General features: G+C 46.0%; 39 protein-coding genes, 1 rRNA gene and 1 pseudogene. 36 read left to right on the top strand and 5 right to left on the bottom strand.

Going from position 1 to position 42,700, the window contains the following annotated elements; all coding sequences use genetic code 11:
- From G519_RS53355 to G519_RS0127665, 3 genes are all read left to right on the top strand, one after another.
- Positions 1–283 (top strand): transposase (locus tag G519_RS53355; RefSeq protein ID WP_029197459.1); only part of this gene is annotated, 283 nt, incomplete at its 5' end.
- 230 nt (positions 284–513) lie between these two features.
- Positions 514–2,175: a beta-N-acetylhexosaminidase gene (gene nagZ / locus G519_RS0127670; protein ID WP_051253738.1), complete on the top strand. Its 1,662-nt coding sequence runs from the start codon at positions 514–516 to the stop codon at positions 2,173–2,175.
- The gene (locus G519_RS0127665) at positions 2,175–3,368 is read left to right on the top strand and encodes an anhydro-N-acetylmuramic acid kinase (RefSeq protein ID WP_029197457.1); all 1,194 of its coding nucleotides are present in this window, start codon (positions 2,175–2,177) and stop codon (positions 3,366–3,368) included. Before nagZ ends, G519_RS0127665 begins: the two co-directional genes overlap by 1 nt.
- Before the next feature lie 137 nt (positions 3,369–3,505).
- On the opposite strand, the gene G519_RS0127660 is transcribed toward G519_RS0127665, so the two are convergent.
- Complete coding sequence (locus tag G519_RS0127660; RefSeq protein ID WP_029197456.1) at positions 3,506–4,219, bottom strand: FadR/GntR family transcriptional regulator; 714 nt, start codon at positions 4,217–4,219, stop codon at positions 3,506–3,508.
- A gap of 119 nt (positions 4,220–4,338) precedes the next feature.
- Here G519_RS0127660 and G519_RS0127655 point away from each other — a divergent pair, with 119 nt between their 5' ends.
- From G519_RS0127655 to G519_RS0127645, 3 genes are all read left to right on the top strand, one after another.
- Entirely contained in the window at positions 4,339–5,754 is a 1,416-nt protein-coding gene (locus tag G519_RS0127655; protein WP_029197455.1) for an FAD-linked oxidase C-terminal domain-containing protein, read from the top strand.
- Positions 5,747–7,081 (top strand): (Fe-S)-binding protein, encoded by a 1,335-nt coding sequence (locus G519_RS44810; RefSeq protein WP_036633921.1) that lies wholly within the window; start codon positions 5,747–5,749, stop codon positions 7,079–7,081. The genes G519_RS0127655 and G519_RS44810 overlap by 8 nt, the downstream gene beginning before the upstream one ends.
- Before the next feature lie 292 nt (positions 7,082–7,373).
- A complete protein-coding gene (locus tag G519_RS0127645; protein ID WP_029197454.1) occupies positions 7,374–8,297 on the top strand; it encodes an NAD-dependent epimerase/dehydratase family protein in 924 nt (307 codons plus the stop codon).
- Here the strand turns inward: G519_RS0127645 and G519_RS0127640 are convergent, their stop codons facing one another.
- The gene (locus tag G519_RS0127640) at positions 8,298–9,128 is read right to left on the bottom strand and encodes an endo alpha-1,4 polygalactosaminidase (protein ID WP_029197453.1); all 831 of its coding nucleotides are present in this window, start codon (positions 9,126–9,128) and stop codon (positions 8,298–8,300) included.
- A 137-nt stretch (positions 9,129–9,265) separates the two neighbouring features.
- Here G519_RS0127640 and G519_RS0127635 point away from each other — a divergent pair, with 137 nt between their 5' ends.
- The 7 genes from G519_RS0127635 (at position 9,266) to G519_RS0127605 (ending at position 18,228) form a co-directional block, all read left to right on the top strand.
- Positions 9,266–9,667 carry a response regulator gene (locus G519_RS0127635; protein WP_029197452.1) on the top strand — a complete coding sequence of 134 codons (402 nt, stop codon included), beginning with the start codon at positions 9,266–9,268 and terminating at the stop codon, positions 9,665–9,667.
- Between the two features lie 18 nt (positions 9,668–9,685).
- Positions 9,686–10,921, top strand: coding sequence for a hypothetical protein (locus G519_RS0127630; protein WP_029197451.1), 1,236 nt, complete (start codon positions 9,686–9,688; stop codon positions 10,919–10,921).
- Positions 10,918–11,982 (top strand): tetratricopeptide repeat protein, encoded by a 1,065-nt coding sequence (locus tag G519_RS44805; RefSeq protein WP_051253736.1) that lies wholly within the window; start codon positions 10,918–10,920, stop codon positions 11,980–11,982. The genes G519_RS0127630 and G519_RS44805 overlap by 4 nt, the downstream gene beginning before the upstream one ends.
- Positions 11,942–13,786, top strand: coding sequence for a DUF2194 domain-containing protein (locus G519_RS0127620; protein WP_029197450.1), 1,845 nt, complete (start codon positions 11,942–11,944; stop codon positions 13,784–13,786). Before G519_RS44805 ends, G519_RS0127620 begins: the two co-directional genes overlap by 41 nt.
- Positions 13,783–15,195 (top strand): GT4 family glycosyltransferase PelF, encoded by a 1,413-nt coding sequence (pelF, locus tag G519_RS0127615; RefSeq protein ID WP_029197449.1) that lies wholly within the window; start codon positions 13,783–13,785, stop codon positions 15,193–15,195. Before G519_RS0127620 ends, pelF begins: the two co-directional genes overlap by 4 nt.
- Positions 15,195–16,652 carry an exopolysaccharide Pel transporter PelG gene (gene pelG / locus G519_RS0127610; protein ID WP_029197448.1) on the top strand — a complete coding sequence of 486 codons (1,458 nt, stop codon included), beginning with the start codon at positions 15,195–15,197 and terminating at the stop codon, positions 16,650–16,652. Before pelF ends, pelG begins: the two co-directional genes overlap by 1 nt.
- A 310-nt stretch (positions 16,653–16,962) precedes the next feature.
- The gene (locus G519_RS0127605; protein ID WP_029197447.1) at positions 16,963–18,228 is read left to right on the top strand and encodes an ATP-binding protein; all 1,266 of its coding nucleotides are present in this window, start codon (positions 16,963–16,965) and stop codon (positions 18,226–18,228) included.
- A gap of 14 nt (positions 18,229–18,242) precedes the next feature.
- Here the strand turns inward: G519_RS0127605 and G519_RS0127600 are convergent, their stop codons facing one another.
- Positions 18,243–19,106, bottom strand: a complete 864-nt coding sequence (locus tag G519_RS0127600; RefSeq protein WP_029197446.1) for an AraC family transcriptional regulator — start codon at positions 19,104–19,106, stop codon at positions 18,243–18,245.
- Between the two features lie 145 nt (positions 19,107–19,251).
- On the opposite strand from G519_RS0127600, the gene G519_RS0127595 reads away from it, so the two are divergent.
- The 6 genes and pseudogenes from G519_RS0127595 to G519_RS52465 all read left to right on the top strand — a co-directional run bounded on the left by G519_RS0127595 (position 19,252) and on the right by G519_RS52465 (position 25,401).
- Positions 19,252–20,082 carry an amidohydrolase family protein gene (locus G519_RS0127595; RefSeq protein WP_029197445.1) on the top strand — a complete coding sequence of 277 codons (831 nt, stop codon included), beginning with the start codon at positions 19,252–19,254 and terminating at the stop codon, positions 20,080–20,082.
- Positions 20,079–20,369: a hypothetical protein gene (locus tag G519_RS0127590; protein ID WP_029197444.1), complete on the top strand. Its 291-nt coding sequence runs from the start codon at positions 20,079–20,081 to the stop codon at positions 20,367–20,369. The genes G519_RS0127595 and G519_RS0127590 overlap by 4 nt, the downstream gene beginning before the upstream one ends.
- A gap of 20 nt (positions 20,370–20,389) precedes the next feature.
- Entirely contained in the window at positions 20,390–21,403 is a 1,014-nt protein-coding gene (locus G519_RS0127585) for a zinc-binding alcohol dehydrogenase family protein (RefSeq protein WP_029197443.1), read from the top strand.
- A gap of 589 nt (positions 21,404–21,992) precedes the next feature.
- The gene (tkt, locus tag G519_RS0127575; RefSeq protein WP_029197442.1) at positions 21,993–24,020 is read left to right on the top strand and encodes a transketolase; all 2,028 of its coding nucleotides are present in this window, start codon (positions 21,993–21,995) and stop codon (positions 24,018–24,020) included.
- A 35-nt stretch (positions 24,021–24,055) separates the two neighbouring features.
- The gene (fsa, locus tag G519_RS0127570; RefSeq protein ID WP_029197441.1) at positions 24,056–24,712 is read left to right on the top strand and encodes a fructose-6-phosphate aldolase; all 657 of its coding nucleotides are present in this window, start codon (positions 24,056–24,058) and stop codon (positions 24,710–24,712) included.
- A gap of 204 nt (positions 24,713–24,916) precedes the next feature.
- A pseudogene (locus tag G519_RS52465) lies at positions 24,917–25,401 on the top strand (YhcH/YjgK/YiaL family protein).
- Positions 25,402–25,420: 19 nt separating this feature from the next.
- Here G519_RS52465 and G519_RS0127560 read toward each other — a convergent pair.
- A complete protein-coding gene (locus G519_RS0127560; RefSeq protein WP_029197440.1) occupies positions 25,421–26,812 on the bottom strand; it encodes an MATE family efflux transporter in 1,392 nt (463 codons plus the stop codon).
- Between the two features lie 205 nt (positions 26,813–27,017).
- Here G519_RS0127560 and G519_RS0127555 point away from each other — a divergent pair, with 205 nt between their 5' ends.
- The 15 genes from G519_RS0127555 (at position 27,018) to G519_RS0127485 (ending at position 40,674) form a co-directional block, all read left to right on the top strand.
- Positions 27,018–27,398, top strand: coding sequence for a hypothetical protein (locus G519_RS0127555; RefSeq protein WP_029197439.1), 381 nt, complete (start codon positions 27,018–27,020; stop codon positions 27,396–27,398).
- A gap of 139 nt (positions 27,399–27,537) precedes the next feature.
- Positions 27,538–28,113 carry a TetR/AcrR family transcriptional regulator gene (locus tag G519_RS0127550; protein ID WP_029197438.1) on the top strand — a complete coding sequence of 192 codons (576 nt, stop codon included), beginning with the start codon at positions 27,538–27,540 and terminating at the stop codon, positions 28,111–28,113.
- A gap of 31 nt (positions 28,114–28,144) precedes the next feature.
- Positions 28,145–29,419: an HlyD family secretion protein gene (locus G519_RS0127545; protein ID WP_029197437.1), complete on the top strand. Its 1,275-nt coding sequence runs from the start codon at positions 28,145–28,147 to the stop codon at positions 29,417–29,419.
- 8 nt (positions 29,420–29,427) lie between these two features.
- Positions 29,428–30,648 (top strand): ABC transporter permease, encoded by a 1,221-nt coding sequence (locus G519_RS0127540; RefSeq protein WP_244280242.1) that lies wholly within the window; start codon positions 29,428–29,430, stop codon positions 30,646–30,648.
- 29 nt (positions 30,649–30,677) lie between these two features.
- Positions 30,678–31,973, top strand: coding sequence for a TolC family protein (locus G519_RS44795; RefSeq protein ID WP_051253733.1), 1,296 nt, complete (start codon positions 30,678–30,680; stop codon positions 31,971–31,973).
- A 171-nt stretch (positions 31,974–32,144) separates the two neighbouring features.
- On the top strand, positions 32,145–32,432 hold the full coding sequence (gene gatC / locus G519_RS0127530; protein ID WP_029197435.1) for an Asp-tRNA(Asn)/Glu-tRNA(Gln) amidotransferase subunit GatC: 288 nt from the start codon (positions 32,145–32,147) through the stop codon (positions 32,430–32,432).
- 28 nt (positions 32,433–32,460) lie between these two features.
- Positions 32,461–33,918: an Asp-tRNA(Asn)/Glu-tRNA(Gln) amidotransferase subunit GatA gene (gatA, locus tag G519_RS0127525; protein ID WP_029197434.1), complete on the top strand. Its 1,458-nt coding sequence runs from the start codon at positions 32,461–32,463 to the stop codon at positions 33,916–33,918.
- Positions 33,919–33,951: 33 nt separating this feature from the next.
- Complete coding sequence (gatB, locus tag G519_RS0127520) at positions 33,952–35,403, top strand: Asp-tRNA(Asn)/Glu-tRNA(Gln) amidotransferase subunit GatB (protein WP_029197433.1); 1,452 nt, start codon at positions 33,952–33,954, stop codon at positions 35,401–35,403.
- Between the two features lie 84 nt (positions 35,404–35,487).
- Positions 35,488–35,970 carry a GNAT family N-acetyltransferase gene (locus tag G519_RS0127515; protein WP_244280241.1) on the top strand — a complete coding sequence of 161 codons (483 nt, stop codon included), beginning with the start codon at positions 35,488–35,490 and terminating at the stop codon, positions 35,968–35,970.
- Positions 35,971–36,045: 75 nt separating this feature from the next.
- Positions 36,046–36,753: an MgtC/SapB family protein gene (locus tag G519_RS0127510; RefSeq protein WP_029197431.1), complete on the top strand. Its 708-nt coding sequence runs from the start codon at positions 36,046–36,048 to the stop codon at positions 36,751–36,753.
- A 31-nt stretch (positions 36,754–36,784) separates the two neighbouring features.
- A complete protein-coding gene (locus G519_RS0127505) occupies positions 36,785–37,417 on the top strand; it encodes an RNA polymerase sigma factor (RefSeq protein WP_244280240.1) in 633 nt (210 codons plus the stop codon).
- Positions 37,368–37,676 carry a hypothetical protein gene (locus G519_RS51355; protein WP_029197429.1) on the top strand — a complete coding sequence of 103 codons (309 nt, stop codon included), beginning with the start codon at positions 37,368–37,370 and terminating at the stop codon, positions 37,674–37,676. Before G519_RS0127505 ends, G519_RS51355 begins: the two co-directional genes overlap by 50 nt.
- 24 nt (positions 37,677–37,700) lie before the next feature.
- On the top strand, positions 37,701–38,279 hold the full coding sequence (locus G519_RS0127495; protein WP_029197428.1) for a hypothetical protein: 579 nt from the start codon (positions 37,701–37,703) through the stop codon (positions 38,277–38,279).
- Between the two features lie 100 nt (positions 38,280–38,379).
- Complete coding sequence (gene perR / locus G519_RS0127490) at positions 38,380–38,814, top strand: peroxide-responsive transcriptional repressor PerR (RefSeq protein ID WP_029197427.1); 435 nt, start codon at positions 38,380–38,382, stop codon at positions 38,812–38,814.
- Between the two features lie 123 nt (positions 38,815–38,937).
- Complete coding sequence (locus tag G519_RS0127485; protein WP_029197426.1) at positions 38,938–40,674, top strand: glycosyl hydrolase family 18 protein; 1,737 nt, start codon at positions 38,938–38,940, stop codon at positions 40,672–40,674.
- A gap of 48 nt (positions 40,675–40,722) precedes the next feature.
- Here G519_RS0127485 and G519_RS44790 read toward each other — a convergent pair whose 3' ends face one another.
- Positions 40,723–41,127 carry a DUF2614 family zinc ribbon-containing protein gene (locus tag G519_RS44790; protein WP_084160364.1) on the bottom strand — a complete coding sequence of 135 codons (405 nt, stop codon included), beginning with the start codon at positions 41,125–41,127 and terminating at the stop codon, positions 40,723–40,725.
- 124 nt (positions 41,128–41,251) lie between these two features.
- Between G519_RS44790 and G519_RS0127475 the strand changes: the two genes are divergently transcribed.
- Both G519_RS0127475 and G519_RS0127470 read left to right on the top strand, forming a co-directional pair.
- Positions 41,252–42,121: a nucleotidyltransferase-like protein gene (locus G519_RS0127475; RefSeq protein ID WP_029197425.1), complete on the top strand. Its 870-nt coding sequence runs from the start codon at positions 41,252–41,254 to the stop codon at positions 42,119–42,121.
- 375 nt (positions 42,122–42,496) lie between these two features.
- Positions 42,497–42,700, top strand: a 16S ribosomal RNA gene (locus tag G519_RS0127470); the annotation flags it as partial.

Here is a 42,700-nt window from a genome sequence, read left to right as displayed (position 1 = left end):
TGAGATGTATAGGAAGCGGTGGCAGATTGAGGTTTTTTTCCGTTGGATAAAGCAGCATCTTAACGTGCCTAAGCTATTTGGAACAAGCCCAAATGCCATATATGGCCAATTGTACACAGCTCTACTGGTATATGTGTTACTCAAATTTGTGTTCGATCAAGGAAACTCCGTAGTTCATCCAAGTGCCAAGTTAACTTTTGCCGAATTCGATCGGTTATTTAGCATGGACGTTATGCAGCCGGAATGGATCGTTTATTTGACGAGTAATTTAACCTTCCCTTGAATCCATTTATTGGTAGATCAACAGGCCTGTACAAAATACAACATTACACGGACTAGCAAGCAAATGTTTAAACATATATTTAAAATAAAATTTCATATTTTATATTTATATTGAAATATTATTTTGTTATTCCTATAATAATAGATATTCGTTTCAGTTTGTAAACACTTACATGACAGCTTGGAGCTGCGGAAATCATTTTGGCTTTACGAGGGGAGTTATTTAAAGAAATGAGTACAAGTAGCATAAGCGGGAGTCATACAGACCTCAGTGAATGGACGCTTCGGCAAAAAATCGGTCAGATGATCCTTTGTGGATTTGAAGGCACAGGCATGACGGAAGATCTGGAGAACTTTATAGAACAAAACCACATTGGCGGGGTCATTTATTTCGCTCGCAATGTACAGGATACACAGCAAGTTGCTCAGTTATCCGAGCAGCTTCAACAAGTTGCAAAGCGGTCTCAGAATCTGCCGTTATGGATATCCATCGATCAAGAGGGCGGCATGGTGGCTCGTTTGACAGAAGGCGTGGCGCTAATGCCAGGGCAGATGGCACTAGCTGCGGGAGCTCTTGAAGCGAGTGACGGTTCAAAGTCTGCTTATGAGGCGTCCTTTATCTCAGGGCAGGAATTGCGAACGCTGGGCGTTAATATGAACTTCGCCCCGGTTCTGGATGTGAATAATAATCCGGATAACCCCGTGATCGGCGTTCGATCATTCGGGGAGTCTCCGGAACTTGTCGCTGAATTTGGAAGACAGTCGATGCAAGGTTACCAGGATGCTGGAGTCGTTGCAACGGCCAAGCATTTCCCGGGTCATGGCGATACGAATGTGGATTCGCATCTGGATTTACCAATGATCGAGCATTCAGAAGTGCGTATTCGTGCGGTTGAATTGGTGCCTTTCGTTGAATCGATCAAAAACGGCGTGGATGCTATTATGTCAGCGCACATTTATTTCCCCGCTTTAGAATCGGCTAAGCTGCCCGTCACTCTTTCGAAGTCGGTGCTTACTGGACTCCTCCGTGAGGAGCTCGGCTTTGAGGGTGTGATTATGACAGATTGCATGGAAATGAACGCGATCTCCGAACATTACGGCACAGCGCCGGCGGCTGTCATGGCGGTCGAAGCGGGGGCTGATCTCGTGCTGATCAGCCACAGCCGCGACCGCCAGCTCGCGGCGATCACCGCGCTGGAGCGCGCGGTGCGCGAAGGGCGCATGACCGAAGCGCGTATTGACGCTTCGGTCGCCCGTTTGCTCGCGCTCAAGGAGCGGCGCGGCTTGTTTGAAGCGCGGCCAAGTGCAGCGGCCGCACAAGAGGTCGGGACCGCGGCGCACCGCGCGGTCGCCCAGCGCCTCAGCGAGGCGAGCATCACGCTCGTCAAAGACGAGCAGAAGCTGCTCCCGCTGAAGCGGGTGAAGACGCTCGCGGTCACTGTGGCCGCAGCCGTTTCGTCGGGTGTCGACGAAACATACGCGGGCCCCGCGAGCTTGGGGGCTGCGCTGGCCGAGCACGGCTTAGACGTGCTCGATCGCGTGCTGCCGCTGCCGGAGGTGGCAGCGAGCAGCGCTGGGCTGCTCGCCGAGGCGCAGCAGGCGGAGCAGATCGTCATCGGGACGTACAACGCCCGATTCCATCCCGCGCAGGTCGAGCTGGTGCGTGCCCTGGAGGCGCTCGGCAAGCCGCTTGTCGTCGTCGCACTCCGAGTGCCGTACGATTTGCTGGAGCTGTCGGAGATTTCAACCTTCGTCGCGGCTTATGAAAGCCGGCCGCTTGCTCTGCAAAGCGCGGCCAAGTGCTTGCTAGGTCATCTTACTCCGCAAGGCCGACTGCCGGTCTCGCTCGGTCTTGACTATCCTGCCGGATGGAAATGGGAGAGTGGTTTGTGATGCTGCGCTCCTTATTGAATCAAACTTCTCTGACGGTGGCTGGAATCATGTCAGGTACTTCCCTAGACGGCATTGACGTCGCGCTTGTTCGGATTGATGGCTGCGGCGCCCACGCGAAGGTGGAGGTGCTCCACTTTGAGAGCTTCGCCTATGAAGATGAGTTACGGGAAAAGCTTAAAGAATTATGTTCCATCGAACATTCCGATGTGTCGTTACTATGCGGGATGAACTTCGCGATAGCAGAACGTTTTGCCGATGCAGTGTTACGTGCGGCGGCAGCGGCTAACATTCCCATGGAGCATATTGATCTGATCAGCTCTCATGGTCAGACCGTATGGCACATTCCAGTCGCGGATGAAGCGAATCCTTTTCTGCCGAAATCAACCCTGCAAATCGGTGATTTATCCGTCCTCGCTAAGCGGACGGGAAGACCTGTGGTTGGCGATTTCCGAACAGCGGATATGGCGGTTGGCGGTCAAGGTGCACCGCTTGCACCATACGGGGACTTTATTCTGTTCCGCCACGAGGAGAAGGGGCGTATTCTCCAAAATATCGGCGGGATTGGCAATTGCACCGCGATTCCTGCCTCCGCATCGACCGAAGCTCATCGTCTTATCGCCTTTGATACGGGACCAGGCAATATGATTATGGATCAAGTTGTCTTTGAACTTTCACAAGGGCGGCTGACTTATGATGCGAATGGCGAGTGGGCCTCAAACGGCTGTGTAAATACTGAGCTGCTTAATAGCATGCTGGCGCATTCTTATTTCAAACTCCCTCCGCCCAAAACAACGGGGCGGGAGCTCTTTGGTAAAGATTATGCCGCTTCTTATTTGGCGGCTGCTCTTGAGCGAGGATTACCTCCCGAAGACATCGTCGCGACAGCGACATCTTTTACCGCGCATTCCATCGCTGGCGCTTACAAGGACTTCGTTTTTCCGGAGTATAACATTGCGGAAGTGATTGTTAGCGGCGGCGGGGCACATAATCAGACGCTGCTCCGGCTGCTCCGAGAGATGCTTCCAGAACAAATCGTTCTTACCTCGGATGAACTTGGCTTATCAGGTGATGCCAAAGAAGCTGTCCTCTTTGCCTTGCTAGGCAACGATTGGATTCATGGTGTGCCCAATAATCTGCCATCCGCTACCGGAGCTAAGCGTCCTACGATAATGGGCAAGTTAGCTCTGCCTTAGATTCTTTTGATTTTAGGGAGGGCGTGAAGAGTTTAAAAGAAGCGAAATCACGAGGGCTCAGGAGCGCACAGCTGCAGTACTGAAGCTGTGCGGTATTGTGCTGACAGACAATGAAGTGGTTGACTTAGTCTAGTTTCTCAGAAAGCATCTGTAGATATCTTGGCAAGCTTTTGAATCACTTGGTCCACTTTATGAATATGCTGCGACATCTTTTCCGCTGCAAGCTGCTCATCTTTCATCTCAATGGCATCGACGATGTCACGATGTTCCTGAAATAGCTTCTCAGCGGAAGCTCGTTCAGCAAAAAACCATAGACGGCGAGAAGCCTTCATACTTAGCTGCAACCGTTCCGTTAATGACTCCATCATCCCGATCAAGAGGGAATTGTGGGAGGCTTTGGCGATCTCTAGGTGAAAGCGAATGTCGGCTTGCTCGCTTTCTTCTTCGTTTTCAAATGAAGCTTCCATCGTGTTGAGGATCTGCCTAAGTGCCGTCAAATTTTCTTCTGTACGGCGACTTGCGGCTAACGAAGCACAACCCGCCTCTATGAATCTTCGCACCTCCTGTACTTCCTGCAGCGTTTGGCCCTGATCGAAGAGGCTGCTGCTGTCTATCGGCAAGGGGTTCGTAACGAAGGTGCCTCCGCCATGTCGAATATCTACCCATCCCATTGCCTTTAATCCGCTAAGCGCTTCTCTAACCGTAGAACGGCCAACCTGAAAGTTAGCTGCAAGCTCCACGACGGTTGGAAGTTTCGAACCTGGTGCATAAGTTCCGGTCTCGATTTGCATTTTAATTTGCTGAAGCACGATTTCGGAGCCTTTTTGCGGTCGAATCTGCTGAAATGTCATATAATTCCCCCATGAAGTATCTATACATCTATTCAATCATAAGTTAAAATAGAAAAAAAGTCATCTGATCACATGATCAATTGTGTTGAAATAAATGAGTAGTCCCATGGGAGGTATTTATGCTGGATAGCCGAGTAAGACAAAAACTGCAGGATATTGTAGGCGAAGCATTTTTCAAAGATGATATGGAATCGCTTGTCACGCATTCTTACGATGGAACACCTATGCTCCAAGCGCTGCCTGATGGTGTGATCTATCCCAAAGAGACGGCGCAGGTATCTGCGATTATGAAGGTGTTAAATGAATATCGCATTCCGCTGGTCAGCCGAGGTTCAGGCACGAATCTTTGCGGCGGAACGGTCCCCGTTCAAGGGGGCATCGTGATGGTCATGCATCGCATGAATGCGATACTCGACATCGATATGCAAAATTTAACAGCAACGGTTCAGCCGGGTATCATTACGAAGCAATTCATTGAACATATTGAAAATCTTGGCTTATTTTATCCACCAGATCCAAGCAGTATGTCGATCTCGACGATAGGCGGAAATATTGCGGAATGCTCCGGAGGTCTTCGCGGCTTAAAATACGGCACGACCAAAGATTATGTGATCGGACTAGAATGTGTCCTAGCTTCAGGTGAAATTATGCGTACAGGCGGGAAGCTGATGAAGGACGTAGCTGGCTATGATTTAACGAAGCTGCTCATTGGCTCGGAGGGTACTTTAGCTGTTATTACCGAAGCAACGCTTAAGCTAATACCGCCTCCCAAATATAAGAAAACGATGCTCGCTATGTATAAAGATTTATATGGAGCTGCTCGTACGGTATCCAAAATCATTGAAAATCGCATCATTCCAGCTACCCTAGAATTTATGGATAATCCAACGATTCGTGTTGTCGACGATTTCGCCAAATTGGGCCTTCCGCTCGATATGGCTGCTATTTTGTTAATCGAGCAGGATGGAGATATGGAAACCGTTGAGCGGGATATCGAACGGATCTCGGAAATCTGCCGCGAGGAGCTGGCGGATGAAGTTAGCATTGCGAGTAATCAGGAGGAAGCTCTGAAGCTGTTAACGGCAAGGAGAAGTGCCTTTACCGCACTCGCTCGTTTACGCCCAACAACGATATTAGAGGATGCGACGGTACCACGCTCTAAGATTGCTGATATGGTCCTAGAGATCAATCGCATAGCCGAGAAGCATCGTGTGCAAATTTGTACCTTTGGACATGCAGGAGATGGAAACCTTCATCCAACGGCGACGACAGATGCGAGGGATCACGAAGAAATACATCGTGTTGAACTAGCTTTCGAAGAAATATTCGAAGCGGCTATCGGGATGGGGGGAACGATTACCGGCGAGCATGGCGTTGGTTTAGTCAAAGCGCCTTTCTTGGAATGGAAGGTAGGAAGTTCCGGAATCGCCATGATGAAAGGGATTAAGGAAGTCTTTGATCCTCACCATCTTTTAAACCCAGGTAAAATGTTTGCCAAAGAGTCCAGACGCAGGGTGGTGATTAATCGTGGCTAAGCTCGCGGCTGCAACACTTCAAGAAACACTGGTACAGAAGCTGGATTACGAGCAGTTAACCAATTGTATGCGCTGCGGTTTCTGTCTGCCAGCTTGTCCGACATTCAAGGAGACCGGCGTGGAAGCTGAATCCCCTCGCGGACGAATTTCACTTATGAAAGCGGCCGTGGATGGCATTATGGAGCCAGGTATCAGCTTCGAAGACCAAATGAACCATTGCTTGGGATGCCGCGCTTGTGAACCAGCCTGTCCGGCCGATGTGAAATATGGACAGTTAATTGAACAGGCCCGCGATGCGATTGAGACGCATACGAAGCAGCACAGATGGTGGGTAAGCGGTGTACGCAAGCTGGTGTTCAAGGAGCTATTCCCTCATCAAAAAAGGATGAGTTTGTTAGGATCAGGGCTTCATTTCTATAAAAAATCAGGGTTGCAAACCGTCGTTAGGAAAACAGGTGCTGTAAAGATGTTTTCCAAGCACTTATCCGATATGGAAAAAATACTCCCTGACGCTTCAAATAAAGGAATCGTAGAGCAATTGGGTACCTACATTCCGGCAAAAGGGGAAAAGATTGCTACGGTTGGCATGTTCCGCGGCTGTTTAATGGATGTTTTGTTTACCGAAACGAATATCAAAACGGTCAAACTGCTTTCTGAAGCGGGATTTGACGTGGTCATTCCAGAGACGCAGAATTGCTGCGGGGCCCTTCATGCCCACAGCGGTGAGAGTGATCAGGCGAAAGCTTTAGCCAAGAATAACATTCGCGCCTTCCAAGAGGCCGGCGTAGATTATATTGTGTCCAATGCGGGTGGCTGCGGCGCCATTCTAGTGGAGTATGATCATTTGCTTCATGAGGAGCCGGAATGGAAAGAAGCTTCGACTTGGTTCGCTGCGCGAGTCAAGGACATCAGTACGATTCTTGTAGAGCAAGGACGTCCACTCCAGTTCGCAGAGACTGTTGATGGCGGAGCTTCCACTCGCGTTACGTATCAGGACTCTTGTCATCTACGCAATGTGATGAAAGGCAGCAATCCTTCCCGACAGCTTCTAAAAGAGGTAGGCAACGTTGCCTTTATAGAAATGAAAGATGCAGGCTCCTGCTGTGGTTCGGCCGGCATTTATAATGTCACACAGCCCGTTATGGCGAACCAAATTCTGGAGCACAAAATGGAAAATGTGAACGCTACTGCCGCTCAGTATCTGGTTACAAGCAACCCCGGCTGCTTGCTGCAAATGAAGCTGGGTATAGAAAAGCACGGGCAAAAAGATCACATGGAGGCGGTCCATATTGCCGACTTTTTATATGACAGAGTCGTAAAAAATTAAATCCATGTCAATCAAAAAATAAAGGGGCTGTCTCAAAGTGCATGATTGAGACAGCCCCTCTTTTTAATTGTTATTTTTTCATTCTAACTACAAACAGGAGATCTATAATATAATAAAACTCAAGTTGAGTGATCTTTGTTACCACATAAGAAAGTATAAGTTTTCGGTACCCGAAAACCGCTTTCTTATTGGCGATAAAACTTACATCTAAACGCGGTCGCTCATCTTTGATTGGCCTCGATAGAGGTTTTCTCATAACTTATTTACGTTAACGTGATGGAGGCGAATGCTGATGAATATTTTAGTTACCGGGGGAGCCGGTTTTATCGCTTCACATATTGTTGATCAATTGATCATTTCGGGGCATCACGTACATATTTTTGATAATTTATCTACAGGCCGTGATGAAAACTTGAATCCCCTTGCTGTTTTCCATCAAGGGGATCTGTTAGATAACGGATTAGCAGAGGCATTTACCGCTGCACGCCCAGAAGTCGTCATTCATCATGCTGCACAAATCGATGTTCAGACCTCGCTGACTAATCCTTTACTAGACGCTAAAATAAACATTCTCGGAACCATTGCCGTCTTGGAACAATGTAGGGAGCATGGCGTTCGTAAGTTGATTTACGCTTCATCCGCTGCCGTGTATGGAACACCGCAATATTTGGGCGTTGATGAGAAGCATCCGATAAAGCCGCTATCCTTCTATGGTATTTCCAAACATACGCCGGAACACTATATAGAGAGCTTTTCTTCGCTTTATGAGTTGGATTATACGATTTTGCGCTATGCGAATGTATATGGAATTAGACAGGATCCTAAGGGCGAGGGAGGCGTAGTCTCCATTTTCGTAGATAAGCTTCTAACAGGTAAACAACCCTTGATTTTTAGTGACGGAGAGCAAACGAGAGATTTTATTTATGTGAAAGATATCGTTCGCGCAAATGTGGCCGCATTGAGCAAGGGCAGCCGAGGGTTATACAATATCAGTTGGAACGAGCAGACGAGTGTTAACGTCCTTCTTAAGGAAATGTGCGACATCAGCGGAATGAGCTTCAATCCCTCCTACGCACCTGCTCGAGCAGGAGATATCGTTCACAGTCGATTGGATAATCGCGCTGCGCTTGCCGGTTTGGACTGGAGTCCGGTATATACATTAAGAAGCGGCTTGCAAGAGACCTTTGACTATTACAAAGAACAATATCTGGGATAATTAGTTGTTTATTTCCGAATAACCATTAGGTGCGTCTATATGTAAAAACTTGAGTTTGCGGGCTTCTCTTCCAGGGGAGCTCTCTTTCGTTAATTGGATAGAAAATACGGTCAAGCCCTTCTTTTGTTCCTTTCGCAGTTTGTCCACTCTTGTTCTCATCCACGTGTCCTCTTTCCAATTCGCCCTCCAGTCCTCCCATAACAAACCATCCATATAAGGCAGCGCATAGTCGAGTGTATCAAAGCCGCGATTCTGAATCATGGAAAGCTCGGGGTATTGGTTGCTCACGTCATGAAGGAAAGAACGGTAAGCTTCTCTTGTTTGGGTTTGCGTAGCTGCATCTTGAATCCAGTCATCGATATCCCCAACCGTATCCAGGAACATACCGTCCAAGCCTTTGTCTGAGATCGAAGTTTTGATTTCTGACAACAGCAGCTGACGGTAATGTAATTGCCGCAAGTCCATCAAATAAGAGTCCCATTGCTTGAAATGGACACGCTCGCCATGCTTCAATAAGTAGTCCGAAGACAGTAGTTCCTTCACACGAAGGCTGTTCCAGGAAGGAGTTTCCATAACGCTTATATAACCTATAACGATAGTGCCCTTGGATTGAATGTCTTGTATCTGGACCTTTGAGAACAATTGAGGTTCAATAATGATAAGATCTTTGGACTTTAAGTGCATGATTGCTTGTTCCGTAGGTGCACCATAGTAGAGGGAGTAGTCTTTTACGTTTTGAAAAGGTTTAGAAGCTTGGACTTGCTTTTTGAATGGGAAAGAAAAAAAGACCATGGAGACAATAATGGCAGCTGTAACCTGAGATGTCTTCATCGCTTTTCACGGACCTTCCTGAAATTTGGATTAGCTTCATTATATGATAAAATATAACCTACCAACATTCAAACTTATCCTTTCACATACATCAATTATGAAATCTGCAGCTAGATAAATGTAAGGAGTTGACAGCCATGAAACACATAGCTATCGTAGACGACGATAATGTCCTGCTACACATTCTACAGGATTTATTCGAAGTGATAGGTCTCCAGGTATCTGCCTTCAATGACCCTGTTGTTGCGTTAAAATCGATAAAGGAATTGAAACCGGACGCTGTGCTGTCCGATGTACTTATGCCGAATTTAACGGGATTTGAACTATGCCGTGAGCTTCGCTCGGACAAATCCTTTGCCAAGACGCCGATTTTTCTGATGAGTGCGAAGCATTCCATCGGCGAATTATCGAAGTCAATGATGGCTGGAGCCGATGAGTATATCATTAAGCCTTTTCAAATGGATGATATCTTTGAGCAATTGAAACAGTTTTATAAGAAGAAAAATAACCCCATTATTATCAAACCTTTGGATAGTTAGAGTTTGGAGGAAGCGTGATTGATTTTTCGACAAAACCGAAGCTGGTTAGCCTGGTGTGAACTGGCTTTTTTTCTCGCCGTTCTATTTACTATCCATATGGTGTACAACATTGATTGGTTGAATTGGTCACCCAATCCATTTTTATTTGTGACTCTTTACTTTTCTCTCCGCTATGGAACACGCATAGGCGCAGCCTCGGCGATTGGAGCCAGCTTGCTGCATATCTTTACGTACCTTCAGATTAACGGTGACGTATATGGACTGTTTGACCGATGGGATCAGGCGAAATGGTTCGTCTGTTATTGGGGGATCGCTTTATTTGTAGGTCACGTTTCCTCCGATTTACGTTTTCGATATGCCATTCTGGCGGATGAATTTGAGGACAATAAGCAGCAGCTAGCGAAAATGGATACCAGCTATCATGATCTGCTCTTTGTTAAGAAAGCCTTGGAAACGAAGGTCGTCGGTGCTCAAGAAAGCATGTATACCCTCTATAAAATTGCCAAGGCATTAGATTCCGAAGAATCGGAAATTATTTTCACGGATGCTGTACGTTTATGCAAAGATTTAATTCAAGCGGGATCCATCGTAATCTATCGAATGAGCCCCGGCGGTGATGTACTGAGGCTGAAAGTCTATTACGGAGCAGAAACCCATTATCCTTCCACCGTATTCCTAGATCAACCATCCTTATACGCCCAAGTATGCAAGGAGAAAACGATTCAAATGCGACCGGAGGGAGTATCGGCAGAAATTCCCATTCTTGCAGGCCCTCTTCTGGATGAGAATAAGCAAATTATAGGCATTATTGGTTTGAACGGGCTTGATTTTGTTGCCTTGAACAAGCATACGATAGATCTGTTTCGACTTATTCTCACTTGGATGGGTGAGAGCTGTGTGAAAGCGTTCCAAAAGGAACAGAAGTTGAATGAACAACGATATTTCCCCAATACTCGGATCATGAAGCCGGATCATTTCTACGCCAAATTGAATGAAGAAACGATACGTGCAACCGATTTTGCCCAAAATTTCCTGCTGCTGAAGATTCCTATCGAGTTTAGCGAAATGGAAGAGACAGATGCACTGATCGAAATCAATAGCTTAACACAGCAGATGCTGCGTGAAGAAGATGCGATGGCCTACGATTCATTTCGCGGAGAGCTGTTATTTTTACTTCCTGCTACGTCACCAGATCTGGCATCACGTATTGAAGACAGGATTAGGAATCGTTTCAATAGGAGGGTCTCAGAATGAGAGTCTCTCGGAATGTTCGGCATTTTGATGTTTCTCCTCACGCATGGCTTGCCGTGGCAGTCAGTCTACTATTTGCAGTGTTAGATGGACTGCAGATCATTGGGCTTTCTTTTCATTGGATTAGCTTGCTGCCCCATCTCGTCCTTGTAATCATTTATAATAGGCTGCTTCATATCATCACCTTCAGAATCGAAGACCGATTAAGTGCCGGTTGGGTGCAAACCATCATCCTTTTCTTTCCTGGCGTTGGATTTCTGGTTGGATCATTGGTTTTCTTAGGCTTGTTACTTGTTCGCTTTCGGCACGATTTTTACGAGGAATATGAGAACTACGTCTATTATTCTCCGCAATCCATGGAAAGCTATCATATTAATGTGGAAGCGGAATCGAACCGTCTGCCATTCAGGGAAATTCTGATGTCAGGCGAGCCTTTGGGCAAGAAGGAGGCTTTATTTTCCCTCCTCCAATATGAAGGCAATAATAAAGTGCAGTTATTTAACGAAGCCCTGCGCAATGAGGATCCCGAGGTGGTTCATTATGCAGCGACTAGCTTGAACTATTTACATGAGCAATATTTACGAAGTATCAAGAAATGGACCTTGCTTTTGCAGCAGGACGATAAAAGTTGGGAGACATGGAAAGAATTATTGGAAACCTACCGATTATATTTGGGAAGTCATTTATTGACGGAAGAGCTTGCTATGGAAGTCAGGCAAACGTTTAAACAATGGATAGGACGGGGGCTTTCGCAATTTCCCGATGAGCCCCGGTTTATCGTAGAGCTATGTCATCTGGCGCGAATGGAAAAGGATTATCAGACGGCCATCCGCTACGCTGAACAGCTTTCCCATGTAGGAGATTATCGCTATCTGATTTATTTAACTCAAGCAGAAAAAATGTATGCAGAAGGAAAACTAAATGAACTTAGTCTATTTGCACAGCAATGGTTGGACTGCAGCATTGAGGTTCCAGACGAGCATCTGCCTGCGATCCAATTTTGGAAGGAGCTGAAGGAACAAGGTGTCCCGCAAGTTGATCATCTTTACATGCGTTATCGTTAGTGTGCTGCTGCTCGGTGTCGGGCTGCAAACCATACGAACCGTTGACTTGTTTCCTTTATCCTCCGTAAGAAATGTGTATCAAGAGGCACAGTTTCCAGTAAAGAGCTCGGTCCAATCATCCGCAACAGGTGATAAGCTCAGTCTGTATATGTATACAAATCCTAAGGATTCAGTAGGCAATAAGGTCAAAGTCAACCTACAGACAGCACTAGGGCTTGCCAAATTGCATGCGGATTCCATAACAGCTGATGAATTGAGGACAATTAAACCAAACCCCTGGACTGTCATTCTACTTACTGGCGAAGATATAAGCGAGCTGGATCAGACCGTTATCCAGTCCTATTTGAATGAAGGCGGCCGACTTCTTGCCTATACGCGGTTTTATGCGCCGGAATGGAACGACATGCTTGGGATAGAAAGCAATAACGGATTCATTGAAAGAACGATTCACGGCATAGAAGTCAACCAAACCGTATTTCCCGGCTATCCTAATCTTCCAGCTAGCAACGAGCTATTTTCTAACAGTATGTTGGATATTAAGCTTAAGCCGCAGGTTAACATGTATTTATCAGCCGAAGGGACGCCTATGCTTTGGAAAAATAACTATGGGCAGGGGAGCGTCGTATTCTGGAACTCAACCAGCAGTATCCAGAAGGTAGGTCGAGGGCTTATGGTCCAATCCATTGGCCTTGCTCTAGACAGTCTCGTTACCTCACAAGTTGCCATACGAAGTCTGAATATTGACGATTTCCCGTCCCCCGTTCCGCTTGTTGTTAATCCGCTGATTCGTCAGGAGTATGGGCTTAGCACACCTGAATTCTATGAACGGATTTGGTGGGAGGATATGGCTCGTTTCGCGAAGCTTTATGGGTGGAAGTATACAGGCCTCATGATTGGGAATTATCAGAACCAGACGAGTTCGCCTCTCCCAACACTGCTGGGGAACTATCCGAAGATCATGCCTTATTTTGGCAGTAAGCTGCTGGGTCTGGGTGGAGAGATTGGTCTGCATGGCTATAATCATCAATCCCTTGTCACGCCAGAGGAGCCAATTAATAGTAATCTCGGCTATGTTCCTTGGCCCGATAAAGCATCCATGGTCGAAAGTCTTCAGCGCATGGTCGAGCTCGCGAACAGTTTGTTTCCCGGGCATGAGTTGAAGACATATGTGCCTCCGTCCAACGTTCTGAACAAGACGGGAAAGGCAGCGATCGCTGAAGCTGTACCCTCCATTGATATCATCGCTTCCCTGTATTATGCGGGAGAAGAAGAGGGCTTTCTGGAACAGGAATTTGGGGTGGACAGTGAATTTCCGCAATTCACGAATTTCCCCCGGATATCATCCGGTTACTGGCTGGACGACAGCATGAAATTTTACGTAAATGATGTTATTGCTAATTTTGGTCTGGTGAATCACTTTGTACATCCGGATGATGCACTCGATATCAAACGTTCCTCAGGAAAAGGCTGGAAGTTTTTGAGTCAGCAATTCGAAGCCTGGATGGCGTCGCTGGGTAAAAGCTATTCGTATCTTCAACCTTTAACGGTTAGGGACGCCGTGAAAAAACTTAGTATTTACTCGGCTGGGAAGGTCGATGTTCATTACAGTCAAGACGTAATAACGATTACGACCAAGGATGAGCTGGTCCCCATGCATTACACCGTTCGTGTGCCAGCTAACCGAACACCGGAGATTCCCAAGGAAGCTGGTGTACTGACACGTATGGAACATACCGACGGACTTTGGCATTTGGAGGCTCGTCAACCTACTGTGACCCTACAATTGAAGGAAATGAAGCCATGAAAATCGCATTGTTAGTGGAAGGAAGTTACCCTTACGTGTCAGGTGGGGTAGCGAATTGGATTCAGATGTTGGTCTCGGCCATGCCAGAGCATGAATTTGAAATCATTGCGATTTCTTCTTCTCGTCAAGAGGCCTCAAGCTATAAATACAAGCTTCCGCCGAATATTTCAGGCATTCATGATGTTTTCATGATGGACTACTTGAATCTAGAGGAGGGGAAGCCTCCGCGATTAACCAAGAAAGAAGCTGCATCTTGTCTGGAGTGGTTTGCTTTTCAAAAAAATTCCGAGCAATCGATTCCCTGCATTGCTGATCCTAAAAAGCTCGGAAATCCGATCACCTTTATGAAAAGTGAAATATTTTGGGATTTCCTGGTTGCTTCCTATGAGCAAGAAATGCCGAATCATTCGTTTAATAGCTATTTCTGGACGTGGAGATCCATGTACCTCCCCGCCATTTATCTGCTGCAGCAGTCTTATCCGATAGCTGATGTGTATCATGCGGTTTCAACCGGATATGCTGGCTTGATCGCCACTTATCTGCGAATGAAGCATAAGAAGCCATTCCTGCTTACGGAGCATGGCGTTTACGCACGTGAAAGGGAAGAAGAGATTTTGAAATCAGCATGGGTAGATCCTCCCTTCAAAAAAAGATGGATCGAATACTTCTACCATATGTCCCAAGGTGCTTATCACACAGCTGATCGAACCATTTCTCTTTATCAAGGTACCCATCAAACTCAGCTTGAGCTCGGACTTCATGCTGATAAAGCTATGATTATCCCCAATGGCATTGATTATCATAGATTGTCAGTGCTTCCAAGACATACGAGTACTTCCGGTGGAGGGATAGTCTTTGGGGCCTTAGTACGTCTAGTACCTATTAAGGATATTAAGACGATGCTCTATGCTGTTCGGCTTGCCAGTCATGACATCCCTGACATGCGTCTTTGGATAATGGGGCCTACGGACGAAGATCCTGATTACTATCAGGAATGCATAGCCTTAACCCGCAATCTCCATTTGGAGGAGATCGTTACCTTTTTGGGGAAAGTAGCGATTGACGAATATCTGCCCAAGATTGATGTACTCATATTGAGCTCGATTAGTGAAGGTCAGCCCCTTGCCGTTCTGGAAGGAATGGCCGCAGGAATACCATGGATCTGTACGGAGGTAGGCAGCTGCCGCGAGCTGCTGGAGGGGAAGGATGAGCACGATGTCGGAATAGCCGGATATGTCGTTCCTCCTGTTAATCCAAAAGCGATGTCTGAGGCTATGGTGAAAATGTATACACTCCCGGAAGAGCGTACGTATATGGGACAAGTAGGACGCAATCGGGTGGAAGCCTATTATCAGATTGATCATTTTATTGATGCTTACCGGCAGTTATACGATGAGGTGGTTACCTAATGGCGGGAATCGGATTTACCCTACAGAAGTTGTTCCGCGATGACTATCTTACACTAAGAGTTCGGGCTTATACCTATGCTTCTTTCATTGCTGCTGGTCCTTGGATGATATCTGTCGGCAGTATTGCGCTGATTAACTTTATGCTTGTTCACTTTGGTCATATAGATGACGCTCAGCGTCAATTGTTTATTGTTACGGTATCGTATTGTTTCATTTTCTCGCAAATCCTTTCCGGGGGCTGGCAGTTAAGTGTTACAAGGTATTTGGCCGATCATTTTTTTCAAAATCGTCTAGAGGTCGTCACACCTACCTATGTTGGGATAAGCAGGATCATACTCGGTATTTCACTCATTATTGCTGTGATTTTTTATTGGTCGTCCCCCTTATCAATGGTTTATAAAGTGACGAGCGTATTGTTATTTTTCATGGTTGGACAAATTTGGCTGGCCATGGTCTTTTTAACCGCGGCTAAGGATTATAAGATTATTTCTTATTCATTTTTGGCAGGTGTTTTGGTTTCGATTATCGGTGTGATTATTCTGCAGAGGTACCCAATTGCCTTCGAGCAACATGAGCAGGCGACCAACATTTTATTGGGTTTCAGCTGTGGTATTCTACTTACCATGAGCATGCTGGTATTTGTACTGCTGCGCTCATTTCCGGCTAAAGAAGCGACTAATCCCTATGGTTTTTTACATTATGTCGATAAATATCCTTCGCTCCTTTGGATCGGATTTCTTTACAACATGGGCGTCTGGACGCATAACATCATCATTTGGTTAGGACCATCAGGTGTCCGGATCGAGGAAACGTTTAGGTATAGCCCCATCTATGATACCCCTGTCTTTCTGGCAAATTTGACGATTATTCCGTCACTCGTTCTGTTCGTCGTTTCCGTAGAAACGCAATTTTATGATAAATACAAAACGTTTTACGGCTATGTGACCCATGGCGGAACGCTGGAGATGATCACCAAGGCGAAGACGCGAATGGTCGAGGTGCTCTGGCGTGAATTGTATCGTTTGACGAAGCTGCAAGGCCTATTGACGCTATTTATCATTTTAATCAGTCATATGCTCTTAGAAAGGCTTGGCTTACAAGAAATCGTAATCGACATTTTTAAGATGTGTGCGCTAGGAGCACTGATGAATTCCATCATGCTCATTAATATCTTAATCATGCTGTATTTCGAAGATCGTAAAGGAGCAGTCATTACTGGGGGAATCTATTTCACTTTTAATGTGATATTAACTTTTGCACTACTGCCTCTGGGCTTCGATTATTATGGGTTTAGTTACTTTTTGGCTGGGCTTGCAGCGTACAGCTGGAGCGGGTTTCGCTTGCTGACATTCTTGAAACGGATCGAGGTTCATACCTTTATATCACAAAGTATCATTTACAAGGAAGTAAGAGGATTTTTCACCCGATTAAGTGAAAAAGCTTACTGGCGATTTTAAAATTAATAGGCTAAGTTTAGACATTTACAGCTTCCATAGACATCTATGGAGGTTGTTTTTTTTACCACATAAGAAAGTATAAGTTTTCGGTTCCCGAAAACCGCTTTCTTATTGGCGATAAAACCTAATATAGGGATCTTTGGTCGTAGAGCAAAGTCTCTCCGCTTTAGGGATCTTTGGTCGTAGACCAAAGTCTCTCCTCGTTAAACGCGGTCGCTCATCTTTGAATGGCCTCGATAGAGGTTTTCTCATTGTTTCCGCATCACGTTTAGTGGTACTGTTATGTGTATGGACGCTACTAGGAGGCTATATGTTTAATAACGTTAGGGAACTATTATTTAATTTATTTATTGTGTTTCTACCTGTTATTATCTACCCCTATATTATGAAAACAGATCGTGAAAATGGTCATAATCGGGTGATTATTGCCATTGTTTTTAGTTTCACACTCGTGGTCACAATGACGTTTCCAGTTGTACTTAATGGTCTTACCTTTGATTTACGCGCTGTTGCGCTAAGTATCGGCTCCTTATATGGAGGCATTTATGTCTCACTTTTTTTATATGCGGTTGTCCTTGTCTACCGGTTTATCTTAGGCAGTCCCCATCAGATAGCCTATATCATCTCTTTTTTACCTACTTTTTTGGTGATTATCTGGTTTGTTATCAAGTTCCAAGGATTATCATTGATTCAAAAAATGATCTCATCCATTCTTGTTTATGCGAGCATTCGTCTAATAAGCTTGACTACCTATAGTTATCTCATAGGCAATCTTTCTTCGTTAATTCATACAAATTTTCTGTATTTTTACGGGGTGATTGTTGCCCAATGTACGATTTCCGGTGTATTTGTGTATGTACTCGAGACTTTCAAGAGAAATGCCCAATTGCGTGAAGAAATCATAAGAAGCGAGAAGATGAAGATCGTCAGTGATATAGCGGCATCTGTTGCGCACGAGGTTAGAAATCCTTTAACTTCTGTCAGGGGGTTTATTCAACTGATGGGGAAAGATGATCTTACGACATCGAATAGACAATATTATCAAAAAATTTGTTTAGAGGAGTTGGAACGTGCGGAGCATATCATTTCTGACTATTTAACCTTCGCTAAGCCTGAACCGGAAAAAATAGAAGTCATCGAGATGAAGAATGAGATCGATTATGTAGCTAACGTCCTTACTTCCTATGCGAATTATCAAAATGTACAGATCATCAAACAAATCGAGCAAGATGAACTTCTTATTCTCGGTGATAAAAATAAATTGCGGCAAGCGCTAATTAATATCGGAAAAAATAGTATTGAGGCCATGCCTGAGGGTGGGATTTTGACATTTACCGCCCATTCTATTAACGGACATGTTGTCATTTCGGTAGGAGATACTGGCATTGGAATGACCAAAGAGCAAATGAATCGACTTGGAACTCCTTATTATTCCACCAAAGATAAAGGGACGGGCCTTGGTACAATGGTTTCGTTTAGCATTATTAAAAAGATGCAAGGTAAGATAGAGGTTAAGAGTGAAGTAGCCAAAGGGACCACGTATATGATCACAATTGCTAGATTGAACGCTTCCTAGCCAGTGCAGCTTAGCTATCTAGTCGACTTTCTAGCAGCCGCGGGAGTCATCCCTAGTACTCTTTTGAACATGGCATGAAAATGAGGTAAGCTCTCGAAGCCGCACATTTCTGCGATGATGTTAATGTTGAGGTCGTTTTCGCTAAGCAGCTGCTTCGCTCGGATAATTCGTTTGGTCATAATATAGGCGGTAATATTCATCCCAATTAACTGCTTAAATACCCGGCTGAAATGGGCAGGTGTAACGGAAGCTTGCTTCGAAAGTGTCTTGAGGCCGATGTCCTCACAGAAATGTTGATCGATATAGAGCAAGATTTCCCTCATCCACACAGGGGGAGCAATGGAATCACCTACGTTAGGCTTAATGCCAGAATCCAAATCACGATTCAAAAAAAGCAAGAGCTGAAGGAGCTGCAGCAAGATAGCTTGCCGGTGACCCAAACTCTGATGTTTGCATTCATATTGAATGGATTCCAAACACACATCTAGGTGTTGACGCTGGGGGAGTAGAGTTTCAAGCTTGTAATTGCGGTGTTCTGCGGCTTGATCGAAGCAATGCAAATAAGAAAATGAGTCACCCAGATTAGGAACTTGTACGATACTGGGGTTGAAATAAATCGCTGTGGACGTTACAGGCATCTCTCTATCCGGCGTTGCCCGGTGAATCGTATTGCCAGGGATGAGGAAGAGATCGCCTTGCTTCATTTCATAAAAAGTATGATCGATAAAAAAGGTTCCTTTTCCTCGATAAACATACACAATCTCATACCAATCGTGGAAATGCTCAGGGAGCTCGCTTTGCGAGCTCTTTGTGTTTTTGTAGGCATATGAAAATGGGAAGGCATCGTTAGCATCGAACACTTTGCGTACGGGATGCATTAGAATCCTCCTTCAAGTTAGCTTGTAAACCCATGATATCAAAAAACCGTATAATGATGCTAGATATCGTTATTTCATATGATTTATTTGGTGTTACAATAGAGGAAATCGGTACCAAATATGGATGATGAAGAGGAGAATCTCAATGCGGATTGATGCACACCAACATTATTGGAAGATGGATCGGGGTGACTATGGGTGGCTTACACCGGAGCTGTCCGTGCTGTACCGTGATTATTTGCCGGACGACTTATTGTCCCGCCTGCACCAGCATCATTTGGATCAAACCATTGTTGTTCAAGCGGCGCCGACATTAGAAGAAACGGATTACCTATTATCCCTAAGCGAGGAATCAGATTCAATTGCCGGTGTCGTAGGTTGGCTGAATTTGAATGACCCTGACTACCAGATCCATTATAAAAGGTTTAGTCAGCATCCCAAATATGTAGGCTTTAGGGTCATGATTCAAGAAATGCCGAATGCGAGTGTGATACTTGAGCCTCATTTTGTAGAAGCATTACGATATTTTGCTGAAAAAGATGTACCCGTTGATCTGCTTGTCGTATCCCATCAATTGGAGCCGGTGGTTCAGCTTTTGAATTTGGTTCCGGGTTTACGCGCAGTAATTGATCATATGGCTAAGCCGCGAATTGCAGATGGCGTTATTGAGCCTTGGAAAAGCCAAATGGCGGCAATTGCGAAGCATCCAAAACTATATTGTAAGCTATCCGGCATGGTGACAGAAGCCAATCATACGGAGTGGAAGCATGAGGACTTTACGGCGTATATCCAACATGTGATAGATGTATTCGGAACGGAGCGTGTTTTATTCGGCAGTGATTGGCCGGTTTGTTTGCTCGCAGCCGAGTATGATGAAGTTATTGAAGTGCTTACTGAAGCATTGCCAGACAATTGGTCGGAAGCAGATAATGTCCGCTTATTCGGACTAAATGCAAAGGAATTTTATAAGTTATGAAGTATCGTCAATTAGGAAAAACGGGGCTTGATGTCTCCGTGCTGAGCTTTGGCGCCTCTTCATTAGGTTCTGTATTTCGTGAAACGAACGAAGCAACAGCGAATGAACGCATCCCCACTACGCTAGTCAGCACAGCGAACCCTGACAACATTCGCAATAATATTGCGTGGACAGATGAACCAATGGACACAGAGCTGCTTCAGGAGGTGCTGGAGATCCTGGCCCCCATCCACAATAAGTCTTGGATCAGTGGAAGACCCGAATATAACGAGAAGACCTATTTGTAATCGGACAGGGGGAATCAGGTGTGAGAGCAATTATATGTGAACAGGTCGAGAAGTTTAAGCTAGCAGAAGTTCCGGAACCTAGTCTAAGAGCAGGAGAAGCTATTGTTCGCATCAAAAGGATTGGCATATGCGGGACGGATTTGCATGCGTTTAAAGGGAATCAGCCGTTTTTTAGCTATCCGCGTATTCTCGGGCATGAACTGGCTGGTTATATTGAACAGATCGGTGAATGTGTCACTGGGTTGCAAGTCGGTGATCAAGTAAGCATTGTTCCTTATATGCACTGCGGGACTTGTATTGCTTGCCGTAATAGCAAGACAAACTGCTGCACTGATTTGAAGGTACTTGGCGTACATATCGACGGGGGGATGAGAGAGCTGATCTCCTTGCCAGTCAGCCATCTCATCAAGACCGACGGGCTGACGCTAGACCAAGCAGCGATGCTAGAGCCGCTCAGCATCGGAGCCCACGCGGTGAGGAGATCCGAACTTCGCGCTGGTGACAACGTGCTGGTGATTGGCGCTGGTCCAATCGGACTCGGCGTCATGATCCTGGCTAGGCAGCGCGGTGCGAATGTGATTGCGATGGACGTAAACGATGAGCGGTTGGCCTTTTGCCGTGATTGGGCAGGCATCGGCCATACGATTAATGCCTTGCAGCAGCCGAAGGAACAGCTAGCCCAGCTCACGAACGGCGAATTCCCTACCGTCGTATTCGATGCGACTGGGAACGCTAGGTCGATGACGGAGTCGTTCGGACTTGTTGCACATGGCGGCAAACTTGTGTATGTCGGACTTGTTAAGGCCGATATCACCTTCCACGATCCCGACTTTCATAAACGGGAGCTGACCTTAATGAGCAGCCGCAATGCAACTATGGAGGATTTCGATACCGTACGGGCTGCCATGCAAGACGGCATCATCGACATCGCGCGCTACATCACGCACCGTGCAACATTTGAGGATATGATCGACCATTTCGAGATTTGGCTGAAGCCAGAGTCGAAGGTCATTAAAGCGATCGTTAGTTTGTGAAAAAGGCGTGCTCAGTTTGGCTGGGCGCGCCTTTTTTTGTTGTTTTATAGGAAACTAAAGGAAATTATGATAGATGCCGATCTGTGGATAAGTATTGTAAAATGAAAACGGAAATGGAAGGGATACATGTGTTTCACGCACCCGGCATCATCAGATTTTAGCGGAACGTAGAAGCTTTATTTTGCTCAAAATCGCGTAATTCACGTTTTCGCGGAACGTTGATCCTCTATTTCCCACTTTCGAGGTGGAAAAACCGGTAAACCGGCAAAATAGGGCCCCTTCGTTCCGCGTGCGGGTCCCGCATCGACATAATCATCGAAATAACGCCTCCTCGTTCCCCGCGATCCTTAGATTTGCAGCCTAAATGTTCGAAATCACTCCTCAGAGTTTCGCTTTCAAGCCGACCTATAATCCAGTGGATTTGACCACTTTTTTGCTCAGATAAAATACTTTATAAAGCTCAAAACTCACCATATAGACAGCTTCTATAGCGAGTATCGAAACTATCAATTATTTGAATGCTTCATCTAACCTTATAATAAAGCGTAGCTGAAAGTAATACAACCCAATTGATGGAGGCGAATCTCTTTTGAATCAGACAACTGTTGGCATTGAAGAGTTAAGCATCAATACAATAAGAACACTTACAATCGATGCAGTCGAGAAAGCGGCTATGGGTCATCCTGGTATGCCGATGGGTGCGGCGCCAATGGCGTACGCACTTTGGACACAGCATTTGAAGCACAATCCGACGAATCCGAAATGGGTTGATCGTGATCGATTTGTTCTTTCGGCAGGACATGGCTCGATGCTTCTTTATAGTTTGCTGCACCTAAGCGGTTATGATGTAACCCTTGACGACATCAAGGAATTCCGTCAATGGGGAAGCCGTACTCCCGGGCATCCTGAGTATGGTCATACGGCTGGTGTTGAAGCGACAACGGGACCCCTTGGCCAAGGAGTTGCTATGGCTGTCGGTATGGCAATGGCCGAAGCCCATCAGGCTTCCGTCTACAATAAACCGAACTTCCCAATCGTTGATCACTTCACGTATGCGATTTGCGGAGATGGCGACTTGATGGAAGGTGTTTCCTCCGAAGCTGCTTCATTGGCAGGTCATTTGAAATTGGGCAAGCTAATTGTGCTCTACGATTCAAATGATATTTCGCTCGACGGTGAGTTGAACATGTCGTTCTCTGAAAATATTCGGACGCGTATCGAATCCTATGGTTGGCAATACTTACGTGTGGAAGAGCAAAACAACGTCGCGGCCATTTCCGCCGCGATCGAAGAAGGCAAGGCGGATCTAGGGCGCCCGACCCTGATTGAGATCAAAACAACGATCGGCTTCGGCAGTCCGAACAAAGCCGGCAAAGGCGGCCACGGCGGCACGCATGGCTCGCCGCTCGGCAAAGAAGAGCTGCTGCTGACGAAGCAGGCTCTGGGGTGGCCGCTCGAGCCGGACTTCTACGTCCCGGCCGAGGTCTACAAGCACTTCGCCCAACACAAGGAACTGGGCGTACAAGCCCAAACCAGCTGGGAGCAGCTGTGGAACAGCTACCAGGCAGCGTTCCCCGAGCTCGCTCAGCAATTCGAGCTCGTGAGCCGCGGCGACCTTCCAGCCGACTGGAACGCAGATGTGCCGCGCTTTACCCCAGAGAGCGGTGTGATCTCGACGCGCACAGCCTCGGGCAAAGTGATTAACGGCTTGGCGAAGCGGGTACCACAGCTAGTAGGCGGCTCCGCCGACCTAGCGAGCTCCAACTTCACCATGATTAACGACGCCGCGGCATTCAGCGCCGCCGATTACAGCGGCCGCAACTTCTGGTTCGGCGTCCGCGAGTTCGCCATGGGCGCAGCATTGAACGGCATGCTGCTGCACGGCGGAATGCGCGCTTTCGGCGGAACGTTCCTCGTGTTCAGCGACTATTTGCGCGGCGCGATTCGCTTGTCCGCGCTCATGAAGCTCCCTGTTGCGTACGTGTTCACGCATGACAGCATCGCTGTCGGCGAAGACGGCCCGACGCATCAACCGATTGAACAGATCCCGTCCCTGCGGATGATTCCGGATCTGACGCTGTTCCGCCCTGCTGACGCTAACGAAACAGCAGCGGCTTGGGAGTATGTGCTACAAGCGAAAGAAGGCCCGTTCGTATTCGCGCTTTCGCGTCAGAATTTGCCGGTGCTTCCGGGCACGGATCAGCTTGCTTATGCTCATATTCATCAAGGAGCTTATATTTTATCCGATGTTGACGCATCAGCGACCCCTGATATTCAACTCATCGCAACAGGCTCTGAAGTGAGCTTAGCACTTGACGTGAAGAAGCAGTTGGCGCAAGATGGTATTGGGGCTCGTGTTATTTCCATGCCAAGCCGTGAATTGTTCGAGCAGCAGCCTGAAGAAGTGCGAAATGCCATCCTTTTACCACAAGTTAAAGCAAATGTTGTCCTTGAGATGGCCTATCCGGCTGGATGGGAAGAGATTACGGGAGGCGATGGCTTCGTTGTAGGCATCCGTAAATTTGGTGCATCAGCGAAGGCAGATCGAGTAATTCGCGAATACGGCTTTACAGCAGATGCAATCGTTCAACAAATCAAACAGAAGTATTTCCAATAAGAGCCCACAAAAGGGAGAAAAGGCAGGGATACAGGATGAAATTGTTTATCGACACAGCCAATGTAGACGAAATTCGCAAAGCTCACGCATTAGGTGTTGTTGCAGGAGTAACGACCAACCCTTCACTAATTGCTAAAGAAGGTAGAGACTTTTTCGAAACCGTAAAAGAAATCATCTCCATCGTCGGCGATGTACCGATTAGTGCAGAAGTTGTTTCACTGAAAGCGGACGAAATGGTTGAGCAAGGCAAGAAGCTTGCTAAACTAAGCCCGAATGTTGTTATTAAGCTTCCAATGACGTTGGATGGACTTCAAGCGACTAGCGTTTTCAGATCACTGGGTATCCCAACGAACGTAACCTTGATCTTCAGCTCAACGCAAGCTTTGCTTGCTGCACGCGCAGGAGCAACATACGTGTCTCCATTTATCGGACGTTTGGATGATATCAACCAAGTGGGTATGAATCTAATTAAAGAAATCAGCCAAATTTTCCAAGTACACGGTATCAAATCAGAAATCATCTCTGCCAGCGTTCGTCACTCCGCTCACGTGATTGAAGCAGCGCTTGCAGGGTCACATATTGCTACAGTGCCTTACAAAGTTATTGAGTCCATGAGCAAACACCCGCTGACAGATGCAGGGATCGAGAAGTTTTTGGCAGATTGGGAAGGCGCAAACCAAGAAAAGTTTTAAGCGCATTAAGACTCGCTGTAAGAAGCGGGTCTTTTTTCGTAGGTAAGAAAGTATAAGTTTTATTACACTTCGCGTCATCAGTCTTGACAAACGCGCTCGTCCCTGAAGGACGACGGAGTCGTTTATCCTTGTGTCCAATTTTTCTCATCATAGGATATAGTAAATGTAAGTTTTAATCGGAGTTATAAAAGGAGCCATGTCACCATGATTATTAGCGATGTTGAGCATTTTGAGCAGGAACGTCATCTGTGGCCGTCGGCCGTATCACGTGGTATCGATTACATTTTGAATCGCAGGTTAGGTGAGGCGGAAGTTGGTAGGTATGATCTTGAAGGTGATCAAGGTCATTTGATGTTTGCCAATGTGCAGGAACTTATGACCCGTCCCATTGAGGAACAGATGCCCGAGTCTCATAGGATTTATACAGATATTTAGTGAGCGGGGAGGAAAGGCTCAGTTTCTACAAGCTGCATCCTAACGCCAAAGTCGTCGACGATAAGTTCGACTCCCATGATATTGCTTTTTATGAATCGGATCCCTCGCAGCAAGAAACGGAAATTCTTCTGGAGCCAGGTATGTTTGCAGTTTGCTTCCCTTCCGACATTCACCGTCCGAATGGTTCCATTACGGAGTCCAAGAGCAACAAGAAGATCGTCATCAAGATCCACAAAGATCTTCTCCAGCTTTAATTGCCTCTCTTCCCTCTTCCTAACCCCTACTCGAAAGCATCCTCGCCTGCTTCCATTTGCCAAAGCGATAATAAAGCAAGTTTAGCGCTGCGGCCACACTGAAGCTAACCGGAAAGCTCCACCAAATCACATCAAATCCATACTTGTTCGCCAGTACAGTGGCAAGCGGGATTCGGACAAGCAGCAGGGCAATAAAGGCAACGATAAGCGGGAACACAACAGCCCCAGCCGAACGAACTACGCCAGCTACGACGTTAAATACACCAAAGATAATAAACGACCAAAGCGTTATATTATTGATATGTACGCCAATTGCAATCGCTTTGCCCTCAGGAGGAAGGAAGAAACTAACGACCTCACGGTTGAACAAATGAAGAAGAGCGACGATAAGTCCCGTCATCAGGATGTTAACCCCAACACCGGTCCACGTAATCCGATTTACCCGATCCCATTTCCCAGCACCAATGTTCTGCGCGGCCATGGAAGTCACAGCTCCGCCAATTGCCATGGCAGGCATTTGCACATAGCTGGATATTTGCATCGCAACACCGAAAGCAGCCGTCGATTCAGAACCATAGGAGTTCACGAGATGGATGAGAATTAAGTTGCTTAGGGAAACCACGACCATATTTAATCCCATCGGCAGTCCTTTTTGTATCAGCGTCCGTACGATCATCCAGTTGATGCGAAGCAGAGGAATATCCTTTTTCGTAATCCGCAAAAAATACTTTTTCTGGTACAAATACACAATCAACAGCGCGAAGCTGATCAGTTGTGCCACAAAGGTTGCGACAGCCGATCCGGCTATCCCCATTTTCGGAAAAGGCCCCATGCCTTGAATTAGCAATGGATTCAGCACAATGTCCAAAACGGCAGACAGTAGCAGGAAATAGAAAGGAGTCTTGGCGTCGCCAGAACCCCTTAATATGGCCATAATGAGATTAAAGCCGAACATAAAGGGAACGCCAGCGAAAATGATTCGCGTGTATGTCACAGCAAGATCCTTAACATCCGCGGGTGTATTCATCCAACCCAGAATGGTATGGGAGAAAAGCAGCCCGAATAAGGCAACGACGATGGAAAGAATGAGGAAGAAGACTGCACTGGTGCCGACAACTTTTTTAGCTTCTTCTACCTTTTGTCCGCCGAGATTTTGACCAATCATAATAACAGCGGCCATCGCGATACCGAAAATAGAGCTAATTAAGAAGAACATGATAATGTTGGCATTGGATGTTGCCGCAAGCGCACCTTCTCCGAGGTACTTGCCAATCCATACGGCATTGATAGAACCATTAAGCGTCTGGAGCACATTGCCTAACAGAATCGGCAAAGAAAATAAGATCAACGTCTTGGCAATCGGGCCTTCCGTCAAAGACGGGCGTGGCTTTTTCATGGTATTCTCGCTCATGTGGAATCTCCTTGTTATTCATTCAGATACTAGCTTTTAAAGTGCTTCCTTCATTATACCTTCTTCCATCCCATTCCAAAAATAATGGCCTATTTTACGAATGCTCCCTCTATCAATTGGACACAATCTATTTTTTTTAGTAGAGTAGAGAATAAGTCTTTTTGACTTATAGATTGTGGGTTTATATAGGTGGGGGGAATTCAGGATGCTTCGTCTTGGTGAGAAAATAATAGTAATTGCCGATAGTTTAGAACAGAATCTGCCAATAGGCGGGTATGGATATATTATTGCTTACGACCGGAATAACGATAACATTTTCGACTACGTCATTCGTGTCCCCAAGGATAATAAACACTATTACGTACCTGCGACAGATATCGAGCTTGAAGAAGTACTTCTCCATCAGCAGGCGAACCAAGTCGAGAGAGAAGCGTTAATTGACTTCGCGCTTGCCACGAAGAATGAGGAGCTGTTTCGTAAAATTATGAACGGTGATCCAAGTGGACAACCGGAAGTAGAACGAGACAAAGATGTTCAATCAACCGAAGATTTCATTAAACAAATCGGCCTGAAGGCCTGGATTTAATACATGTTTCATCAAACACCCGCCTAGTGCTTACTAGTGCGGGTTTTGTTTTTTAATTTTGTTGCTAAAATCATGAAATGGTGGTACATTAATATCCGAACGCAAAACTATTTTAGTATTTTAGTTCTGAGGTGCATATATGGATGCCAAAAAATTGTTGATTATGGAAGCAGCAAAAAAGTCTTTTTCACTTTTTGGGTACAAAGGTACAACGATGGATCAAATCGCCAAAATTGCTGGTGTCGGCAAAGCGACGATCTATACGTTTTTCGCCAATAAGGAAGATCTTTTGCATGAGATTGTACAGTCGTTAATTGCCGAAATGAAAGCAGGCGCCGATAAAGCAATAGCAGAAGGGGCTACCCCTTTTGAGAAAATTCATAATGCGATTTATGGGGTTCTCGTTTTTCGCAAAGAGCATGAGCTGCTCATTCAATTGGCTCACGAGGTTCAACAATTTGGCAGTCCGGTAACGATTGAAGCGCTGGCCAGTATCGAAACAGAAGTGATCCAGTTCATGAGTGAACATATGGAACGCGCGATACATAACGGCACGATGAAGAGCTGTGACCCGAAGATGACGGCTTTCATTTTATTCAAGCTGTATGTCGCTTTAGTTTTCGATTGGGAGAAGCAGAACCAGAACGTGCCATTAACGGACGAGCGGATTATGAGCACGCTGCAGTTGTATTTTGATAACTTTTTGATGCAATAATTTTTTTTATTTTTATTATGGAGGGGTAATTATGCGTTTTATTAGACCGATGGTTTATTCCGCGATGGCGATTGTCATCGGAACGAGTGCATTTCTTTTAACAACCAAACAGGCAACTAGCCAAACAGATGTAGTTAACCAACTGCATCCTACGGCTTATATTGAATCGAACGAAGTAAGCGCCAGCTTCAAAGTAGGTGGAAGAGTCACTGAAATCCTCGTGAAAGAAGGGGATGCTGTGAAAAAAGGGCAAGCACTGGCCCGTCTGCAAAGCACCGAGATTGAAGCGAAAGTCGAGCAGGCCAAAGCGGCCGTCGCGCTCGCACAAGGCAAGATCGCAGAAGCGCAAGGAGCCACCGCAACCGCTCAAGCGAAGAAACAGCAGGGTATTGCCGGTGTCAACGTGACGGCTGATACAGCCGAGCAGCAGGTGGAACAGGCCAAAGCGGCGGTTAGCGCGGCACAAGCCAAAGTGGATGGGCTGCATAATGGGGCCCGTCCGGAAGAGAAGAAGCAAGCTGAGATTCAGTTCCAGGCGGCTTCCGAAGTATACACCATTGCTGAGCAAAACTTGAATCGGATGAAAGCGATGCTGGAGCAAGGGCTTGTTGCTCAAGCTGACGTGGATAAAGTGAAGGTGAGCTACGAAGAAGCGAAAACGAAACGCGACCTGGCACAGCAGCAGTTAAACATGGCGAATCAAGGACCGCGTGAGGAAGAAATTCGCGGAGCGGAGGCTTTGCTAGCCCAAGCGCAAGCGACCTTGAAGCTGGCTGAAGCCAATCGCGGCAACGTGCAAGTGAGACAGGGCGATGTAGCGGCGGCAGCGGCGGCTGTGCAGCAAGCTCAAGGAGCAATCCAATCGGCGCAATCCGGTGAACAGCAAGCGAAAGCGGCTCAGCTGGAAGCAGAGACTTACTTGAGCTACACAGAGTTGGTTGCACCAGCCGATGGGGTCATTCTTAGTCAATCTGCACAGGTGGGTGAGCTTGTAGGCTCTGGATTTCCTGTACTCTCAATCGAATCGACGGAGAAACGTTGGGCTAAGTTTTACTTGCCGGAGACATCTATTGCTGGTCTGAAAGTAGGCAACAACATCAGCATGACGATGCTGTCAACGGGCGAGAAAGTCGTTGGTACGGTTAAAACCGTAGCGGCTGCGCCGGATTTCGCAATCAAGAAAGCGACACAAACCTCAGGCGAAACGGACATTCGTTCGTTTGGGATCAAAATCGAATTGAACACATTGCCAGACACTGCAACAACAGGGATGACCTTGCAATGGAACGGTAAAACGGAAGGATGATGAAGGAGATGGATCTTCAGATTGGCAAGCTAATTACAGAAGAATGGAAGCACATTCTGAAGGACCGACGTCTTTTTCTGATCTTGTTCTTCGTTCCGATTCTTTATACGGTGCTCTTCGGATCGATTTACTTACACCATAAAGTGACCGAAATGGCCACGGTTGTTATCGATGAAGACCAAAGTCCTCTTAGTCGTCAAATCATTCAAGCCTTCGAGCAAAGTGAAACGTTCCAGATCAAGAAGGAATATCACTCGGAGGAAGAAGTGAAGCGGGCGCTTTCAACGGGAGAGGCCAAGGTAGGCCTTATCATTCCCTCTAATTTCGAAGCGAAGCTGAAGCATGGTGAGACGCTGCCGCTGCTTACCCTGATCGATGGCAGCAACATGATGATTTCGAACTCCGCTACCAAAGGGGCCAATGAAGTCATCACAACCTTCAGCATGGGTTACTCACAGAAAAAGCTTCAACTTAAGCAAGGACTGCAGAATGAAGAAGTGATGAACACACTTTCTCCCATTCCTTTCCGATATCGCATTATGTACAATTCAGCTTTTAACTACAGCGACTTTATGCTGTACGGACTAGTTGGCGCGATTTTACAGCAAGTTCTGTTTCTAGGCATTGCCTTAACCATCACTCGCGAGAAAGATGCAGGAACGTGGCAGCGGTTCGAGGCATGGAGGAGAAATCCGTGGCGCATCGCTTACGCGAAAACGGCTCCTTATTTTTTAATCAATTTCTTTAACACAGCGGTTACCTTCGTTATCGCCTTGTATGCATTTGGCGCACCAATGAGCGGCAGTTTGCTTGTCGGCATGGCCGTCGTTGTTAGCTTTACCTTTGCCGTCAGCGGTATCGGTTATCTAATCAGCTTGTTCTCAAGCAATCAACTCGGAGCGACGCAGACTGCGATGTTAATTGCCGTACCTTCCTTCATGCTATCGGGGTTCACTTGGCCATTCGAAGCCATGCCTAAAGTGCTCCAGGTGCTCGGGCATATGCTTCCGCTCACTTATTTTTTAGATGGCGTGCGCAATGTATTTGTGAAAGGAAATGACTTTTCTGTCATTTGGCATGATTGCATTTCATTGATTTTGACCGGTGCACTCACTTATTTCATTGCTATGTTATTAACTCGTTTCGTTATCTTCTCTAAAAAGAAATCAAAAGATGCCGCTCCGGGCACGCAAGCTGTACTGCCATCCGGATCGAATATCACGTTATAATCGAACCGAAGAGGAAGGAAGCGATTTTTTTGAAAAAAACGCTCATAAGTTTATCTGCAGCCCTGTTACTCCTTTCAAGCACAACGCAAGCTCTCGTATTCGCCGATACTGCCCAAGATCCAAATCAAAATGTATACGTCAATGCGGACGTTCTGGAAACCGTATCTTCCGTGGATCTGACCTATGTACTGGATAAAGCACTGAAAGATTCCCATAATCTTGCCCTGCTAACGCTAAAATACGCTGCTCAAGGCAGTAAAAAGGGCGATTTGGAGCAGCAAATGAACGAAATGGGTTCGGCCTCAATGACGCCCGGTCATTTGCCAAGCACTCCTGCAGAGGTCACCAATACAGGGAATCCACAGCTGCCTAACCTAAACAACCCAACTGATATCGCCTGGACTGTCATGCAAAATACAGCGATAAACCAGATGATGCAGGGGATGGGTGCTCTCGCTGGCGGCATGAATAAAATCATCTCTTCCCAACGCGCGCAAATGAGCACAGCAGCACATCAGCTCGGGACGGATGGGCGGAACTCTCTGCTGCAGTCAGATGAAGCTAAGGCAGGCATCCGCTTGCAAACAATCGCGCAATATGTGCAGCTTCTAGCACAGAAGAAGCAGCTTGATTTCATGAAGGAATACGAAGTTGTGATGGAGAAAGACCTGCTGAAAGCTACGCTTTTCGCGCAGCAAGGCTTGGCATCATCTGACGATGTGCAAACGGTGCAGAAAGCCATTAATAAGCAAAAGGACGATATTACAACCTTGCTGAATAACTATCGTTTGGGGCTTGTGCAGCTTTCGACAGACATTGGGATTTCATACGACCCTGATTTAGTCATCAAGGATATCGAGTCCATTTCTGTAGATCCCATTTCGGAAACAGACACGACTACTTTATTGAAGGCTTCCTATCAGATGAAAGCTTCCGGCAATAACATCGACGAAGCTATGTGGGAAACAGGTCACACAGTTACTCAGAACACTTATGGTGAGACGTATCAAGGCGTTAATCTGGCCATTAACGGGCAGAAAAATGAGCAAACCAAGCTTGAATTGACCAAGAAAATTCAAACGACGTACAACGATGCCAAGAATGCGTATCAAGCCGTTCTTACGGAACAGCGGAACTTGAATGATGTGCAGGCCGATTTGACTAAAATGAATTTTCGCTATAGTGTTGGCGTCATCTCCAAGCATGATCTGAATAAATTCGAGATCAAAGTTCAACAGAATGAAACGGCCTTAGCTGCAGCTAAGCTCAAATATTACGTGTTAAAAGAAAAAGCGAAAGCGATGGATACGGGATTTATCCAATAATTCTTAACCACAAACTCAACCACAGCTTCTTTTTAGTGATGGCCGCCAAGCTAAGCTGAGAAGAAGCTGTGGTTTTTGATTTGTGGTTTTTTCTGGATTGAGTTCGTAAAATATCTGGGATATAATGAAAAGAATGACTAAAAGCTGATTAATTAAAGGGGTGTAGAGAACTTGAGCATAACGAAAACAGATGTCGAGCACGTTGCGAAGTTGGCTAGACTCGACCTGAGTGATAACGAGAAAGAACTATTTACTGAACAGCTAAATGCCATTTTAAAATATGCCGAGCAGCTGAATGAACTGAATACCGAAGGTGTTATTCCGACAAGCCATGCCATGCCGATGGTTAACGTCATGCGTGAAGATGTCGTGAAGCCATCACTGCCAATTGAGAAAGTGATGTTGAACGCACCTGATCACGAAGACGGGCAATTCAAAGTCCCAGCTGTTTTAGAATAAGAACCATTATGAAAGGAAGTGCCTGTCGTTGTCTTTGTTTGATTTAAACCTACAGCAAATTCACGCGAAGCTTCAAGGCAAAGAACTTAAAGTTGCCGATCTCGTGGATCAATCCTATACAAGAATTCAACAAGTAGAAGGCAAGGTTCGCGCCTTTCTTACATTAAATGAAGAGAACGCTAGACAAGCTGCCGCCAAGTTGGACGAGCAGTTCGCGAGCAGCAGTGAACGAAGCCCTTTATTCGGCCTTCCGATTGGGATCAAAGATAACATGGTCACCGAAGGCTTGAAAACGACCTGTGCAAGCAAAATCTTATCCAATTTCACGCCGATCTATGATGCAACCGTGGTTAGCAAGCTCAAGGATGCTCAAACCGTTACGATCGGCAAGCTCAACATGGATGAATTCGCCATGGGCGGCTCCAACGAGAACTCCGCTTTCCATCCGTCCCACAATCCGTGGAACACGGATTACGTGCCAGGCGGCTCCAGCGGTGGCTCCGCTGCAGCAGTAGCTGCAGGCGAAGTCTACTTCGCGCTGGGCTCAGACACCGGCGGCTCCATTCGCCAGCCTGCTGCTTACTGCGGTATCGTCGGACTGAAGCCGACGTACGGACTCGTGTCCCGCTATGGCCTAGTCGCGTTCGCGTCTTCACTCGACCAAATCGGGCCGCTGACGAAGAACGTTGAAGACTCCGCCTACCTGCTGCAAGCCATTGCCGGCTACGACCCGAAGGATTCCACGTCTGCGAATGTGGATATCCCTGATTACCTCAGCGCATTGACTGGTGATGTCAAAGGTTTGCGCATCGGCGTACCCAAAGAATACATGGGCAATGGTATCGACCCAGCGGTCAAAGAGAAAGTGCTTGAAGCGCTCAAAGTGCTTGAAGGCTTAGGCGCTGTATGGGAAGAAGTGTCGCTGCCGCATTCTGAGTATGCCGTAGCGACTTACTACTTGCTCGCTTCTTCCGAAGCGTCCTCGAACCTTGCGCGCTTTGACGGCGTGCGCTACGGTGTGCGTTCGGACAACGCTCGCAACTTGCTGGACTTGTACCACATGTCGCGCAGCGAAGGCTTTGGCCCCGAGGTCAAACGCCGCATTATGCTCGGAACCTATGCGTTAAGCTCGGGTTACTATGATGCTTACTACTTGAAAGCACAACAAGTCCGTACCCTGATCAAGCAAGATTTCGATCAAGTTTTCGAGAAATTCGACATCATCATCGGACCAACGGCTCCGACACCTGCTTTCAAAATCGGTGAGCAAAGCAGTGATCCACTCACGATGTATTTGAACGATATCATGACCATTCCGGTCAGCTTGGCGGGCATTCCTGCGATTAGCGTACCTTGCGGATTCGTGAACGAACTTCCCGTTGGCCTGCAAGTCATCGGCAAAGCGTTGGATGAAGCTACTCTTCTGCGTGTAGCCCACGCTTTCGAGCAGCATACAGATCACCATAAGCAGCGCCCGCAATTGTAGGATAATAGTTCATGAGTAACGAAGGAGGCATTCATTTTGTCGGCAACAGATACCCAATTTGAAACTGTAGTCGGTCTTGAAGTTCACGTAGAGCTTCATACCGCTTCCAAAATATTTTGCGGTTGTGCAACCTCATTCGGAGCACCTCCGAATACGAATACATGTCCGGTTTGTTTAGGTCACCCGGGTGTACTTCCTGTACTTAACCGTCAAGCAGTCGAATATGCGATGAAAGCCGCTATGGCGCTCAATTGCACGATTTCTACACATAGTAAATTTGACCGTAAAAACTACTTTTATCCGGATTCACCAGACGCATACCAAACTTCGCAATATGATCAGCCTATTGGCTTGAATGGTTGGATCGATATCGAAGTGAATGGAGAAAGCAAGCGCATTGGCGTAACACGCGTTCACCTGGAGGAAGATGCAGGCAAGCTGACACACGTTGATGGTGGTTACACCTCTCTTGTGGACTTGAATCGTGCGGGAACCCCTCTGATTGAAATCGTATCCGAGCCTGATCTCCGTTCGCCGGAGGAAGCGCGGGCTTATCTGGAGAAGCTTAGAGCGATTATGATCTATTGCGATGTTTCCGATGTGAAAATGGAGGAAGGCTCGCTGCGCTGCGACGCCAACATCAGCTTGCGTCCATTCGGGCAAGAGAAGTTCGGCACAAGAGCCGAACTGAAGAACATGAACTCGTTCCGCGGTGTCCAAAGAGGACTCGAGTATGAGGAATATCGCCAAGCCGAAATTCTCCGCAGCGGTGACGAAGTCGAGCAGGAAACCCGCCGCTGGGATGAAGCGCAAGGCAAGACGTTATCCATGCGCGGCAAAGAGGATGCGCATGATTACCGCTATTTCCCAGATCCGGATCTCGTCAGCCTGCATATCGACGATGCTTGGAAAGCTAGCGTCAAAGCTTCTATCCCTGAATTGCCTGATGCGCGTAAAGCGAGATACAGCAGTGAGTACGGGTTACCGAGCTATGATGCCGATGTAATCACTTCGTCCATGAAACTGGCGAATTTTTTCGAGGAGAGCTTACAATTTACCCAAGATGCCAAAGCGGTCTCGAACTGGATCATGGGTGATCTGCTCGGGTATTTGAACGCGAATAGCCTGGAGCTCACCGATGTGAAAATCACAGGTAAGGGCTTAGGCGAGATGATTGGTCTGATTGAGAAAGGCACAATCTCCACCAAAATCGCCAAAACCGTATTCAAGGAAATGATCGAATCCGGCAAAGAACCGCAAAAGATCGTTGAAGAGCAGGGACTTGTACAAATCAGCGACGAAGGTGCAATCAAGGCCATTGTTGAGCAAGTTGTGGAGAACAGTCCACAATCGGTAGCGGATTTCAAAGCCGGTAAGGAAAAAGCCGTGGGCTTTTTAGTCGGGCAAGTCATGAAAGAAACCAAAGGTAAAGCGAATCCGGGACTCGTCAACAAATTAATTGTGGAGTGCCTGAAGAGTAAGTGATTAAGTTTGAAGTGGTGATCCGATGTTATGGACGCCACTTTTTTCAGTTAAATTAGCATGTATCATGAGAGGGGAGAACTCTGCTTGTCCATTCAACGACTTCATTTGGAAACTAACGAGGATATTTTGGTCCTATTATCTTTACAAATCGCTTCCTATCGCGTGGAAGCAGAACTTATTGGCTTCGATGACATCCCCCCGCTGAAGGATGGGATTCAATCTATACGTGAAGCAGAGGAAACATTTTATGGTTTTTTCGTTCATGAGAATGATGAGAGTACACTTGCTGGAGCCATTTCCTACTCGCGAGAAGGGGGCGCGGTCACGATCTGCCGCATGATGGTGCATCCGAAATATTTTCGCCGCGGAATTGCTAGGTCGCTTTTACAACATATACTAATGGATCAACAATTAAATGGAGCGACGCGTTTTATTGTATCCACTGGAACGGAGAATTTACCTGCAATCCAGCTATATGAGAGCTTCGGTTTCGCCGTACGTCGAGTATTCACAGTTCCACCGGGAGTTAGCTTAACCACTTTCGAACGACCGGCCATCATCTCCTAAATATTAATTCCGTAGTTCTCACTATCATGTGTGATACAAGGTACTATCAGTATGAGAAAAGGGAGCGGTTACACGATGAGCAATCCTTGGGTTATTGATCAACTCCATATTACGATACGATTAGTTCTGGCACTCTTTCTAGGCGGCTTAATCGGGTTTGAGAGGGAAGTTAGCAGTCATGCAGCTGGCCTTCGTACACATATTTTAGTATGTGTGGGCTCTGCCCTTGTTATGTTGCTTTCTATGTATGGGTTTAGTGCCTTTGTGAACGAAGTGAATGTCCGTATAGATCCTTCGCGTTTAGCTGCACAAGTTATCAGCGGCATTGGATTCTTAGGTGCTGGAACGATTATTTTTAACGGGAGATCGATTACGGGTCTTACGACAGCGGCATCCCTTTGGGTAGTTGCGGGAATTGGCCTTGCTATTGGGGCAGGTTTTTATTATCCGGCTGTTCTTGCATGTTTCATGGTACTCATCTCCCTATGGATTTTGAATAAAGTGGAGCATAAATATTTTAATGGGAAGAAGATTCGTATTCTTAAAATACTGGCGATCGACCAACCGGGGACGCTTGGACTTATTACGACCCTACTTGGTAGACAGAAAGTGGACATCCGTAAGATCGCAATGGAAGAACAAGAAAACGAGAATAAACCGAATCATGTTCTAATTACATTCCACGTCACCATTCCTAAGCCGTCCATTATCGAGACAGTACTTGAAGAAATCAATCAAATGAATGGAGTTACCGGTGTTACCCTCGAAAAAAGTAAAAATTGAAGGGGTCAGCCCATAGGAAGCGTCAAAGCTTATGGACGAACAGAAAGGGGGGAAGTCAGGCATGGACAAAATGACGGATGAGCAACTGATCGACCGGGTCCGTCAAGGTCACTCCGATGCTTACCGTGTATTGGTAGAACGGCATAAGAGTTACATCTATACACTCGTATACCGAATGGTCGGGCATAAGGAAACTGCTGAAGACTTAACCCAAGAAGTGTTCGTTAAGCTGTTTCGTTCATTAGCTCATTTTCGCGGCGATGCGAAGTTCACCACTTGGCTGTATCGAATGACGACGAATCTCGTGACAGACTTTCGGCGTTCACAGAAGCGTAAGCCCTATGAAGCACTGCTCGATAAAATGAAGGGCTGGTTCACAGATGCCCGTGAGCAGCCCGAGGAAATAGCTATGCTGAAGGAAGATCAGGAGCATATGCAGGCTCTGCTTTCCGAACTTCCAGACAAGTATAGATTAATCATGTATTTGTTTCATTATAAGCAGCTTTCGTATCAAGAAATGTCTGAGGTGACTGGGCTGCCTATGAAAACGCTGGAAACTAGACTCTATCGGGGAAAAGCGATGCTAAAAGAAAAATGGTTGGAGGTGAATGCACATGATTCCCAAACATCAGGAAGACACTCGGCTCACGCAATACCTAAATAAACTGCTGGACGAGATGCCGCTTAGCGAACCAAGCCCAATGCTGACGGAGCGTGTGATGCGGAGGATACAATCAGCTAAAATTCCTGAGACTCCAAAGAATCCCCATGTTGGCAAAAGAAAACAATGGGTGAACAGCTTTGTTGCGATAGCAGCGACTATGCTCCTCATGCAATCAGGGATTATAAACAAAATTATGCATATAAATTCGGGGATCACTCAGATAACAGCGTATATCCAGCATTTATCCCAATACTTGTAAAAAAAATAGATAGGAGGCATTAGCATGAATCTGCCCAAAGACAATCCGCACATTCCAGAGTATTCACCCAATCCATCTTTTCAACACTACCCTCCCTATTATTCTGCTCCAAGAAAACGCAAATGGGTCGCAGGCGTACTATCGTTCATTGTCCCGGGAACTGGACACTTTTACTTAGGCCTCATGCAGCGCGGTCTATTTATTATGATGCTTCTCATTCTCGATATTTTTATTATTACATCTTTCGCATCTCGGTCCGATACAAGTGTACCTATGGTAACGCTTTTTGCATTGTTCATTCCTGTGATTTACTTCTATAATCTATTCGATGCGCTTCAAACTACAGACAATGTGAATCGGCGCAATGAGCTTGGCGAGTTCGCGACTGGTCTCTATGATAGCGAAGATCCTTTACAGAAGTTGATCAAAGGCACGAATCTTGGTGTTATTTTCATTGTTGCAGGTGTATTGTTTTTTCTTCTCAGTAACAAGCCTCGTTGGTTTACAGGGCTCTTTGATCTCATGGGCTCGTATTTTGGATCCGTTATCCTCGTCCTTGCTGGTTTGGCTATGTATGTCCTAGATTCCCGTAAAAATAAATAGCCAAATGGTGCTATATGCGCAACCATCATTGACAAAAGTCAATTCACACACGTACAATATAATGTAAGGTTTTAATGACTAACATCAGGTGGTGAGTACCATGGCAGCACATTTAGAACAGGCTTTAGCTAAGTTGAAAACAACAGGTGTTCGGATGACACCGCAGCGGCATGCTATTCTATCCTTTTTGCTGGATTCCATGACTCATCCGACAGCAGATGACATTTACAAGTCTCTTGAATCCAAATTTCCTAACATGAGCGTTGCGACTGTTTACAATAATCTTAAAGTATTTATTGAATCGGGACTTGTTCGGGAACTGACTTATGGAGACAGCTCGAGTCGCTTTGATGCGGATATGACGGACCATTATCATGCTGTTTGTGAGTTGTGCGGGAAGATTTCGGATTTTGAGTATCCGCCTCTTTCGGATATAGAGACTACCGCTGCTGCGCAAACAGGCTTCCGAGTTGGCGGTTATCGACTAGAGGTTTATGGCGTTTGCCCGGATTGTACAGGGATTACCAAGCATTAACTAAAGCAGAATTCCTCATTCGCTGTACCTATGATGTATAATGAAACGTGATCCTACCTTTCGGCTGTAGAGAGGTAAGAACACGTTTTTCTTTTTATATATCGCATAAAAGGAAGTGAAACCTTGCATTCAACACCGACAGATCAGCAATCGAAACGCAGAAGATCAACGAAGAGAATTCTCTTGATACTTGGTCTTTTTATTGGAATGTTTGCCGCAGGTGCAGCTACGTTCTTATGGCAGCAGTTAGCGCCGAACCGGACGAAGGTAGAGCTAGAATATCACGAGTTAAGCAAGCCGGTATTTTATCAAGGGAATTACTATAAGACAAGCGCGATTGGGGAAAAAGAGGGACTGAAGCTTCCGTTAGAGCTTATACAGGAGTGGATGGACCCATCGATTATATATGAAAAAAGCAGTGATTCGGTTATTATCACAACGAAAGATAAAGTATTACGGTTAAAGACTACGGAGCTTTCAGCTTTAATGAACGAGAAACCTATCAACTTATCTTTTCCTGTTGAAAAGAAAGGAAATGACATTTACGTACCCATTGAGCCTCTTCGGCAACTGTATCCTTTTGAAATAAGAGAGTCTGAGAAGTCAGGCGCCATTCTTATATACAAAAAAGGCGACCTCGTCAAGTGGGGGAAGCATGTGGGTGCCGAAGATGCCCAGGTGAGGACATTTGCTTCTATAAAAGCACCGATAGTCTCTACGATTGCAAACAATGAGCAAGTTATGATACTGGCCGTAGAGGGAGAATGGTATCGTGTACAGCAGCAGAGTGGTCCTATAGGCTTTGTGCGTAAAGCTGATATTATGGAAGACCATGAAGAAACCATACCGGCTCAGGAGCAGACGCCAGCTTATGTAGCCTGGAAGCCGCTTAACGGCAAACTGAATCTGACTTGGGAGCACGTCATTACGAAGAATCCCGACACTTCTAAGCTTAGCGATATGCCCGGCTTACATGTTGTTAGCCCTACATGGTTCTCCCTGGCTGACGGCGAGGGGCGCATTAAGAACTTAGCTGACGCATCCTATGTAAAATGGGCGCAAACGCGAAATTATCAGGTCTGGGCGTTGTTTAGCAACGGCTTTGAACCCGATCGAACGTCTCAAGCACTATCGACTTATGATCGTCGTATGAAAATGATTAAACAGTTGCTCGGCTTTGCACAAACATACAATTTGCAGGGCATTAATATTGACTTTGAAAATGTGAATCTCAAAGATAAAGAAAATTTGGTCCAATTCGTCCGCGAATTGACACCTTTTATGCATGAACAGGGTCTTGCTGTTTCCATTGACGTTACACCGAAATCAACGAATGAGATGTGGTCCATGTTTTATGACAGACCTGCTCTTGCCGAAGTTGTTGACTATATGATGCTGATGGCATACGACGAATACTGGGCTTCTAGCCCGAAATCCGGATCCGTTTCATCGCTGCCTTGGACAGAGCGCTCTGTTACCCAACTCTTGGGCAGCGAGAAAGTGCCACCATCTAAGCTTGTCCTAGGTGTGCCATTCTATACGCGTCAGTGGACCGAAGAGACGAAAAATGGTAAAACGACGGTTACCTCCAAAACTTTAACGATGGAAGCCGCCCAGACGATTATTAAAGATAAAAAATTAACCCCTACTTTCTTGGAGGAAACAGGTCAGAACTATGTGGAGTACAAAGAGGGAGAGAAACTCATTCGTATTTGGTTAGAAGATGAAACATCAATCAAAGCAAGGCTTGAACTCGTGAAAAAGTATGATCTAGCAGGAGTAGCCTCATGGAGAAGAGGCTTCGAACAGCCGGCCGCGTGGAAAGTCATTCAAGACGCGTTGCAACAAACTAAGCAATAACAAAACAAAAAGCCGAACCCAAATGGGTTGCGGCTTTTTTTCTCATAATCAATGAGGCTTATGTTCGTGAGCTCTGTCCACTTCGAGCTGAACGGTTTGTGTAGCGGCTGTTTCGTTCTCGGCCGTTGTGTCGTATTGTGGATCAACAGATAAAATAGTTTTACAAAACATACAGCGATCCGTTTTCCCCAGCATTTTCGTTCTTCTTCCGCATTCCGGACAATCAATGACAGTCGCCGATGTAGAAAGCATTCCTGCCCAGAAGTATATACCCATACTTACCATCATACTGATCATACCAATAATCATGAAGACTACAGCGGCGATTCGCCCAGCCTTCCCCCAATCAAAAACGATACCTGCTAGTCCTATAATCATAAGCAGCATTCCACCCATGGTCATAGCGAGACCCCATAAGCGGAATTCATTTACTTTACTTGATCTGAAACGCACGCGTTGTTCCTCCCCATTTAATAGCTATCATGTTTGTATGAATTGTCACAGAAATCAGCAGGAAACTCCTTCTACCATGTAGAATTAGATATAAACAATTTGGAGACAGGAGCTTCGGATACCCATGGGAATCGATAAAGAGCAGTTTTTGCTTAAGTTCCGAAATGACCAGAGAATTATTAGTGTCATGGCGGTAGATAATCCTAAGCAACTTCCTTCACTGACAGATGGTTTTGATACGCTACTTCTTATAGTAACGAACGACCTGAGTCTGAGCAATCATACGACTAATTATATAAGAGACGATTCGAGGATACAAGAAAGATGGGTAGATCCGTCTTCCATAGAGCAATGGATACGTCATGGCATCAACCGAAATATCCTTCACTGGCTGCTAAAAGGGGAGATACTTCTGGATCAGAATACTTATTTAGAAGGCTTGCGTCACAGAATACTCGAGTTTCCAGGGGACTTACGTGAGCACAAACTACTAGTTGAATTCTCCCTTTTTCTACGTAAATATCTGCAGAGCAAGGAATACATCTTAGATGAGCATTTGCTGGATGCTTACAATAATATCCTAGAAGCTCTACATCATTGGGCGCGCATAGTTATTATCGAGGATGGTTATCACCCGGAAATTACCGTATGGAGGCAGATCCGTGCGATTAATCCTGGCGTGTATAAACTATATGAGGAACTGACAATGAGCAAGGAAACGTTGAAACAGAGAGTTCAGCTCGTTCTGCTCGCCTGTGAATTTTCGGTTATGTCAAAAATGGAGCGTTGCTGTGAGGCGTTTATTCAAATACTTAGAGAAAATGAACAGCCATTAAGCACGGATGAATTGCAGCAGCATTCTCAGTTAGCTGAGCTTAGGGCAGAGCTTCCCTTGCTGTTGAATAAGCTGGTGAAAAAAGGGTTAATTAAAGAAGTAGCTGTTCTCGTTGATGAAGAGAATTCAGAAATCGAGTTAAGATATACAAGTGTCTAATTGAACTAAACCCATGAAGAATCAGGTATTATTCTGGTTCTTTTTTTATTCTTATTTTATTGCTTGACTTTGATTGCAATTCTATGATAAATTAACTCTCGCCGCTAAAAACGGTTCGCATTCGAAAGCCAACGCAGTACCAAGATGTAAGCGAAGTAAGAAAAAAGAAAAATAAAAAAAAGCTTGCATTGAGTAGCCTAGATGTGATATATTATAAAAGTCGCCGCTAAACGGATGGCGAAGAAATACGAAAGAAATTGATCTTTGAAAACTGAACAACGAGTGAGTAAGCACGAACGAGAAATCGTTCAAAAAGAGATTGCAAAATCTCGCTAGCAACGCAAATGAGCAATTAAGCTTTCAAATAGTTTTACTATTATGGAGAGTTTGATCCTGGCTCAGGACGAACGCTGGCGGCGTGCCTAATACATGCAAGTCGAGCGGGTTTACCCTTCGGGGTAAGCTAGCGGCGGACGGGTGAGTAACACGTAGGTAACCTGCCTATAAGATCGGGATAACTATCGGAAACGATAGCTAAGACCGGATAATTGGTTTTCTCGCATGAGAGAACTATGAAAC

Origin of the sequence: Paenibacillus alginolyticus DSM 5050 = NBRC 15375, from assembly GCF_000422905.1 — a bacterium.
Lineage (GTDB): Bacteria > Bacillota > Bacilli > Paenibacillales > NBRC-103111 > Paenibacillus_E > Paenibacillus_E alginolyticus.
Note: the sequence above shows the minus strand (reverse complement) of the source record. Positions and strands in the feature narration are given on the sequence as shown.

Excerpts from the sequence above, each read along its gene's own strand:
- nagZ (WP_051253738.1), top strand. The coding sequence starts at position 514 with ATGAGTACAAGTAGCATAAGCGGGAGTCATACAGACCTCAGTGAATGG.
- G519_RS0127550 (WP_029197438.1), top strand. The coding sequence starts at position 27,538 with ATGGATGCCAAAAAATTGTTGATTATGGAAGCAGCAAAAAAGTCTTTT.
- G519_RS51355 (WP_029197429.1), top strand. The coding sequence starts at position 37,368 with ATGATTCCCAAACATCAGGAAGACACTCGGCTCACGCAATACCTAAAT.
- G519_RS0127555 (WP_029197439.1), top strand. The coding sequence starts at position 27,018 with ATGCTTCGTCTTGGTGAGAAAATAATAGTAATTGCCGATAGTTTAGAA.
- G519_RS0127595 (WP_029197445.1), top strand. The coding sequence starts at position 19,252 with ATGCGGATTGATGCACACCAACATTATTGGAAGATGGATCGGGGTGAC.
- pelG (WP_029197448.1), top strand. The coding sequence starts at position 15,195 with ATGGCGGGAATCGGATTTACCCTACAGAAGTTGTTCCGCGATGACTAT.
- G519_RS0127600 (WP_029197446.1), bottom strand. The coding sequence starts at position 19,106 with ATGCATCCCGTACGCAAAGTGTTCGATGCTAACGATGCCTTCCCATTT.
- G519_RS0127635 (WP_029197452.1), top strand. The coding sequence starts at position 9,266 with ATGAAACACATAGCTATCGTAGACGACGATAATGTCCTGCTACACATT.
- G519_RS0127510 (WP_029197431.1), top strand. The coding sequence starts at position 36,046 with ATGAGCAATCCTTGGGTTATTGATCAACTCCATATTACGATACGATTA.
- G519_RS0127640 (WP_029197453.1), bottom strand. The coding sequence starts at position 9,128 with ATGAAGACATCTCAGGTTACAGCTGCCATTATTGTCTCCATGGTCTTT.
- G519_RS0127645 (WP_029197454.1), top strand. The coding sequence starts at position 7,374 with ATGAATATTTTAGTTACCGGGGGAGCCGGTTTTATCGCTTCACATATT.
- G519_RS0127495 (WP_029197428.1), top strand. The coding sequence starts at position 37,701 with ATGAATCTGCCCAAAGACAATCCGCACATTCCAGAGTATTCACCCAAT.
- perR (WP_029197427.1), top strand. The coding sequence starts at position 38,380 with ATGGCAGCACATTTAGAACAGGCTTTAGCTAAGTTGAAAACAACAGGT.
- pelF (WP_029197449.1), top strand. The coding sequence starts at position 13,783 with ATGAAAATCGCATTGTTAGTGGAAGGAAGTTACCCTTACGTGTCAGGT.
- G519_RS0127605 (WP_029197447.1), top strand. The coding sequence starts at position 16,963 with ATGTTTAATAACGTTAGGGAACTATTATTTAATTTATTTATTGTGTTT.
- G519_RS0127665 (WP_029197457.1), top strand. The coding sequence starts at position 2,175 with ATGCTGCGCTCCTTATTGAATCAAACTTCTCTGACGGTGGCTGGAATC.
- G519_RS0127655 (WP_029197455.1), top strand. The coding sequence starts at position 4,339 with ATGCTGGATAGCCGAGTAAGACAAAAACTGCAGGATATTGTAGGCGAA.
- G519_RS0127560 (WP_029197440.1), bottom strand. The coding sequence starts at position 26,812 with ATGAGCGAGAATACCATGAAAAAGCCACGCCCGTCTTTGACGGAAGGC.
- G519_RS44805 (WP_051253736.1), top strand. The coding sequence starts at position 10,918 with ATGAGAGTCTCTCGGAATGTTCGGCATTTTGATGTTTCTCCTCACGCA.
- G519_RS0127540 (WP_244280242.1), top strand. The coding sequence starts at position 29,428 with ATGGATCTTCAGATTGGCAAGCTAATTACAGAAGAATGGAAGCACATT.
- G519_RS0127545 (WP_029197437.1), top strand. The coding sequence starts at position 28,145 with ATGCGTTTTATTAGACCGATGGTTTATTCCGCGATGGCGATTGTCATC.
- fsa (WP_029197441.1), top strand. The coding sequence starts at position 24,056 with ATGAAATTGTTTATCGACACAGCCAATGTAGACGAAATTCGCAAAGCT.
- G519_RS0127660 (WP_029197456.1), bottom strand. The coding sequence starts at position 4,219 with ATGACATTTCAGCAGATTCGACCGCAAAAAGGCTCCGAAATCGTGCTT.
- G519_RS0127505 (WP_244280240.1), top strand. The coding sequence starts at position 36,785 with ATGGACGAACAGAAAGGGGGGAAGTCAGGCATGGACAAAATGACGGAT.
- G519_RS0127475 (WP_029197425.1), top strand. The coding sequence starts at position 41,252 with ATGGGAATCGATAAAGAGCAGTTTTTGCTTAAGTTCCGAAATGACCAG.
- G519_RS0127590 (WP_029197444.1), top strand. The coding sequence starts at position 20,079 with ATGAAGTATCGTCAATTAGGAAAAACGGGGCTTGATGTCTCCGTGCTG.